This window comes from Nonomuraea insulae (assembly GCF_042656245.1).
Genome location: NZ_JBHSPA010000039.1, coordinates 52,327 through 100,872, shown reverse-complemented (window position 1 = coordinate 100,872; position 48,546 = coordinate 52,327). Strand labels below are relative to the sequence as shown.

58 protein-coding genes, 1 tRNA gene and 2 pseudogenes (1 of these 61 only partly in view) are annotated in these 48,546 nt (G+C 67.6%); 43 read left to right on the top strand and 18 right to left on the bottom strand.

Annotated features, from left to right (window positions below; all coding sequences use genetic code 11):
- The 3 genes and pseudogenes from ACFPZ3_RS33205 to ACFPZ3_RS33195 all read left to right on the top strand — a co-directional run.
- A pseudogene (locus ACFPZ3_RS33205) lies at window positions 1-379 on the top strand (ISAzo13 family transposase); the annotation flags it as partial.
- Window positions 380-1,067: 688 nt separating this feature from the next.
- Window positions 1,068-2,297 (top strand): NACHT domain-containing protein, encoded by a 1,230-nt coding sequence (locus ACFPZ3_RS33200; RefSeq protein WP_379518248.1) that lies wholly within the window; start codon window positions 1,068-1,070, stop codon window positions 2,295-2,297.
- A 1-nt stretch (window position 2,298) separates the two neighbouring features.
- Window positions 2,299-2,925 carry a hypothetical protein gene (locus ACFPZ3_RS33195; protein WP_379518247.1) on the top strand — a complete coding sequence of 209 codons (627 nt, stop codon included), beginning with the start codon at window positions 2,299-2,301 and terminating at the stop codon, window positions 2,923-2,925.
- 206 nt (window positions 2,926-3,131) lie between these two features.
- Here ACFPZ3_RS33195 and ACFPZ3_RS33190 read toward each other — a convergent pair whose 3' ends face one another.
- The gene (locus ACFPZ3_RS33190; RefSeq protein ID WP_379518246.1) at window positions 3,132-3,860 is read right to left on the bottom strand and encodes an XRE family transcriptional regulator; all 729 of its coding nucleotides are present in this window, start codon (window positions 3,858-3,860) and stop codon (window positions 3,132-3,134) included.
- Between the two features lie 145 nt (window positions 3,861-4,005).
- Here ACFPZ3_RS33190 and ACFPZ3_RS33185 point away from each other — a divergent pair, with 145 nt between their 5' ends.
- The 5 genes from ACFPZ3_RS33185 (at window position 4,006) to ACFPZ3_RS33165 (ending at window position 6,471) form a co-directional block, all read left to right on the top strand.
- Complete coding sequence (locus ACFPZ3_RS33185; protein WP_379518245.1) at window positions 4,006-4,350, top strand: hypothetical protein; 345 nt, start codon at window positions 4,006-4,008, stop codon at window positions 4,348-4,350.
- A gap of 14 nt (window positions 4,351-4,364) precedes the next feature.
- Window positions 4,365-4,826, top strand: coding sequence for a GntR family transcriptional regulator (locus tag ACFPZ3_RS33180; protein WP_379518244.1), 462 nt, complete (start codon window positions 4,365-4,367; stop codon window positions 4,824-4,826).
- A gap of 57 nt (window positions 4,827-4,883) precedes the next feature.
- The gene (locus ACFPZ3_RS33175) at window positions 4,884-5,435 is read left to right on the top strand and encodes an HD domain-containing protein (RefSeq protein ID WP_379518243.1); all 552 of its coding nucleotides are present in this window, start codon (window positions 4,884-4,886) and stop codon (window positions 5,433-5,435) included.
- 37 nt (window positions 5,436-5,472) lie between these two features.
- Window positions 5,473-5,694 (top strand): hypothetical protein, encoded by a 222-nt coding sequence (locus tag ACFPZ3_RS33170; protein WP_379518242.1) that lies wholly within the window; start codon window positions 5,473-5,475, stop codon window positions 5,692-5,694.
- A 171-nt stretch (window positions 5,695-5,865) separates the two neighbouring features.
- Window positions 5,866-6,471 (top strand): DUF6000 family protein, encoded by a 606-nt coding sequence (locus tag ACFPZ3_RS33165; RefSeq protein ID WP_379518241.1) that lies wholly within the window; start codon window positions 5,866-5,868, stop codon window positions 6,469-6,471.
- On the opposite strand, the gene ACFPZ3_RS33160 is transcribed toward ACFPZ3_RS33165, so the two are convergent.
- Together ACFPZ3_RS33160 and ACFPZ3_RS33155 are read right to left on the bottom strand one after the other, a co-directional pair.
- On the bottom strand, window positions 6,439-6,915 hold the full coding sequence (locus ACFPZ3_RS33160; protein WP_379518240.1) for an NUDIX hydrolase: 477 nt from the start codon (window positions 6,913-6,915) through the stop codon (window positions 6,439-6,441). The two genes, ACFPZ3_RS33165 and ACFPZ3_RS33160, sit on opposite strands and share 33 nt — an antisense overlap.
- 3 nt (window positions 6,916-6,918) lie before the next feature.
- The gene (locus ACFPZ3_RS33155; RefSeq protein WP_379518239.1) at window positions 6,919-7,659 is read right to left on the bottom strand and encodes a helix-turn-helix domain-containing protein; all 741 of its coding nucleotides are present in this window, start codon (window positions 7,657-7,659) and stop codon (window positions 6,919-6,921) included.
- Window positions 7,660-7,811: 152 nt separating this feature from the next.
- Here ACFPZ3_RS33155 and ACFPZ3_RS33150 point away from each other — a divergent pair, with 152 nt between their 5' ends.
- Entirely contained in the window at window positions 7,812-8,018 is a 207-nt protein-coding gene (locus ACFPZ3_RS33150; RefSeq protein ID WP_379518238.1) for a hypothetical protein, read from the top strand.
- Window positions 8,009-8,200, top strand: coding sequence for a hypothetical protein (locus ACFPZ3_RS33145; RefSeq protein WP_379518237.1), 192 nt, complete (start codon window positions 8,009-8,011; stop codon window positions 8,198-8,200). Before ACFPZ3_RS33150 ends, ACFPZ3_RS33145 begins: the two co-directional genes overlap by 10 nt.
- Here ACFPZ3_RS33145 and ACFPZ3_RS33140 read toward each other — a convergent pair.
- Window positions 8,160-8,528, bottom strand: coding sequence for a GntR family transcriptional regulator (locus ACFPZ3_RS33140; RefSeq protein WP_379518236.1), 369 nt, complete (start codon window positions 8,526-8,528; stop codon window positions 8,160-8,162). The genes ACFPZ3_RS33145 and ACFPZ3_RS33140 overlap by 41 nt on opposite strands.
- Window positions 8,529-8,709: 181 nt before the next feature.
- On the opposite strand from ACFPZ3_RS33140, the gene ACFPZ3_RS33135 reads away from it, so the two are divergent.
- From ACFPZ3_RS33135 to ACFPZ3_RS33090, 10 genes are all read left to right on the top strand, one after another.
- Window positions 8,710-8,967 (top strand): SCO3933 family regulatory protein, encoded by a 258-nt coding sequence (locus tag ACFPZ3_RS33135; RefSeq protein WP_379518235.1) that lies wholly within the window; start codon window positions 8,710-8,712, stop codon window positions 8,965-8,967.
- A complete protein-coding gene (locus ACFPZ3_RS33130; RefSeq protein WP_379518234.1) occupies window positions 8,960-10,279 on the top strand; it encodes an FtsK/SpoIIIE domain-containing protein in 1,320 nt (439 codons plus the stop codon). Before ACFPZ3_RS33135 ends, ACFPZ3_RS33130 begins: the two co-directional genes overlap by 8 nt.
- A gap of 19 nt (window positions 10,280-10,298) precedes the next feature.
- The gene (locus ACFPZ3_RS33125) at window positions 10,299-10,955 is read left to right on the top strand and encodes a DUF2637 domain-containing protein (protein ID WP_379518233.1); all 657 of its coding nucleotides are present in this window, start codon (window positions 10,299-10,301) and stop codon (window positions 10,953-10,955) included.
- A gap of 19 nt (window positions 10,956-10,974) precedes the next feature.
- Window positions 10,975-11,307 carry a hypothetical protein gene (locus ACFPZ3_RS33120; RefSeq protein WP_379518232.1) on the top strand — a complete coding sequence of 111 codons (333 nt, stop codon included), beginning with the start codon at window positions 10,975-10,977 and terminating at the stop codon, window positions 11,305-11,307.
- A 9-nt stretch (window positions 11,308-11,316) separates the two neighbouring features.
- On the top strand, window positions 11,317-11,478 hold the full coding sequence (locus tag ACFPZ3_RS33115; protein ID WP_379518231.1) for a hypothetical protein: 162 nt from the start codon (window positions 11,317-11,319) through the stop codon (window positions 11,476-11,478).
- Between the two features lie 258 nt (window positions 11,479-11,736).
- Window positions 11,737-13,074, top strand: coding sequence for a replication initiator (locus ACFPZ3_RS33110; RefSeq protein ID WP_379518251.1), 1,338 nt, complete (start codon window positions 11,737-11,739; stop codon window positions 13,072-13,074).
- Window positions 13,064-13,246 carry a helix-turn-helix domain-containing protein gene (locus ACFPZ3_RS33105; protein ID WP_379518230.1) on the top strand — a complete coding sequence of 61 codons (183 nt, stop codon included), beginning with the start codon at window positions 13,064-13,066 and terminating at the stop codon, window positions 13,244-13,246. The genes ACFPZ3_RS33110 and ACFPZ3_RS33105 overlap by 11 nt, the downstream gene beginning before the upstream one ends.
- Window positions 13,247-13,516: a hypothetical protein gene (locus tag ACFPZ3_RS33100; protein WP_379518229.1), complete on the top strand. Its 270-nt coding sequence runs from the start codon at window positions 13,247-13,249 to the stop codon at window positions 13,514-13,516.
- A gap of 20 nt (window positions 13,517-13,536) precedes the next feature.
- Window positions 13,537-13,986 (top strand): N-terminal phage integrase SAM-like domain-containing protein, encoded by a 450-nt coding sequence (locus tag ACFPZ3_RS33095; protein WP_379518228.1) that lies wholly within the window; start codon window positions 13,537-13,539, stop codon window positions 13,984-13,986.
- A gap of 15 nt (window positions 13,987-14,001) precedes the next feature.
- On the top strand, window positions 14,002-14,535 hold the full coding sequence (locus ACFPZ3_RS33090) for a site-specific integrase (RefSeq protein ID WP_379518227.1): 534 nt from the start codon (window positions 14,002-14,004) through the stop codon (window positions 14,533-14,535).
- Between the two features lie 1,072 nt (window positions 14,536-15,607).
- On the opposite strand, the gene ACFPZ3_RS33085 is transcribed toward ACFPZ3_RS33090, so the two are convergent.
- Window positions 15,608-16,219, bottom strand: coding sequence for a hypothetical protein (locus ACFPZ3_RS33085; protein ID WP_379518226.1), 612 nt, complete (start codon window positions 16,217-16,219; stop codon window positions 15,608-15,610).
- A gap of 508 nt (window positions 16,220-16,727) precedes the next feature.
- Here ACFPZ3_RS33085 and ACFPZ3_RS33080 point away from each other — a divergent pair.
- The gene (locus ACFPZ3_RS33080) at window positions 16,728-17,756 is read left to right on the top strand and encodes a hypothetical protein (RefSeq protein WP_379518225.1); all 1,029 of its coding nucleotides are present in this window, start codon (window positions 16,728-16,730) and stop codon (window positions 17,754-17,756) included.
- Between the two features lie 89 nt (window positions 17,757-17,845).
- On the opposite strand, the gene ACFPZ3_RS33075 is transcribed toward ACFPZ3_RS33080, so the two are convergent.
- Window positions 17,846-19,318, bottom strand: coding sequence for a helix-turn-helix domain-containing protein (locus ACFPZ3_RS33075; protein ID WP_379518224.1), 1,473 nt, complete (start codon window positions 19,316-19,318; stop codon window positions 17,846-17,848).
- A gap of 376 nt (window positions 19,319-19,694) precedes the next feature.
- Between ACFPZ3_RS33075 and ACFPZ3_RS33070 the strand changes: the two genes are divergently transcribed.
- The 9 genes from ACFPZ3_RS33070 (at window position 19,695) to ACFPZ3_RS33030 (ending at window position 26,330) form a co-directional block, all read left to right on the top strand.
- Window positions 19,695-19,928 (top strand): hypothetical protein, encoded by a 234-nt coding sequence (locus ACFPZ3_RS33070; RefSeq protein ID WP_379518223.1) that lies wholly within the window; start codon window positions 19,695-19,697, stop codon window positions 19,926-19,928.
- A 146-nt stretch (window positions 19,929-20,074) separates the two neighbouring features.
- Window positions 20,075-20,806: a GntR family transcriptional regulator gene (locus tag ACFPZ3_RS33065; RefSeq protein WP_379518222.1), complete on the top strand. Its 732-nt coding sequence runs from the start codon at window positions 20,075-20,077 to the stop codon at window positions 20,804-20,806.
- Window positions 20,807-20,934: 128 nt separating this feature from the next.
- Window positions 20,935-21,351 (top strand): plasmid replication, integration and excision activator, encoded by a 417-nt coding sequence (locus ACFPZ3_RS33060; protein ID WP_379518221.1) that lies wholly within the window; start codon window positions 20,935-20,937, stop codon window positions 21,349-21,351.
- Window positions 21,348-21,662: a hypothetical protein gene (locus tag ACFPZ3_RS33055; protein ID WP_347701573.1), complete on the top strand. Its 315-nt coding sequence runs from the start codon at window positions 21,348-21,350 to the stop codon at window positions 21,660-21,662. Before ACFPZ3_RS33060 ends, ACFPZ3_RS33055 begins: the two co-directional genes overlap by 4 nt.
- Before the next feature lie 82 nt (window positions 21,663-21,744).
- Window positions 21,745-23,163 (top strand): FtsK/SpoIIIE domain-containing protein, encoded by a 1,419-nt coding sequence (locus tag ACFPZ3_RS33050; protein WP_379518220.1) that lies wholly within the window; start codon window positions 21,745-21,747, stop codon window positions 23,161-23,163.
- Entirely contained in the window at window positions 23,160-23,315 is a 156-nt protein-coding gene (locus ACFPZ3_RS33045; protein ID WP_379518219.1) for a hypothetical protein, read from the top strand. The genes ACFPZ3_RS33050 and ACFPZ3_RS33045 overlap by 4 nt, the downstream gene beginning before the upstream one ends.
- Complete coding sequence (locus tag ACFPZ3_RS33040; RefSeq protein ID WP_379518218.1) at window positions 23,312-24,919, top strand: replication initiator; 1,608 nt, start codon at window positions 23,312-23,314, stop codon at window positions 24,917-24,919. Before ACFPZ3_RS33045 ends, ACFPZ3_RS33040 begins: the two co-directional genes overlap by 4 nt.
- Before the next feature lie 14 nt (window positions 24,920-24,933).
- On the top strand, window positions 24,934-25,140 hold the full coding sequence (locus ACFPZ3_RS33035) for a helix-turn-helix domain-containing protein (RefSeq protein WP_138664004.1): 207 nt from the start codon (window positions 24,934-24,936) through the stop codon (window positions 25,138-25,140).
- A complete protein-coding gene (locus ACFPZ3_RS33030; RefSeq protein WP_379518217.1) occupies window positions 25,140-26,330 on the top strand; it encodes a tyrosine-type recombinase/integrase in 1,191 nt (396 codons plus the stop codon). Before ACFPZ3_RS33035 ends, ACFPZ3_RS33030 begins: the two co-directional genes overlap by 1 nt.
- Window positions 26,331-26,386: 56 nt before the next feature.
- Here the strand turns inward: ACFPZ3_RS33030 and ACFPZ3_RS33025 are convergent.
- The 3 genes from ACFPZ3_RS33025 to ACFPZ3_RS33015 form a co-directional block, all read right to left on the bottom strand.
- Window positions 26,387-26,462 (bottom strand) — tRNA-Ala (locus ACFPZ3_RS33025).
- A 15-nt stretch (window positions 26,463-26,477) separates the two neighbouring features.
- Complete coding sequence (locus ACFPZ3_RS33020; protein WP_379518216.1) at window positions 26,478-27,206, bottom strand: HAD-IA family hydrolase; 729 nt, start codon at window positions 27,204-27,206, stop codon at window positions 26,478-26,480.
- A gap of 15 nt (window positions 27,207-27,221) precedes the next feature.
- The gene (locus ACFPZ3_RS33015; RefSeq protein ID WP_020542320.1) at window positions 27,222-27,341 is read right to left on the bottom strand and encodes a DLW-39 family protein; all 120 of its coding nucleotides are present in this window, start codon (window positions 27,339-27,341) and stop codon (window positions 27,222-27,224) included.
- 645 nt (window positions 27,342-27,986) lie between these two features.
- Here ACFPZ3_RS33015 and ACFPZ3_RS33010 point away from each other — a divergent pair.
- Together ACFPZ3_RS33010 and ACFPZ3_RS33005 are read left to right on the top strand one after the other, a co-directional pair.
- Window positions 27,987-28,199, top strand: coding sequence for a heavy-metal-associated domain-containing protein (locus ACFPZ3_RS33010; protein ID WP_379518215.1), 213 nt, complete (start codon window positions 27,987-27,989; stop codon window positions 28,197-28,199).
- Window positions 28,196-29,143, top strand: coding sequence for a hypothetical protein (locus ACFPZ3_RS33005; protein ID WP_379518214.1), 948 nt, complete (start codon window positions 28,196-28,198; stop codon window positions 29,141-29,143). Before ACFPZ3_RS33010 ends, ACFPZ3_RS33005 begins: the two co-directional genes overlap by 4 nt.
- A gap of 53 nt (window positions 29,144-29,196) precedes the next feature.
- Here the strand turns inward: ACFPZ3_RS33005 and ACFPZ3_RS33000 are convergent, their stop codons facing one another.
- Window positions 29,197-29,769: an RNA-guided endonuclease InsQ/TnpB family protein gene (locus tag ACFPZ3_RS33000; protein WP_379518213.1), complete on the bottom strand. Its 573-nt coding sequence runs from the start codon at window positions 29,767-29,769 to the stop codon at window positions 29,197-29,199.
- Between ACFPZ3_RS33000 and ACFPZ3_RS70325 the strand changes: the two are divergent.
- Window positions 29,695-30,065: pseudogene (locus ACFPZ3_RS70325) on the top strand (heavy metal translocating P-type ATPase); the annotation flags it as partial. The gene ACFPZ3_RS33000 and the pseudogene ACFPZ3_RS70325 overlap by 75 nt on opposite strands.
- Here ACFPZ3_RS70325 and ACFPZ3_RS32995 read toward each other — a convergent pair.
- Complete coding sequence (locus tag ACFPZ3_RS32995; RefSeq protein ID WP_379518212.1) at window positions 30,031-31,188, bottom strand: MFS transporter; 1,158 nt, start codon at window positions 31,186-31,188, stop codon at window positions 30,031-30,033. The pseudogene ACFPZ3_RS70325 and the gene ACFPZ3_RS32995 sit on opposite strands and share 35 nt — an antisense overlap.
- 67 nt (window positions 31,189-31,255) lie before the next feature.
- Here ACFPZ3_RS32995 and pdxR point away from each other — a divergent pair, with 67 nt between their 5' ends.
- Complete coding sequence (gene pdxR / locus ACFPZ3_RS32990) at window positions 31,256-32,632, top strand: MocR-like pyridoxine biosynthesis transcription factor PdxR (RefSeq protein WP_379518211.1); 1,377 nt, start codon at window positions 31,256-31,258, stop codon at window positions 32,630-32,632.
- Here the strand turns inward: pdxR and ACFPZ3_RS32985 are convergent.
- Window positions 32,588-33,106 carry a universal stress protein gene (locus tag ACFPZ3_RS32985; protein WP_379518210.1) on the bottom strand — a complete coding sequence of 173 codons (519 nt, stop codon included), beginning with the start codon at window positions 33,104-33,106 and terminating at the stop codon, window positions 32,588-32,590. The two genes, pdxR and ACFPZ3_RS32985, sit on opposite strands and share 45 nt — an antisense overlap.
- Window positions 33,107-33,295: 189 nt before the next feature.
- On the opposite strand from ACFPZ3_RS32985, the gene ACFPZ3_RS32980 reads away from it, so the two are divergent.
- From ACFPZ3_RS32980 to ACFPZ3_RS32970, 3 genes are read left to right on the top strand one after another with little or no spacing between them, the layout of a single operon-like run.
- Entirely contained in the window at window positions 33,296-36,409 is a 3,114-nt protein-coding gene (locus tag ACFPZ3_RS32980; protein WP_379518209.1) for a BTAD domain-containing putative transcriptional regulator, read from the top strand.
- Window positions 36,410-36,444: 35 nt separating this feature from the next.
- The gene (locus ACFPZ3_RS32975; protein WP_379518208.1) at window positions 36,445-36,606 is read left to right on the top strand and encodes a hypothetical protein; all 162 of its coding nucleotides are present in this window, start codon (window positions 36,445-36,447) and stop codon (window positions 36,604-36,606) included.
- A 51-nt stretch (window positions 36,607-36,657) separates the two neighbouring features.
- A complete protein-coding gene (locus ACFPZ3_RS32970; RefSeq protein ID WP_379518207.1) occupies window positions 36,658-39,246 on the top strand; it encodes a LuxR C-terminal-related transcriptional regulator in 2,589 nt (862 codons plus the stop codon).
- Here the strand turns inward: ACFPZ3_RS32970 and ACFPZ3_RS32965 are convergent.
- Together ACFPZ3_RS32965 and ACFPZ3_RS32960 are read right to left on the bottom strand one after the other, a co-directional pair.
- Window positions 39,243-39,953, bottom strand: coding sequence for a hypothetical protein (locus tag ACFPZ3_RS32965; protein WP_379518206.1), 711 nt, complete (start codon window positions 39,951-39,953; stop codon window positions 39,243-39,245). The genes ACFPZ3_RS32970 and ACFPZ3_RS32965 overlap by 4 nt on opposite strands.
- A gap of 71 nt (window positions 39,954-40,024) precedes the next feature.
- A complete protein-coding gene (locus ACFPZ3_RS32960) occupies window positions 40,025-41,362 on the bottom strand; it encodes an aminotransferase class I/II-fold pyridoxal phosphate-dependent enzyme (protein ID WP_379518205.1) in 1,338 nt (445 codons plus the stop codon).
- A gap of 24 nt (window positions 41,363-41,386) precedes the next feature.
- Here ACFPZ3_RS32960 and ACFPZ3_RS32955 point away from each other — a divergent pair, with 24 nt between their 5' ends.
- Window positions 41,387-42,001, top strand: coding sequence for an FMN-binding negative transcriptional regulator (locus tag ACFPZ3_RS32955; RefSeq protein ID WP_379518204.1), 615 nt, complete (start codon window positions 41,387-41,389; stop codon window positions 41,999-42,001).
- A 1-nt stretch (window position 42,002) separates the two neighbouring features.
- A complete protein-coding gene (locus ACFPZ3_RS32950; protein ID WP_379518203.1) occupies window positions 42,003-42,317 on the top strand; it encodes an antibiotic biosynthesis monooxygenase family protein in 315 nt (104 codons plus the stop codon).
- 425 nt (window positions 42,318-42,742) lie between these two features.
- Here ACFPZ3_RS32950 and ACFPZ3_RS32945 read toward each other — a convergent pair whose 3' ends face one another.
- Window positions 42,743-43,465 (bottom strand): hypothetical protein, encoded by a 723-nt coding sequence (locus ACFPZ3_RS32945; protein ID WP_379518202.1) that lies wholly within the window; start codon window positions 43,463-43,465, stop codon window positions 42,743-42,745.
- A gap of 60 nt (window positions 43,466-43,525) precedes the next feature.
- Window positions 43,526-44,278: an SAM-dependent methyltransferase gene (locus tag ACFPZ3_RS32940; RefSeq protein ID WP_379518201.1), complete on the bottom strand. Its 753-nt coding sequence runs from the start codon at window positions 44,276-44,278 to the stop codon at window positions 43,526-43,528.
- Between the two features lie 223 nt (window positions 44,279-44,501).
- On the opposite strand from ACFPZ3_RS32940, the gene ACFPZ3_RS32935 reads away from it, so the two are divergent.
- Entirely contained in the window at window positions 44,502-45,335 is an 834-nt protein-coding gene (locus ACFPZ3_RS32935) for an NAD(P)H-binding protein (protein WP_379518200.1), read from the top strand.
- 121 nt (window positions 45,336-45,456) lie between these two features.
- On the opposite strand, the gene ACFPZ3_RS32930 is transcribed toward ACFPZ3_RS32935, so the two are convergent.
- Complete coding sequence (locus ACFPZ3_RS32930) at window positions 45,457-46,539, bottom strand: helix-turn-helix domain-containing protein (RefSeq protein ID WP_379518199.1); 1,083 nt, start codon at window positions 46,537-46,539, stop codon at window positions 45,457-45,459.
- Between the two features lie 74 nt (window positions 46,540-46,613).
- On the opposite strand from ACFPZ3_RS32930, the gene ACFPZ3_RS32925 reads away from it, so the two are divergent.
- Window positions 46,614-47,087, top strand: coding sequence for a nuclear transport factor 2 family protein (locus ACFPZ3_RS32925; protein WP_379518198.1), 474 nt, complete (start codon window positions 46,614-46,616; stop codon window positions 47,085-47,087).
- On the opposite strand, the gene ACFPZ3_RS32920 is transcribed toward ACFPZ3_RS32925, so the two are convergent.
- Window positions 47,051-47,272 (bottom strand): hypothetical protein, encoded by a 222-nt coding sequence (locus ACFPZ3_RS32920; RefSeq protein ID WP_379518197.1) that lies wholly within the window; start codon window positions 47,270-47,272, stop codon window positions 47,051-47,053. The genes ACFPZ3_RS32925 and ACFPZ3_RS32920 overlap by 37 nt on opposite strands.
- Before the next feature lie 89 nt (window positions 47,273-47,361).
- On the opposite strand from ACFPZ3_RS32920, the gene ACFPZ3_RS32915 reads away from it, so the two are divergent.
- Together ACFPZ3_RS32915 and ACFPZ3_RS32910 are read left to right on the top strand one after the other, a co-directional pair.
- Window positions 47,362-47,862, top strand: coding sequence for a SigE family RNA polymerase sigma factor (locus tag ACFPZ3_RS32915; RefSeq protein WP_379518196.1), 501 nt, complete (start codon window positions 47,362-47,364; stop codon window positions 47,860-47,862).
- Window positions 47,859-48,546 carry the 5' portion of a hypothetical protein gene (locus tag ACFPZ3_RS32910; RefSeq protein ID WP_379518195.1) on the top strand. Its footprint extends 101 nt past the window's final position, so 688 of the gene's 789 nt are visible here — the first part of the coding sequence; its start codon is at window positions 47,859-47,861; its stop codon lies off the right edge, out of view. Before ACFPZ3_RS32915 ends, ACFPZ3_RS32910 begins: the two co-directional genes overlap by 4 nt.

Here is a 48,546-nt window from a genome sequence, read left to right as displayed (position 1 = left end):
CCCGCAGATCCTCTCCAATCCCGCCCTGACCGGAATGCCTCGCTCAAAGCTGGACCGGCTGACAGTCGACCTGCGAGCCCTTGACCAGCAGCGCCCGCGAATCAAATCAGGCCGCCCACCCACCGTGGCCTTCACCGACCAGGTCCTGCTCACCGTGCTACACCAGCGGCTCGGCCTGGCTGTCGAACCCCTGGCGGTTCTGTTCGCCACCAGCCGGACCACCGCCTACCGCACCACCTGCAGCATCAGCGCACTGTTCAACCAGTCCGGCACCCACATCACACCCGCACCCACCCCGCCAGGCCTGCTACGCCTCCTGCACGCACGCGTCCTCGCCGAAGACACCAAAGCCGCCAACAAGATCAAACCCGCGTGTTAATAATCTGCAAGCCCTTAGGACTTGCCGGGAAATAACTTGCTGGTTCGCAGCCGCCTGACCTGGAGATACGTCGCTGGAACCGACGATTTATTGATCGGCGGGCCCTTAGCCAGAGTCGCAGATCAGCGACGTGGCTCAAGGAAGTCCGATCCTCCCTCGCCTATGGTCGCTCGATGTCGGCGCCTCTGGGAAGCGCTAATCCACCGAATCATGCGGGCTCATGAGTTGAACAGAGCGCGACCATGCCGCGACGCTGATCGGTATGCCGGTACAGCACCATCCACACTTGAGAAACTCCGACATGAAGTCCCATGTGCCCCTGTGTGTCCCATTGCTTACAGATTGATGGGCATTGAAAGTTCGACGTGCTATAGTTACTAACTAGACACATCCCGCAAGAGCGAGGTGTTCGGTGCGCAAGACAAAACGCTCCCAGCTAAAGTCGCAAGCGTTAGTAGCCAGCTGCCTATTAGGAGTCCTCGCTGGCATAGCAGCAAATTACGCCTCATCGTTTTTTTCTGAAGGCCTGAAGTGGCCCACCATGGGCGCTACTTTGTTGATTATTTCAACCATTGCCGCTCTCGCTGCTTCAACTGCTCTCGTTATACGCACAATGAAGAGCACATCTGATCCGGAGCCAAGCGATGATGCCGCAATAAGACGGATACATATATCACTATCTGGGTCTATGGACTCCAACGACTGGCCGTACCCCGACCCGCAACTACAGCCGTCTGTGATGCTCAGGCGAGGCAGTTCCGAAGTTGAGGAAGGTCACCGCCAGTCCAGCAGCGCTTTTATAGCGCATCTCACCTCTGATCCACGATGTACTATCGTAACGGGGCTTGCCGGCTCCGGTAAGACAACCCTTCTCCGACGCATCGCTACGCAAATAGCTATCGCTCGCGAGAACGGCGAGTCAAGGTATGCACCCCTACTGTTAAGTTGCGGCGCTTGGACTGAAGGCAGCGAACTAGCAAATTGGGCAGCTAAGCAAACACGTCATAAATTTGGCATACCATCCGAGATTACCTGGGCATGGATAAGCCGCGGCTCAGTTGTCTTACTCCTCGATGGCGCCGACGAGATTCTGGACAAAAAAAGCCGGGAATCTTTTATCTTCGAGGTTAATAGATGGCTGAACTCCCCAATAGGCGGCAGGGTCATCCTCTCATGCCGCACCGATGCTTATGTGAACTATTTCCAGAGAGTGCAGCATGAGCAGGTAGCCGACTTGGAGCCTTTATCGCAGGAAGTTCTTAAGGAATACTTCAAAAGGCTCCTGTCTGAGAGAATATCCGATCCACTCAGAAGGGCAAATACACAATCTTTGCTTCGCAAGATTGCTGCAACAGTACCCAATGAAGATCCTGGCTGGTCTACGCCTCTCGTTGTCCGCATCCTTACGGATGCGGTTATGAAGGCAGCAGGGCCTGCTGAAGTCGAGACTCAGGCTGATCCAGGCGCTTTAGCGGTCGGTCTAGGTGACTCGCTGAGCAAGAAGGGCGATGTGCCCGGGGCGATTGAATCTTACATGGCCGCTATTAGGAATCGGTCCTCCCAATGGCGGTCACTTGCTACTCTACGTGCCTATATGCTTCTCGCTCAATCTGGAGACTACCAGCGCGCAAATAGCACACTGGCACAATCAATAGCTTCCGAGATTGAGCGTCCGCTGCGCTCAGAGTTAATGCCTGTAGCAGACCATTTGTCCGCCGATGAACATGCTGTCCTGGCGGCGCTTTCCCCGTCCATCAGCTACGACCCCTTCCAAGTGAGCAGTATGGCATCCATTCCTCCGAGCAGATGCAATAGCGCTTTGCGCCAACTGCGGGAGCGTGGACTGGTCGATGTTGTTGATACGGATAGCACTAATCCGAGGTTCCAAAGGTCTGCCGTCGAACTTATCGAGCGGTGATATGTCCGTTTCTGCGCTGTTGGCCGGAGCGCTCTCTGGAGTGTTGTGTCTTTGCGAGATATTCAATGCCTCTCGCAAGCCACCAGCCGTTCGAGCGTGTGGGTGGTTACTTGTTCTGTTCGGCTTCGACTTTGCCGCCGGTCTCCTCTCTTATGCAATCTTGGTCGAGACTCTCAAAGGCCTTACGTGGTTTGTAGGTCTCTGGCCAATATTCTTGGCAGGACTCTGCGGATCTGCTCTTCTGAGAAGTCAACTTGCACTGCTTGGAAGCGGCCAAGAGGCCTCGTATCACGGTCCGGCGGTTCGCTATCGCCGACTGCAGAAGCAAATAGAGTTGAAGATTGATCGGCTGGGTGCGGCCGCACAGAGCGATTGGGTCGCAAAAGCTGTGCCTCAGGTAGAGCGGATTGGGGTTAATGAATTAGACCTACGAGTATCAAATTACGTGAAAGCGCTTGAAGGTATTGAAGAGAAGCAGCGGCAAGATATGCTTGATTATTTCCAGCAGACGTTGACAGATGCTACGATTACAGATTCTCAGAAATGCCGATATGTTGTCCAAAAGTTGGTGGATAACGAGTGTCGCCCGTGCGTCAGGAGCTTACTTCGTCGAGCGAAGAATATGTGACTTCTGCCATGGCGGCACTTTCTCCGTCATGGTTGCAGGCTTCTGCTGCGGGGGCGGCGCTGGCCGCGACCGGCCGGAGAGCCGCAGCGCGGCCAGTGACCGCCCCGACGCTTGGCAGGCCGCCGCAGGCGGGCTGCCCTTGATGACGTACAGATATTTAGCTTTCTGAGCTCAGCCACCTTGGTGATCTTGCGCTCGGTTATCGGTCAATCCATCCAGGGCATGGCGCTTGCCCAGATGCTTTCGAGGCTGTCGAGGTAGGTTGCCGCGGCTGCCGATGAGCCAAGGGCTCGCAGGTGGATGACTGGGGCTTGAGCTGCGGGTGTGCCGTAGGCGTGAGTATTGATCAGTAGGTCGTCATCGGCACAGTAGATGGAGTTGTACAGCACGGTTTGGTGGGTGCGTATCTCGACGTTGTCGACGCTGGCGAGGTGGCCGTAGAGGACGAGGGCGTTCCTGGTGCGGGCGGCCATGACCTGTGACCCGACCCCCTCGTCGATGCCTCGCGCGGCCACCTGGGACGCGTTGGGGTCGCCGAGGAGGATTCGCGTCCTGACGCCTGCGCGGGCTCGGTCGGCGATCAGGTGGAGGATGCCGGTGTCTTCGGCGAGGAAGAGGCCGCTGTAGGTGAGGATGTCGATCTTCCGGGTTGCTGATTGGAAGAGCTGGCGCCAGGTGGCCTGTGGGACGGCCCAGCGGTGGGGGAAGACTGCCTGGACCTCGTCGGATATTGTGCGACGCTGCTCGCTGAGGTGGGGCCAGAGGTCGGCTTCGTCGAGGTGGAGGAGGTCGGCGACGGCCCAGCGGTGGCGGGGGTGTGGGGTGCGGCCCTTGAGCCAGCGGGCGACGGTCTTGGGGTCGACTGCTAGGTGTGCGGCCACGTCGACCGGTTGGAGGCGGGCAGCGTTCAGGGCCTGGCGCAGGTTGTCGTTCATGTGGCGCACCTCCCGTGGGGCCGGGCGTTCTGCCTGGGAAGTTAACACGAGACGTCCCTAGACGTCCCTGAGTTGCGGTGTAAAGGTTCCAGGCTGCGGGCGAACCTCGTTGTACAGACCGTGACGATGAAGGGACAGCCCGGTTATGAGCAGTATCAAGGAGCGTCGGCGGGCGTGCGAGGAGACGTTGCTCGCCGCGCTACGCAATCAGCTGGTGGAAAGGGACGTGTCGGCTGTGCTCCTCATCGAGGACAGCGGCCGTCCGGGCGTTGAGGTGCTCGACGTCGCCGGCCGGACTCGCCGGATCTACGTCCACCTTCAGTTCCGCTGGTTCTACTGGGGTGACCAGTCCGACGAGCGCGTCTTCTGCCTGGAGCTGCCTACTGCGGTCGCACGGGTCCAGCAGGCGGCCCAGGATGGCTGGCGGCGCGGGGAGCAGGGGGAATTGAGCTTCAACTTGGGCGCGCTCGCCGAGGCGTACCGGTTCTGAAGCGTCCATCGACAGTGACGAGGTGGCTGACCGGTTGGCGGGTCTACACGCAGATCGTCGACCGGCTCCGAGAACGGATCGAGATGAGCAGGTATCCGGTGGGTTCGATGCTGCCGTCCGAGGCGGCGCTGTGTGCGGAGTTCGGGGTCGCGCGCAACACGGTACGGCGGGCGATGGCGGTGCTGGAGGCCGAAGGGCTGATTCAGACGATTCCCGCCAAGGGCCGGCTGGTCCTCGGCGGCGGCAGGGCCGAGAAGGAGCCGTATCTGTATCAGGTCATCGCAGGGGAGCTGCGGGGGCAGATCGAGAGCGGTGAGCTGGCACCGGGGAGCGCCGTGCCGAGTGAGCTGACGTTGCGGCGCGCTCATGGGGTGTCACGGAGCACGGTTCGGCAGGCGCTCGCGGTCCTGGAACGGGAAGGGCTGATCGTGGCCGAGCATGGGCGCGGGCGGTTCGTGCGGGGTGAGACGTCCTAGGACGTCCTGCGGGGTCTGCCGGCTCGATATGGGCGAGGTGTGCCTATCGTGGGCAGCGTGGGACAAGCTGAATGGGCTCATGACCTCGCCAAAGACCTGCTGGAGACGACGCTTCCGCGGCGCTGGGCGCACACCCAAGGGGTAGCCGCCCGCGCTGTGTCGCTCGCCCCCATCCTTGGCGACGAGGCCGACACCCTGACCGCCGCCGCCTACCTGCACGACATTGGATACGCACCCAGCCTGGTCGCGACGGGCTTTCACCCTCTTGACGGCGCACGCTACCTGCGCGACGTGCACCGAGCTGACGACACGCTCTGCCGCCTGGTGGCGCACCACTCGTGCGCGGTCAACGAGGCGCTCGAACGCTCCTTGTTCACCGAGCTGACCACGGAGTTCGACGAAGAGCGTCCCGAACTGGTGGAGGCACTGACCTACTGCGACATGACCACCGGCCCGGACGGGACCCATCTCACCGCGGCGGAGCGGCTGGCGGAAATCCACTCACGGTACGGGCCGGAGCACCTGGTCAGCCGGTCGATCACCGCATCAACACCGTGCATCCTCGCCGCGGTTCGCTCTGTGGAGGCGGCATTGAGCGCTCGGGCATGATGGGTGGATGCGTCTCCCTGGTCCGTCAGATCCTCAGATGAGCAAGCTGGCTCGGCGCTATGTGCATCCTGGTAAGGACGACGTCCGGCGCTATCTCAAGCTGCTGCACGGGAACTTCCTGACGCTGCCTGAGCCGGTGTTCCGCTCGTTCGCCGGATCACTTGCCAAGGACGTGTCAGCGCTCACGCAATTCCCCCACAGGCGGGCGATCCGCTCACGCAATTCCCCCAGTGACCGCTCGTCGTGGACCACGGTGTAGCTCGTGATGTCCGTCCCGGGGACGACGAACGATTCGAAGACGGGGCTGACGACGTTCAACTCGACGGTGGCCCCGTTAGGCCTGCTGAGGTCGGTTCTGCCGTCCACATGACCATGCTGTGGCTGGGCCCCGTCACGTTGATCATTCGGACTGCGCGGCACCGCTTCGGCCGTGTCCGTGCGAGAGGATCATCCGGTCACTGAGGGCGGGCTGGGGGAATTACGCGAGCCCAACCCTGGGGAATCTCGTGAGCGACCACAGGACGCGCGGAAGATCACGGATGATGATCTACGAGTCCTGCTGGACAGCGAGTGGCGGGCACGGCTGACGGCAGCGTGGCTGATCGGCATGGACCGGCGCATCCAGCATCGCGAGCAGCTCGGCGAGTTGCTCTTGGAGAGCGAACTCGTCTATGCCGGTCAGGGGTACTGCTTCGCGCTGGCTCGCTTCGGCGAAGAGCGAGACGCGGAGATCCTCACGGCTTACCTGGACCGGTGGCTCCCAGAGACATACTGCAGATACAACCAGGACGACGCGATGGGGGCTCTTCTCCATCTGGACGAGTCGCATTCAACCGAACGCGCGGCTCGCTTCCTCACTCCCGGCGGTCTCTGGGAGCGCTCGGCCATGGCCGGCGAGAACCCGGTGCGGCAGCAGCACATGCAGCTCCTCTGTGAGTTCGCCAACAGCTGTATGGGCGCCGACCTCGCCCAATGGCTCCCGAAGAGACGGCATTTCCTGGACTCAGCCGATGTAGGGCAGGCCGGTCCCGGCTAGGAAGTGCTCGATCCGCATCCTCATCGACTTGTCCATCTGCAGCTCGGCGACTTGGCTGTGGTGGACCCAGCGTACCTCGCGGGACTCGCTGCTCGGCGTCGGCTCGCCGCTTACCGCCTGGCCCGTCAGGACGATAGAGAACTCCTGGCGGGCTTCGCCGTTGGAGGTGTAGAGGATCACGTGCCGGGGGTCGCTGTAGGTGCCGGCCAGGCCGGTGATCTCGCAGACGATGCCGGTCTCTTCGAGCGTCTCGCGGATAGCGGCCTGTGGGATGGACTCGCCCAGGTCGATGGCGCCGCCGGGGACGGCCCAGTTGTCGTTGTCGGTGCGGCGGATCATCAGCAGCTCACCGGCGGCATTGGTGACGATGACGTTCACGGACGGCACCAGGCTGTTGGGGGCTGGGGCGTCGGGGTCGTCGTAGTAGTCGATCCGCTTGGCCATGGCTCAGGACCCTATCGGCCGGGCGCCGTCCCAGACGCGTTCGAAGCTGGTGGCGTAGGTGGTGACCATGTCTCCGCCGATCACCTTGCGGAGGTGGAAGACCGGAGCGTTGCCCGCGGGGACGCCGTACACGTGGGTGTTGACGAGGAACTGGTCGTCGGCGCGGTAGATCGAGTTGTACAGCACGGTGGAGTGCAGGCGGAACTCGACGTTGGTCCGCTCGCGCAGTGAGCGGTACAGGACGAGGACGTTGCGGATCTTGAAGGCCATGCCGTCGTCGATGCCCTCGTCCTTGCCGCGCTGGGCCACCTCGGCGCAGTCCGGGTCGCCGAGCAGGATGCGCACCCGGACGCCTGCATCGGCCTTCTCACCGAACATGCGCAGCAGACCGGCATCATCGGCGAGGAAGAGACCGCTGTAGACCAGCACGCCGATCTCTTCGGACGCTGCGGCGAACAATCGTCCCCACACGTCCCTGGGGACGGCCCAGCGATGGGGGTAGACGGTGACGATCTCGCTCTCGGACGCTGAGGCGACCTGGTCACGAGTGAGCGCTTCGGGCCAGAGGTAGGTTTCCTCGGTTTCGAGGTACGAAGCCACCGCAAAGCGGTGCTTTCGGTACGGCGCGCGGGACTTGGTTACCCACCGTTCGACCGTTTTGGGGTCGACCGCTATGGCCTCCGCCAGTTGGGCGATGCTCACGCCGCGCTGCAACAGGGTCGCTCGCAACCGCTCGTTCGCCATGTCACCTGCTCAGGAGGACGTCTGGGGACCTGCACATCGTAGGACGGACGTCTTGAACATGTCCCGTCGTGTAGTGATCTCGTCCTAACTCTCCGTCGCAATCTTGGTGTCACAAGGCAACACCGGTGCGCCCCGGAAGGAGAGGTGATCACATGACTGAGCAGATCTACCCCGAGCCCGCCTGTGAGTGCAGCGCCGGCCTGGACGAGGGCCAGACTCGGTGCCGCAAGTGCCGGGCCCGGGACCGCTGGATCAAGAAGCAGAAGGCCAGGCGCCGGGAGGGCATGCGGCGCGAGGAGACCCGCCGTCCCCCGCGCGGCCCGCGCCGCATCACCATGGCGGGGGTGACATGGACGTGATCGCGCTCATCATCGCCGGACTGCTCGGCGTCATCCTGCTGGTCGGCTACATCGCGGTCCTGGTCGGCATCCGCCGCGATGACAAGGCGCTGAACCTGCGGCGCCGCCCGGACGGGGCCTCAGCCGCGCTGGCCCGGAAGGTTACCGGCTGCTACGTCCGGAACGGGGCTTCGTGGACGTAGCCAACTGCTCCTCGACCCGCGCCAGCCGCACCGCCAGCCCCTGTACGACGGACCGCAGCTCGGCCACCTCGCCGGCCACGTCACCGGCGGGGGAAGTCTCGCCGGGGTCGCTGACGAACACGCCCTTGCCCTGCTGGCCGATCACCAGGCCCTCGTTGCGCAGGATGCCGACGGCCATCTTCACCACCGACAACGACGCGTCATAGCGCTCGGCGAGCTGGGCGGTGGACGGCAGCGGAGTTCCGGGCGCGAGAGAGCCGCCACGGATCTGCGCACGGAGATCATCGGCGATCTGCAGGTAGCCGGGGCGCCCGGTGTTCTTGACCATCGCGTCCATCACACCACGAATCACCAACCAAGCCAACCGAGAGGACGTTGACAACTGAGCCAACTAGGTTAACTATGTTGGCTAGGACGAATAAGGAGGTCACAGCCCATGCGTACCGTCCCGATCCCTGTGGACACCAACCAAGCTCGCCATCACCTGCGTCAAGGCCCCGCGCCCGCGCGTGCTCAACCGCGACACCGGCGAGATCAAGACCGACAAGAACGGCAACACCGTCTACGAAGTCACCGTCTCGGTCGAAGACGAGTTCGGCCGGATCGAACTCGTCAAGATCGGCATCACCGGCGAGCCGCCCATCACCGTCGGCGACACGGTCAACCCGGTCGGCCTGCTCGGCTACGTCTGGGAGATCGCCGGCAAGTGGGGCATCGCCTACCGCGCCACGGCGCTGCTCCCCGTCCGGGAGGCCGCCGATGCGTGATGCGCTGAATGTGCTCGCAGTCCTGGCCGCCACGGCGGCCGGGCTGTGGGCCTGGCGCCGCTGGCACCCCGCCTCGTTCTGGCTGATGATCGGCTTCCCGCTCGCCGCCATGTCCGTCCGCGCGTCCTGGCGGCGAGTCGCCCTCGGCTGCGGGCTGACCAAGAAGCGGCAACGCTGGTGGTTCACCACCGTGCCCGGCGCGATCGCCTCCACCGGTCTGGTCAAAGTACGCCGCCGCTTCCAGCGGGTCGCCGTCGACACCAAACCGTTCATGTGGCTGCCGCTGCCGACCCGCCACGGCTGGCGCATCACCCTGCACGCCCTGGAAGGCCAGACGCCCGGCGACTACGCCGACGCCGCCGAACGGCTGGCCCACTCCTGGGGCGTGCACGCCATCCGAGCATCCTCGCCACGGCCCGGCCGCGTGGTGCTGATGGCCACCATCCGCGATCCGCTGGTCAAGGTCGACCAGCTCCCGGTATCGGATGAGCTGCTCAAGGTGACCGTGGGACGGCTGGAGACCGGACTCCCCTGGACGATCGACTTCCGGACCGTGCCGCACTGGCTGAACGCGGGGGCGACCCAGTCCGGCAAGTCCAACCTGGCCAACGCGCTGATCGTCGGCCTGGCCCCGCAACCCGTCGCCCTGGTCGGCTTCGACCTCAAGGGCGGCGTGGAGTTCACCCCGTACAGCCCGCGCCTGTCGGCCATGGCCACCTCACGCGCCGAATCCGTCGCGCTGCTGGAAGACCTGGTCGCGCTGATGATCGACCGGATGGGCCTATGCCGCCAGGCCGGCGCCCGCAACCTCTGGCAACTACCACCCGGCATCCGCCCGGTGCCCGTCGTGGTCCTGGTCGACGAACTCGCCGAGCTGTACCTGATGGCCGACAAGTCCGAGAAAGACGAGATCGCCAAGACCTCCACCGCGCTCCTGCGGGTGGCACAGCTCGGGCGAGCGTTCGGCATCTACCTGTTCTGCTGCGGCCAGCGCATCGGCTCCGACCTCGGCCCCGGCGTCACCGCCCTACGGGCTCAGTGCTCCGGACGCATCTGCCACCGGGTCAACGACCCCGAGACCGCCACCATGACCCTCGGCGACCTCGACCCCGCCGCCCAGGTCTCCGCTCGCGCCATCGCCGCCGAGACACCCGGCGTCGCCATCGTCGCCGGTCAGGACGGCCAGTGGTACCGCGCCCGTTCCTTCCACGTCAGCGAGCAAGCCGCCGAACGCGCCGCCCGCACCCACGCTCACCTCGCCCCGTCCTGGGACGAGATCACGACCCACCTCCCGCAACCCGTCACCGCCTGACATCGAAGGGAGGGCAACGATGCGACGCTTCGCCTGCTGGCTGCTCGACACCGGCCCGGTCCTCGTCCTGGCCGCCATCGCGGGTGCCGGATCGTTCACCCACATCCGCGACACCGCCCGCCAGCACGGCCAGACCGGCTGGATGTCCTGGGCCATCGCCGTCTGCATCGACCTGACCTGCGTCATGGCCGCCCGCGAACGCCAACGCGACAAGAAGACCGGCAACGGCCGACGCGGACCGTTCTCCTGGCCCGTCCTGGTCCTGACCGGCGCCATCGTCCTGTCCCTGGCCGCCAACCTCGCCCAAGCCGCCCCGACCGTCTGGGGCTGGATCACCGCCGCCACCCCAGCCGCAGCGTTCCTCATCGCCGTCTCGATGCTCGAACGCCGCGCCGCCCGTCCCGAACCGTCCGTCATCCCGGCCGCCCCGTCCTCGCCTGTCCTGGCCTCGTCCCCGGTTCCCGAACTCGTCCCGCACGGCCGCACGGACGAGGACGACACCCAGGACGGGCAGGACGGCGACCTCGCGCCCGCGCTCGTCGATTACGCCCGCCGTGTCGCAGACGAACACCACGCCAAACACGGCAGACCCATCACCCGCGACGCCCTCCGCGCCCACCTGGGCGTCTCCCACCAACTCGCCTCAGACCTGCTCCGCACTCTGCGCACCGCCTGACCCAGAAGGGAGACCACCGATGACCTACGACCACCGATCCGCCCTCATCAACGGCCTGCTCAACCTAGCCGCCTTCCTGGAAGCCCACCCCGACCTGCCCGTCTCCTCCAGCGTCACCGTGCACCACTTCCCCAAGCAGGACAACGACGCCGATCTCCGCGCCGAGATCGACGAGATCGCCACCCGCGTCGGCTCATCCATCGACTTCGAGGACTCCCCGTATGGCCACTACGCCACCTCGATCTGCTTCGGGCCGGTGGAGTACCGGGCCGTGGCCGTGCTCGCCGCCGCCCGCGCCCGCCACGACGCCGAAGCCAGCTACCGCGGCTGCATCCAGCCCGATAACACCTAGGAGATCGCCGTGCGCATCCGCCTCGACGGCACCCGCGCCGAAATCGTCGACGCCCTGTTCCGCCTACGCCTGCACTTCACCGTGATCGGCGCCTCGCGCGTCTACCCCGATCGCGGCAAGCCGCACCACTGGCGCATCTACCTCACCACCACACCCCGCGACAGGAAGTGACCACGTGTACGAGGTGATCCACTACGGCTGCTGCACCTGCAACGGCACCGGACTCGACAACGACCGCAACCGCAACCGCTGCCGTGACTGCGACGGCACCGGCATCGACAACCACGGCGCCTAACGCGCAGCGCCCCCGGCCTGGCCGCACATCCGCCAAGACACACGCCAGGTCGAGGGCCATCCCTTCACCCCAACGAGCGAAAGGAGGACACCATCTTGCCCACAACCCACGCCACTGCGCACGCCAAAGCGGGCATGATTGCCCGACTCAACCATCCCGACTACGACCGCTGGGCCACCCAAGTCCGCAACACCGGCGGCTGCCGCCAACCGATCCACCTACGCGGCAAGGTCGACCACTACGACCAAGCCACCGGCCAACTCCTGCACCGCTACACCACCCGCCACGAACCCGACGGCATCCTGCGCCTGCCATGCAAGACCCGCCGCGCCTCCCGCTGCCCGGCCTGCGCCGAGACCTACCGCGCCGACACCTACCAGCTCATCCGCGCCGGACTGATCGGCGGCAAGGGCGTTCCCACGACCGTCACCAGCCACCCGACCCTGTTCGTCACCCTGACCGCGCCGAGTTTTGGAACGATCCATTCACGGTGGGAGAAGAACGGCAAGGTCCAGCCCTGCCACCCCCGCCGCAACACGCCCACCTGCCCGCACGGCCGCGCCCTGACCTGTACCGCCCGACACGGCAAGGACGACCCGCGCCTCGGCGAACCGCTCTGCGCGGACTGCTACGACTACACCGGCTCCGTCCTGTTCAATGCCCTGGCCCCGCTGCTGTGGAAGCGCTTCGCCGACGCCGTACGCCGCCACCTCGCCAAACACGGCGGCCTCCCGCTCAGAGAGCTACGCCACCACCTCACCCTGTCCTTCGCCAAGGTCGCCGAATACCAACGCCGCGGCGTCGTCCACTTCCACGCCGTCATCCGCCTCGACAGCTCCGACGGACCAGCCTTCCCACCTCCGGCCTGGGCCACCGCCGACGCCCTGACCCACGCCGTCCAGCACGCGGCCAAGGCCGTCACCGCCACCGCACCCGCCTACGAAGACCAACCCGAACGCGCCCTGCGATGGGGCAGCCAACTCGACATCCGCCCCATCACCCTCAACGGCGACCTCACCGAACAAGCCGTCGCCGGCTACATCGCCAAGTACGCCACCAAAGCCGCCGAATGCGTCGGCACCCTCGACCGCCGCATCAACCCACTCGACAACCTCGACGCCTTCAACCTCCGCGACCACGCCCGCTGCCTCATCACCTCCTGCATGCACCTCGGCACCCTGCCGGACCTGGCCGAACTCCGGCTCGCCGATTGGGCCCACATGCTCGGCTTCCGCGGTCACTTCTCTACTCGCTCCCGCCGCTACTCCACCACCCTCGGGGATCTGCGAGCGGACCGCGTACAGCATGCCCGCGACACCGACATCACTACTGGGCGGCTCCCGCTCTTCGACGAGGACACCGTCCTTGTGATCAGTGAATGGGAGTACGCAGGCAAGGGCTACTCAGCGGGAGATCAGCTCCTCGCCGCTGCCATCACCGGAACTCGGCTCGGAGATCCACATGCTCTCTGAGCTTCTCACTGTGCCCCAAGCCATGGCGGTTCTGAAGATCAGCCGCTGGACGCTCTACAACCTCATCCGCTCCGGCGAACTCGCCTCCATCATCGTCGGCGTCCGCTGCCGGCGGATCCCGGCGACCGCCATCAACGACTACGTGACCCGTCTCTGTGAGGAGGCCGCCTAAATGCCCACCAAGACCACACTCGCCTCCCCAGAAGAGCCCAAGCGCCCGCGTAAGAACGGACGCACCCGCGCCAACAACGAAGGCTCGATCTTCCCGTACAAGAACGGCTGGGCAGGCTACGTCTGGGTCACCACGCCCGAAGGCAAGAAGACCCGCAAATGGGCCTACGGCAAGACCCGCGAGGAGACCCACGAGAAGGGGCTCAAGCTGCACGAACTGGCCCGCAAGGGGCCGGTGGTCACCAAGTGCCGAAGCTCTCGGACTACCTAACGTACTGGCTCACAAACGTCGTGGAACCCAACCTCGCGCCCAAGACGATGGCCAACTACGAGATGTTCGCCCGGCTCTACATCGCCCCGGCCCTCGGCCCGAAACGGCTCGACAAGCTGACCGTCCGCGACGTCCAGTCCTGGCTGAACAAGCTGCGCCGCTCCTGCCTCTGCTGCGACCAGGGCAAGGACGCCGCCCGACCTGAGAATCACAACAACCCGAAGCGGCGTCGGCGCTGCTGCGCCATCGGCAAGTGCTGTCGGTCGCTGCCCTCGGAGTGGACGGTGCACGACGCCTACATGACGCTTCGGGCCGCGCTGAGCAATGCGGTGCGGGAAGAGACTCTGACCCGCAACGTCGCGGCGAACGTCAAGATGTCCGTCCCCCGAAAGCGGAAGGTGAAGCCCTGGTCCGTTGATGAGGCACGAACCTTCCTTGAGTCTGCGCGCACGCGTGAAGACCCGATGTAACCAGCGTACGTTCTGGTGCTGGTCCTCGGCCTTCGCCTCGGCGAGGCCCTCGGGTTGCGTTGGGAGGACGTCGAACTCGACCAGGCCGAAATGACGATCGGCTGGCAGCTTCAGCGGGTCGCGGGCAAGCTGCTGCACCGCCGCACCAAGACGGACGCCTCCGATGCCACGCTCCCCTTCCCGGAGATCGTCACGACGGCTCTGTGTTCCCGTCAACAGGCACACGACGCAGCCCGGGAAGCCGCAGGCGACGACTGGCAGGAGACCGGTCTCGTATTCGCCACTGCCAGCGGCCGTCCTGTTGAGCCGTCAAACTTCCGACGTAGTTTCGCCAACGCCTGCGATAAGGCCGACGTCCGCAAAATCCACGTTCACGCAACCCGCAAAACCTGCGCTTCTCTGCTCGTTGCGCTCGACGTCCACCCGCGCGTGGCCATGCAGATTCTCCGCCACAGCCAAATCGCTGTAACGATGAACATTTACAGCGAGGCATCGTCAGAGGAGACCCGCAAGGCGCTCAAGCGGCTCGGCGAACAGTTCGCTTCTTAGCCTCGGGGTGACTGACTAATGCTATTCAGTCACCCCGAGATAGAGTGATCCTAAGCCGTTACGTCACGATGTTGGCATCTAGCACGACCAGCACTATGACTACGAGCACGACCAGGATGCTTCGAAGAGAGACGCCCCAGCTCTCAGAGATCGAGACGTCGATCCTCATCCTGTAACTTAAAGCCTCGGACACTAGAACTCCTTACGTCTCGTGACTTATAAGAGTCGTCGCGCCTAGGACTAACTACCAACTTGCAAAGCTCTACTACAAGGTGCTATAACTAACTTGGTACAAGTTGAAGCACGATGACGCAAAACGAAGCAAGAGTCCTAGACTCAACTTCACACTGAAGGGCTCGGAGGCCGTTGCTGCGGCAGCCGAGCCTTTCTGTATGCAGCTGTCACCATACCCCTTTCCGGCATTTGCTTGCCAGGATAATGGGCATTTAGCTGTACTTCACTTCGGCGCAAGTCCACGTCCACGCCACCCAAGAACAGCCCTCGTGGGGCATGGCTGGCGCAACACAGGACCGCACCGGGAGGACTACAACCCGAGACCCTCACGAAGCGTTGCTAGTCTAGCCATTTCTTCACACAAGTATCAAGGGTCTCTCTTGTGCTCAAGTAGTTGGGCGTCGGGAATATGTGTTCATCAGTGAGATAAATGGCTTGTCTCGCCACTGACCTGCAAGGACAGGTGAAAGACCAGCAGTACGCCGCCGCTCGCGTAGACTCTGGATGCCCCACTTGAACTGACGACGCCAGCGGGTACGCAGGGGCGTCCGTACAGAGAGCGCTGGGACCGTAGCTGTACCCTGCAGCTGTACAAGATCGAAAAGGCCACTTCCCGATCATGGGGAGTGGCCTTTGACCTGCTGTGGAGCCTAGGAGATTCGAACTCCTGACTTCCTGCTTGCAAATCGGTCTGATCTTCGAGTACCACGGCCTCGACCTGGGCGACCGGCAGTCCGCCAGTGACCGTGATTGACCCCTGTTGACCGCCCTTAATGGCACGCTAATGGCATGGCGAACATGTGCATGGTCACGGGGTCTGTTCTGCCGGACCCCTGTTCTACGGTGTGCGGTCACCGTATTTTTCGATGATCGAGCTGAGAGAGCGTGAGGCTGACGGCATCTCCTGCCCCAGTGGATCCGGTGAGGTGACGCCAGTGTGTACGGATCGCATCCATTCGTCGTCGACCACAGCCTGGCATAGCGCTTCGGCGGTGATGAGCGTGGCGAGACCATAACTGTTCTCCCAGGTCTCCCGACCCGCTGGGCTGGCGGCGATCCATTGCTCGACGCTGGCGAGATCAGGAACTGGATACCAGTCCCAATCACTCATGTCGAACTTGACCACCAGGCCGCTCTCCGTCCGATAAGAGACCAAGGCTGGGGCTTCATCGATCCATACAGCACTCAGGCAGGGGCCATACTGCGCCAGAATGGGAAGAGCACCCTCGGTGACAGAATCGACGCGGTAGTCCATGATGACGGTGCCCTTGCCGAGGCGCCCGATGAGCATGTCGACGTCGTCTGCGAGGAAGCGCGCCGGCTGAGTGCTCTCGGGTGAGATGCCATACGCAGCCAGGACGTCGTCAATCTTGGTGGCGGAACACCACGTCAAGTCGACGACAAGCCGGGTTTGCTGGCGAAACCACTTGCTGTAAGTAGAGTCGATCACGGACGTTTCCTCTCAGCTGACACCGGCATGGGCCACGCTCAAGGATCTTTGCGCATCCGCGTGCCGTCCGCCGCCGAACCGCGATCAGCCACGTTGCTCGGTGAGCCAGGGTGAGGAACGAACCCTGGATCGTCGATCGCCCCCGAGCACGTACGGCGTCCAGCCATGCAGTGGCGATCGTAGGGCTGTAGCTGTGCGGCGGCGCGGCAACCCCGGCCGGAGCGTTCGATTGGTACGGCGGGGCCAGCGTGCGGTGCCCGGCCCGGTGTCCCGCCGCCGTCCGGGACCGGCCCCCAGGCCGCACGCCCGGACGGCGGGCGGGCGGAGGGCCGGAGGTACGGCGGCGCGCCGCGCCGCCGCTTGATCTCTATGAGAACAATTCGGCAACGCTAAGGATCGGTATAAAGGCTCGGCACATGGCCTAACACAAGGTGCGATCTCCGTCTGTGCCGTCACGCGTTGGACGCAGCAATAGCGGATGTCAGCCTGTCGAGTTACCCTGAATAGCGTGGAGACTCTCTGGACTGAGGTCTGGGCATGGTTGGCGTCAAACGCTACCGCAGAACGGGTGTCGATATTTATTTCCCTCATAGCTGTCTTTGTAGCGATTAGGGGCATGCGTCATACGCGGCGCAATGCTAGAGCTGCAGAGTCTCAGGCCAAAGCTGCCGAGGTCCAGGCGAAGGCAGCCGAAGAGCAAGTAGAAGCAGCAAAGGAGCAGTTGACGATCGCCGAAAGTCAATTAAGGGCTAGCATCCATAGCGCGCTTCGGCAAGAGGCAGAGCATATTGCCGAAGCTACCGCACTGATCGATTATAGAAACTTTCTCGAAGTGACTACGCCAAAACTTATCGTCGGACTGGAGCCAGTCACTTATCCTCCCTACTGGGAGCCTAACTCGCGACATAGCTCGACCGAACGCGCATATCCCCGACCCGAGCGCGATACGCTCGTATTCGATCATAGTGAGAATCAATTTTATGGCGTGGGGTTTATTGTCAGAGGAACGCTCATGAACGTGGGCGACACGGCAGCACTTGTCTACCTGGGCGGCCCCATGTTCGTTGAGGGCACTTCGAGTCTAACTCAGGGCGCGATCTTCAAGCCTCTATGTCTAGGCTCGGGGAGAGGCCATCTCCTGCGGCCAGGCGAAATTGCGCTCTTTGAGTGGAAGGCCGAGCATACGCTTGACAATTGGATGGAACTTTACAAGAAAGAACATCGTGGCGATTTCGCTAATTTGCCAAAGCAAATCGGGTATCGTCTAGAACATCCGTCTGGATCTATTGTTGCGCATTCTGCAGGATCGGCTGGAGAGGCCGATGTTCGCATATCGATGGAACTTAATGGAAATGTAGTATGGCCTCACGCTAGCGCGAGTCGAAATCACTTGATGCGCGAGCAATGGGTCACGTACACTTCCGGATGCGTTAGCATGGCCGTCAATACCGAATATTTGAGAATGCCAAAAAGTTTGGAGGACTTGCGTAAGATCACGAAGGGCGTGAACCCATTTACAGGGAGAGTGGATGACTAAGTCACTAGTATGTGCGCCCTACCTACCTTGAACATCTGATCATAGCGATATCGCCGTGTGGGCGGTCGCCAATGACTACCAGGAATTAGTCATCTAGGAAACTCTCCCAGTCCGCGGTGTGCGGGGTTGATGGCTGCCAGGAGTTCACGGGCTGAGGCATCACGCTTACCGGTGAGCGCCTTCTCTACTCCGGCGAGTTGTTGAAAGGCCCAGCGGGATTCGGTGCGTTGGGCGGTTTCCAAGGCCAGGCGTCCGCTGGCGATGCCCTCGTTGAGGTCGCCAATGCGGAGTTGGGCAGCGGCGATGTCGGCGTGGACGGCGGCGATCTTCTTGTGGTCGGTCTCGTGCGAGAGGGCGTTGAGGGCGGCTTGGCCTTCGTCGATGACGCGGTGTTCGTCGCCGAGGTTGACGTAGGTCGAGAGCCGGTAGGCGGCCATTCGGCCGGAGTCCAGGAAGCGGGTCCAGGCCCGCTCACGCTGCGGGCGCGCTTCGCCGTAGGTGTCCTTTGCCTGCTCCAGCCGGGTGAGGGCCTGGCGGTCGCCGAGGTTGGCGAGTTCTTCGGCTTCGCGGGCCAGTAGCCAGGCTCGGGTGGCGTTGTCGCCCTGGGCTGGTAGGTACTGCTGGGCCAGGCGGATGTTCTGCATTGCGGGGACGCCTCGGACGGCGTAGGAGCGGTAGGCGTAGGCGCAGGCTTGGATGATCGGGTGTCCGCTCTCCTGCGCCGCCAGCGTGGCGATGCGATCGAACGCGGCGGACTGTCCGGGCTGCTTGATCTCCCAGGCAATCCATGAGGCCAGGACGGCTGCTTCGCCGGTGGTGGCGGCTAGCCGGCGGCGTAGGCGGTCGGGAAGTCCAGCCTGGAGCAGGGTGCTCAGTTCGTTGAGGTGGGCGGTGAGGCCCTGGTAGAGGCTGCGGGCGGGCATGGTCTCTTCGAGGCGGTGGAAGCCGACCGTGCGGGCTTCGAGGCGTTCGACCGTGTCGTCTTGGTCGGCGCGTGTGCCGGAGAGGGCCAGGGTGAGGCGCTCCCAGGGGTTGGCGATGGAGGCGGCGCTTTCGGCGGTCAGTCCTGCTGCGATGAGCAGCATTGTTCGGCGGTCCATGTGGCCATCTAGCCTTCCCACGATCCAGGCCAGCGTCAGCATGTCAACGTCGCACGTGTCGTCGGGCTGGCGCGAGCCGATGACTACTTGTTCCACGCTAAGAAGGCTGCTTGCTGGTGTTCCATCCCGTGGCGGGATGGGTGTGGGCGGGTGTGGGACGCCAGTAAGGATGCGGGGGGCCAGACCGAGGGTGATGCGGGCGGGGTCGGGCATGTGCAGGCCTTCGGCGATGCGCTCGAAGACGTCGAGTGCGGTGACTTGGGCCTTGCCTTGCATGTACTCGCTGACTTTGCCCTGGCTGAAGCCCACGGCGACGCCGATGCGGGTTTGGCTGATGCCCGCGTACTGGCGGACGAGCCGGAACAGATGGCCGATGTCGCGATTTGTGAGGGCGGTGTGCATGTCGGGGCGTTGCCACAGGTCGGCCGGTATGACGACCGGTTCGGCCCCGTCTGCGGGCATGTGCCGTTTCCCCTTGCGTCCTTGGACTGCCGGTAACTCAACGCTCACGGTTCGGAGTTATCCCGTCAAGGGATATTGCTGATCCCGTCGAAGGATTCCGGCTCGGGATGGGTTGCCTTGCCGCAGGTGAAGACGCTTGTCCCATGACTCGGAGCGATCAACCGACAAGTGAGAGGTGCCGGGCCTGTCGGGCCCAGGGGTGGCGTTGGGTGCGCAAGAGCCGTGCCGATGCGCTGCGCCGTCTTGACGGGACGGCGGTCGAGCTTGTGCAGGTGACGTGCTTCGAGTGTTCCGGAGTCGGCAGAAAGCGGGCCACGTAGTGGAGATCATCACGGACTGCCTCAGTCCGCACGTCAGCAAGGTTCAGGAGGGGCACATGCAGTTGGTCTGGCGCCAGCCGCCGAAGGCCGAAGACCGCGCCCGGGTGGTGGCCTGGTCGTGCCACTGCCGGTCCACCGTGTACGAGCTGCGTCGCCTGGGTGGTCAGTCATACATCCGCCGGACGGAATACGACGGCGACGGCGGGGAGACGATCTACGAAACCCATCGGTGGTCCTACAACAAGGCCGCCGAGGTCTGGGCCACCCTGCTGGAAGGACTGACGGTGTAGGTGTCGCATGACGGCGCGGTTCCCTGGATCTGGGGCCGCGCCGTCGTCGTTTTGGGGTAGGTCCATGTGTCGCTAGAAGGGGTTGCTTAAGCAGCATGCGCTGATAGCCTGCTTGGCTAGACAGGCATGTTGAATGTGGAGCCCTGATGTCATTTGAGTACACGCCCCCGAAGTACGCGCAACTGATCGCGGAACTTGAGCGGCGCATCGACTCGGGCGAGTATCCGCCCGGCTCCCCGCTGCCCAGTGAACACCAGCTCATGGCCGAATTCGCGATGGCGCGCCCGACCGTCGTCAAGGCCCTCGGTGTGCTGCGCGATCAGGGCTGGATCGTCACCCATCAAGGCAAGGGCCGGTTCGTGCGTGGTCGCCCGGCCATCCCTACTAGTCAGCAGGCGCGGGCCGGGCGCGAACTGCTCGACCGCAAGGAAGCCCAGGTCTCCAGCCGCTTGCTGGTGACCGGAGAGGCCGAGGCACCCAATCGGATCGCCTCGTATCTGGGGCTCAAGCCCAAGTCGCCGGTCATGCTACGGCGGTCGCTCACCGAGCACGACGGCGAGCCGACCGAGATCTCTTCGACCTGGCTGCCGGTTGAGGCGGTGCAAGGTACGGCGCTGGCCGAGTCGGAGGAGTTGAAGCAGGGCCTTCGGCGCTATGTCGAGGGCGTGGCCGGCGCTTCGCTGGATCACATCATCGAGCACGTCACCGCGCGCAATCCGATCAAGGAGGAGTGCTCGCTCCTGGGGGTCAAGAGCTCGGCTGCGCTGCTCGTTGTCTACGCCGTGGCGTGCGATGCGACGGGCAAGCCGTGGGTGGTGGTGGAGTCTGTTCTGCCTGGTGACCGGCACGAATTGGAGGATGCCTACCCAATTCGGTAGCTGGAGTTCCAACTTCTCTCACGAAGCCCGCTTGGTGCACTTGACTGGCCAAGTGGGCTTCGTGCTTAATGGGCTTACAACTTGGTCAGTCAAGATGGCTGACCGCTCAAGAAGAGAAGAGACTCAACATGGCAATGCAAGGACCCATCCCCGTGACGTTCGCCCAGGTCTTCCCGCACGGCTGCTACACGGTCGGGGAGGTCGAGCCGGTCAAGGACTTCGAGGCATCGACGAACGGCAGGTTCGTTCAGGCGCGGGACAAGCAGACGGGCGAAGTCGTCTGGCAGATCCCGGTCATGGACGCCGACCCGTCGCTCAAGGCGGCCCAGAAGACCGTGGCGGTCAAGATCCTCAGCCCCACACAGCCGGTCCCCCCGGCCCCGGTCGCGGGGCTGCCGTTCACGCCGGTCGAGTTCGACGGGCTGACCGTCACCCCGTACGTCAACGGCTCCGGGCGGCTCGCCTACTCGATCAAGGCCAGGCAGATGCTCGCGCCCCGCACCAACGTCAAGTCCACCAACAACAGCAAGGAGGCCGCCGCATGAGCGAGCACCGTCCCTACACCTACGTCACCTTGTCCATGAAGCCCGACTCCACGCCGTACGTGGGGGTCTCCTTCCACACGCCGCGCCTGAAGGTCAGTGCCGGGATGTTGCTCAGCAACCCGCGCCCATACCTGGAGTTCCGCTCTTCGGAGGCCGACGTGCACATCTCCACCACCGGGGCCGGGCCGGTCACCGACGCCGACCTGGACCTCGCCCGCGACATCTTCAACGCCGCCGCCCGCTACCTGGCCGACTGCGAGTGCCTGCACGCCGAACAGTCGGCCCAGGACGCAGCCGACCCGGCGGCCTGACAAGCAAGCGGGGCCGCTGGAACTGGTCCTTCCGGCGGCCCCTCATCTCCCCTGACGCGAATCACGAGAGGTCTTCAGCCTAATGTTCAAGAGGCTTCCCGGTGACGAGGCGCGCAACCTGGTCACCACCACCCCGGACACCGCCGTCGTCTTCCAACCGGCTGTCGTCCGCACGCCCGCCATCATCACCCTGGTCATCTACCTCTACCGCTTCCTCGTCGCCCTGGTCCGGACGATCTGGCGGCACCCAGTGGCGACGGCCGTTCCCGCTGCCCTCGCCTACATCTGGTACCAGTACGGCTGGCCGCTGGCGGCGTCCCTGTTCGGCACGGTCGTGCTGAGCCTGGTCTCCTGGGCCTTCATCGACCGGCCGTCCTTCGCCTGCCTCGTCGGCTGGCGGCTGCTGGCCTGGTGGCGGCTCATGTCGGTCTACCGCCGTCACTGGCAGTCCGTCATGGACGTCTCCGGTCTCGGCAAACGCGTCTACGGACGCACCTACCTGCCCTGGCTCGTCCGCGTCCAGTGCGACGGCTGGGCCGACCGCATCACCGTGCGCATGCTGCGCGGCCAGGCGGTCAAGGACTGGTCCGACCGCATCGACAACCTCGCCCACGGCTTCGGCGTCACGTCCTGCCGGGTGGCGCTCATCAAGGGCGGCAGACTGTTGCTCATCTTCCCGCGCCGCGACCCCTTGGCCACACCGATCCCCGCGCTACCCGTTCCCGACGAACCGACGGTGGGGCCGGTCGAGATCGGCAAGCAGGAGGACGGCCAACCTCTCAAGCTCAAGGTGCACGGCACCCACGTCCTGATCGCGGGCGCGACCGGGGCCGGTAAGGGGTCGTTCCTGTGGGACACGATCCGCGGTTTGCTCCCCGCCATCCGGGCGGGCCTGGCCGAAGTCTGGGCGCTGGATCCCAAGCTGATGGAGCTGTCCTTCGGACGGGAGCTGTTCCAGGGCCGCTACGCCGCCGATCCGGCCGACTGCGCCGATCTCCTCGACGAGGCGGTCAGCGTCATGCAGAAGCGTGCGGCCCGCTTCGCCGGTCTCCAGCGCTCCCATATCCCGACGATCGAGGATCCGTTCGTCCTGGTCCTGGTCGATGAGGTGGCGTTCCTGACCGCCTACCAGCCCGACAAGCAACTGCGGCAGCGCATCTCCGCCGCGCTGGCCACGCTCGCCACGCAAGGCCGCTCGGTCGGCGTCGGCGTCATGGCCGCCCTTCAGGACCCGCGCAAGGAGGTCATGAACATCCGCAACCTGTTCCCGGACAAGATCGCCCTCCGGCTGGATGAGTCCGAGCAGGTGGACATGGTCCTCGGCGACGGCGCACGCGACCGGGGAGCCCTGGCCGATCACATCTCACCCATCCCCGAGCAAGGGGCCGGCGTCGCCTACATGCGCCTGGAAACCTCACCCGAACCCATCCGGGTCCGCGCCGCCTACGTCTCCGACACCGACATCCGCGCCATGGTCGCCCAGTTCGGGGAGGCCGCATGAACCTCGCCCACGTCCTTAACGGGCTGCGCTGCGCCTCCTGCGGCACGCTGAACGCCCTGTGGCTCGACCTGGCCCGCGCCCTGGTCGAGTGCCGCGAGTGCGGCCAGACCGCGCTCATCCTCACCGACACCGACGAAGGGAGGTCCCTATGACCCATGCGCACGACCGCGCCCTACCCCGAGCGGTACGACTGGCCATGCCCCTGGCCCGCGACGTCGTCGAAGAGGTCGCCAAGCTGAACGGCGTCTGCATCCGACCCGTCCCGCTCAAGCGGCTCGACACCCGCACCGGCCAGTGGGAGATCATCGACGTCCCGTGCGGCTCACCGATGGACAGCAAGTGCCCGCCGTGTGCCAAGCGCAACAAGCAACTGCGCAAGGCCCAGTGCCGGGAAGGATGGCACCTGGACGAGGAACCCACCATCACCCCGGATGACCCGAACGAGGAACAGCGCTGGCTGGTCGAGTTCCGCGCCGACATCCAGGCCCAGCGCGACGAGGCCGCACAGGTCGGTGACGACACGACCGACTTGGACGCGGTCATCGAGGGCCTGGACGAGGAGATCAACGCGGCGGGCATGCGCGGCAATGTGCTCGGCCGGACGGCGTCCAAGCGCTCCCGCTCGACCAAGCGCAGGCAGGACGCACCAGACCTGCCCAAGCGCAAGATGGCCCACACCACGCTGGGCCGGACCTTCCAGGCCCCGGACGGCAAGACCTACCGGCCCTCGCTGTTCGTCACGCTCACCTTGCCCTCGTACGGCAAGGTCCGCGACGGCGTACCGGTCGATCCCGGCACCTACGACTACGCGCGTGCCGCCCGGGACGCGCTGCACTTCTCCAAGCTGGTGGACCGGTTCGTGCAGAACCTGCGCCGTGTGGCTGGCTTCGACGTGCAGTACTTCGCGACCGTGGAGCCTCAGAAGCGGCTCGCCCCACACCTGCACATGGCCATCCGTGGAACGCTCCCACGAGCGGAGATGAAGCAGATCGCGGCGGCCACCTACCACCAGGTGTGGTGGCCCTCCGTCGATCGCGTGGTCTTCGAGGGCGAGCACCTGCCCGTCTGGCAGGAAGAGGCCGGCTACCTCGACCCCGACACCGGAGAGGTCCTGCCCACCTGGGACGAAGCCCTCGACGAGCTGGACGCCGACGAGGACGCCGAACCCCTGTACGTGATCCACTTCGGCGAACAGGTGGACGTCAAGGGCGTGCTCGCGGGCACCAAGGACGCCGACCAGTGCATCCGCTACCTGGCCAAATACCTGACCAAGAGCCTCGGCGACGGACTCGACAACCAGGCCCAGCACGAGCACGCGGCCCGCTTCGTCGATGCCCTGCGCTACGAACCCTGCTCACCCACCTGCCCGAACTGGCTCCGCTACGGCATCCAGCCCAAGGGCGCCAAGGCCGGAATGGCACCCGGCCGATGCCGCTCCAAGGCCCACAAGCCCGAACACCTCGGCTACGCCGGTCGTCGGGTCCTGGTCTCCCGCAAGTGGTCGAACAAGACCCTGACCGAACACAAGCAGGACCGCCGTACCTGGGTCCTGGAAGCCCTCGGCAAGGCCGACGAACCAACAGACCCGCACCGGTACATCTGGCGTCCAATTCCGGCCGGAGACGCCAACGTGCCGCCACTGGCCGCGCGTCTCTTGCGATCCGTACGCGAGCGGCAACGCTGGCGCGCTCACATGGCCGAACTCCAGGCCAGAGCAGACGGACAAGATCTTTCGGCAACTCCGCAGGCAGCGTGAAGGGAGGCAGATACATGGACCAGCTACTGACCGTCGATGAAGCGGCCGAGCTGCTGCACACCTCGGTTCGCTTCGTCCGTCGCCTGATCTCCGAACGACGCATCGAGTTCGTAAAGGTCGGCCGACACGTCCGTATCCGCGAATCGGCCCTGATCGCCTTCGTCGTCGCGGGCACTGTCACACCACTCACGCGCAGCAACGTCACGGGGAGGGCTGCCTGATGGCCAATAAGGATGGTCACCGGCGTTTCGGCAATATCCGCAAGCTCCCGTCCGGACGCTTCCAGATTCGCTATCCCGGCCCAGACGGCGTGATCCACACAGGTACGGCGACCTACGGCACCAGGACGGACGCCGATCGCGCTCTGACGCTCATCGAAGCGCAGATGATCTCGGGGGAATGGACCGACCCCGAGCGCGGCAAGATCGAGCTGGCCGTCTACGCGCGGGACTGGATCAAGGAGCGTCCGGGACTGCGGCCGAAGACTTTGGAGCTGTACACGTGGCTCCTGGAACGTCACATCGTCCCGACGCTGGGCAAGGTGCCCGTCGGCAAGCTGACGGCGAAGACGGTCCGTGCGTGGCGTGCCGGACTTCTCGACCGTGGGGTCTCCGTTTCGACGGCGGCGAAGGCGTACCGCCTGCTTCGGGCCGTGCTGATGACGGCGGTCGAAGAGGACAAGATGATCAGCCGCAACCCGTGCCGGATCAAGGGCGCGGGCAATGAGCACACCCCGGAACGCCCGGTGCTCACCGTGGCCCAGGTCTTCGAGCTGGCCGACCGGATGGCCGACCGCCGTTTCAGGGCCATGGTCCTCCTGACCACCTTCGCCAGTCTGCGGTGGGGTGAGGTGACGGCACTTCGCCGGTCGAGCATCGACCTGCAAACCCGCACCGTCAACGTACGGGAACAGCTCCTCGAACTCGACGGCGGCGAGATGCGCCTTGGACCACTCAAGTCGAAGGCTGGCCGACGAACCGTCAGCATCCCCTCGGTGATCATCCCGGTCCTCGCCGAACACCTGGCGACGTACGTGGATGAGGCCGAAGACGCCTTCGTGTTCCTCGGTAAGCGCGGGGCGTTCCTCCGGGGAAGCAACTTCCGGCGTGAGGCCAAGTGGGCCGACGCGCTCAAGGAGATGGGCGTGCAAGGGCTGCACTTTCACGATCTCCGGCACACCGGCAACACCCTGGCGGCCCAGTCAGGAGCGAGCCTCGCCGATCTCAAGGCACGCATGGGACACGACAGCGACCGGGCCGCGCTCATCTACCAGCACGCCACCCGAGACGCTGACCAGAAGATCGCCGACGCACTCTCGGCCCGCGTCAAAGCCGAGCAGAAGAAGGCGAAGAAAAAGCCCAAGAAGGGAGATGACGACGGCAGCACGGGCGCGCTGGTCCCCGCAGGCTAATGGCACGTTAATGGCACGGACACCCCGTCACATGATCAGTGGCGGGGTGTTTTCGCTGGTGGAGCCTAGGAGATTCGAACTCCTGACTTCCTGCTTGCAAAGCAGGCGCTCTGCCAACTGAGCTAAGGCCCCTTCGACGAAGATAGCTTACCGGGCGGAAGAAGCCACCTGCGTCGTACCAAGGTCGTCACTCAGGACCAAGCCAGGAAAATCCGCGATCGAGTCCAGGATGTGTGTCGCTCCGCCCTTCAGGAGGCGTTCGCGGCTGTGTACGCCGGTCATCACCCCCGCCACGATCGAGGCCCCGGCTCGTTTGCCGCAGAGCATGTCGCTCTCCGAGTCGCCGATGACCGCCACCTGACGTACGTCATCGACCCCCAGGCGGAGCACCGCGTGCAGGACCATGTCCGGCCAAGGGCGGCCGCGACCGCCGGCGTCCTCGGGGGAGATGGCGAGGTCGATCTTGTCGTGCCAGCCCAGGTGGCTCAGGATGCGGCTCAGGGTGGCGCGGCTGAAGCCGGTGATCAGGGCGAGCTTGATGCCGGTGCCGCGGAGCTTGTCGAGAACCTCCAGGACTCCGGGCACGGGTACGAGACCTGCCCGCTCCAACGCACCCTCATAGGAGCGTTCGAACGTCAGGTTCGCCGCCTGGGCCTGGGCCTCGTTCTCGGTGAAGATCCCGCGGAAGACATCGATCTTGGGGCAGCCCCGGGACCGGTGCACGTGAACCATGGCTCGCGCGTACGCTCCGGTCCCGGGCACTATGCCCTGAGTCGCGATCGCCTCGGCGAAGGCGCGCTCGACCATGGCGATGTCACCGACTGTGGTGCCTGCCAGGTCCAGGCACACCAGCTTGATGGGGACGACGTCACTCATCGCCTCGCCGGTCGGTTAGTTCTCGCTGCCGGTCGCCTCGGTCCAGAGATCGAGCTCTGCGCGGTCGGCCTGCACCTTACGCCAGATCAGCAACCCCCCAAGGGCGATCAGCGCCAGAACGAGCAGCTTCTTCACGGTGTGACCCCACTTCTTAGACGGCCTCACCTGCCGGGGTGAGACCCAACGGTTGACAAGCAGCCTAGCAAGGGATGGCTGCGCTCCCTGTGTTGCGCACGAACCAGATGTGCGGAATGTGCGAAGGGCGGGCGTTCAACCCCTGGTGGGGCCGCTATATCTGTCTCTTCTTGGACAACATCCCAGTCAACAACATTTCCGAGCGACAAGATGATTTCGGTCACGAGTGACGGGGTGATGGATGGATAGCTGGTGACGGTTGGACAACAGCTCGATCATGCCAAAGATCCCGCCCTGACGCGCACAGTAGCCAGGTGGTGGCCTGTCCAGATGACCTCTTGTGAGAGGGGGCGACGGCTGACAGGTGGTCGCGGTCGTCCCTGCGCTGCTGTTGTCCCTGCACAGCGACGCAGGGGGCAACGGCGGCGCACAGATGGGTGATCAAACTCACGGCGCTCGGTGGCGCTTGACATACCCCTAGAGGGTACGTACTCTGCGATTTCAAATACCCCAATGGGGTATTAGCGGGCAAACCGATGCGACCGCCGGGCCGTATCTCCATGTGAGACGACGATCTGAATACCCTAGGGGGGTACGGTGTTAGACTCGAAACAGCGGAGACCAGAGACGCGCGAGGAGCCCGCCATGAGCACCACCACCTACACCGTGCACGGCATGACCTGCGGCCACTGCGTGAGCTCGGTCAAGGAGGAGGTCGGCGAGGTCGCCGGCGTCACGAACGTAGAGGTGGATCTGCCCATCGGACTGCTGACCATCAAGAGCGACGCCCCCGTGGACCCGGCGGAGATCACCGCCGCGGTCGAGGAGGCCGGTTACGAGATGGCGGGCCCGTCATGAACACGGCCACCAAGCTCGGCTCGTACGCCCTGGGCCTGGCCGTACTCTTCGGCGGCGCCCTGGGCGTGGGCAAGGCAGTGGGCCCGACGACGAAAAGCGCGGCCGCACCACACGTGGAAGAGCACGCCACGGCCGCCGCACCACATGCGGAGGAGCACCCACAGCAACAACAAGCGCAGAGCGATACCCCCGGGGGGCTCCAAGTGTCGCAGAACGGCTACACCCTCAACCCGATCACCTCGATCACGACCGGTGTCCCGACGGACTTCAAGTTCACCGTGATCGCCCCCGACGGCAAGCCACTCACCGACTACCAGGTCGAGCACGACAAGAAGCTGCACTTCATCGTCGCCTCCCGCGACCTGACCAGCTTCCAGCACATCCACCCGAACCTGGCCGACGACGGCACCGGCACCTGGTCGGTCAAGCTGACCCTGCCGAAGCCGGGCGCGTACCGTGCCTTCGCCGACTTCGTCCCCAAGGGCGGCGAGAAGCTCACCCTGGGCGTGGACCTGCAGGCCGCGGGCGACTACCGCCCCGAGCCGCTCCCCCACGTCAGCCGTACGGCGGCCGTCGACGACTACACTGTGAACCTCTCCGGAGACCTCGTCCCAGGAAGGTCCAGCAAGCTCACGCTCACGGTCAGCAAGGACGGGGAGCCGGTCACCGACCTGCAGCCCTACCTCGGCGCGTACGGCCATCTGGTCGCCCTGCGCGCCGGCGATCTCGCCTACCTGCACGTGCATCCGGAGGAGAGCGACAAGGCGGGCCCGGAGATCGTCTTCTACGCGGAGGTGCCCAGCCGCGGCGACTACCGCCTCTTCCTCGACTTCCAGCACGAGGACAAGGTCCGTACGGCGAGCTTCACCGCCACGGCCACCCTCTCCGACGGCCACGCCCCCTCCGCCACCCACAGCCACACGCAGTCAGCTTCTCGGCCGTAAACGACCGAGCTTGCAGCTCCTCGCCGTCGATGGCGTCGACGGTCTGGTCCGCGTCAGGCAGCGTGACTCACTGCCCAGCCCGTCACGCCGCGTGCGGCGATGTTGCGGGCTGCGTTGACATCGGCATGCTCAGCGAAGCCGCACGACGTACAGGAGAAAGAGGCTTGATCGAGCCGGTTGCCGCGGTCCACATGCCCGCACGAAGAGCATTGCTGGGAGGTGTAGGCCGGATCGACGTGGATGACGGCGACCCCGGCGCGGGCCGCCTTGTAGGCGATGAAGGCTCCGAGCTGGTGGAAGCTCCAGGAATGCAGCGTGACCCGCTGGGGCTTGCGAAGCCGTACCCGGTCGCGGATGCCTTGGAGGTCTTCCAGGGCGATGCCGTTGCCGGTGCGTTCTGCCTCGGTCACGATCTGCTTGGCGATGACATGATTGGTGTTGGTGGCGAATCGCGCCTCGGCCCGGCGCCGCTTTTTCAGCAGTCGCCGGGCGGACTTGGTCTGCTTGGCCTGCAACCGGCGGGGCAGCTCGCGCCGGCGGTGGCGGACGGCGTTCAAGGCCTTGCCGCAGTGTCGGCTGCCGGTGCTGGTGGTGGCGATGGCGATGATCCCGCCGTTGCAGTTCACGTACTGGCAGTGGTTGACGTTGGCGGCGCCGGTGGTGGCATACGCGGGCTGGCCGTTCCACAGGGCGGCGTGGACGAATCTGCGATGACCTGCGGGTCGCGGCGGATGCGATCCGACTGTCCCGTCGCACGCTGTCCACCATCAAAGGCAACCTGTTCTGGGCGTTCGCCTACAACGTGGCCGCTCTGCCGCTGGCCGCCCTCGGCCTGCTCAACCCGATGATCGCGGGAGCGGCGATGGCCTTCTCCAGCGTCTTCGTGGTCACCAACAGCCTGCGCCTACGCCGCTTCTCCTGACGGCCGGCGCCATCGCGGCGCCGGCCAGCACGAACATCGTGCCGGTCAGCAGCCAGCCCAGCGTCCCCCCGCCGAGTACGAGCGTGGTGAGCACGACAGGGCCCAGCATCCTGGCCACGGCCACGCCGGTGCCGAAGAAGCCCTGGTACTGCCCCTGCCGATCGTCGGGGGCGAGCGTGAAGGCGATCTCCCAGCCGCCCGCGGCCAGCAACATCTCGGCGGTCACCTGCAGCAGCGCCGCCACGATCAGGAACATCCACCCGTACGGGCTCAGCGCGAACACCACGCAGGCCCCGAACATCAGCACCCCCGCCCGCCGCACCGCCGCGGAGGCGTCCCGCAGCCCCTTCACCCGTCGGGCCACTCGCACCTGGAACAGCAGCACGCCACCCGTGTTGATCAGCAGCAGAGCCGAGAGCACCCAGGTCGGAGCACTGGTGCGGGCGGCGATCCAGAGCGGCACGACCAGGCTGAGCAGCGGCATGTAGAACAACATGACGGCGTTGATCAGCGTGACGAGCGCGAAGGGCCGGTCCCTGAGCACCTCCAGGCGAGACCCGGAAGGCGCGCAAGCCCGTACGGAAGGCAGCCTGAGCAGCAGCCCGGCGGCCACGAGGAAGCTCATGGCGTCGAGCGCGAACACCGCCAGATACCCCTCCCGGGTTCCGAGGTACAACGCCACTCCGCCCACCGCCGCCCCGGCGGCCAGGCCGCCGTTGAGCGTGGCCTGCGACATCGCCCGTACGCGGGTGCGCTCGGACGGCTCGACCAGGGCGGCGAGCAGGGCCTGGCGGGCGGCCGACAAGCCGGTCTGCGCGGTGCCGTACAGGCAGGCGACCAGGACGAACGGCGCGAACGAGCGCACGAACAGGAACGAGGCGACCGCCGCGGCGGTGGCGAGGGCGAGCAGGACGGCGACGCCGCGCGGCCCGCGCCGGTCGGCCAGGTGCCCCAGCGGTACGCCGGCCACCGCGCCGACGCCCCAGCCCAGTGTCAGGCCGAGGCCGATCTGGGTGGCCGGCAGGCCGACGATCTGGGCGAAGTAGAACGCGGAGGTGACGAGGTACACGCCGTCGCCGATGGAGTTCGCGAGTTGCGCGTGCGCGAGGACCCGAGAGGACATGCACTCATCCTCAATCCCACCTTGTCCCGATATAAGCTCCAATATCTGGTGAAATGATTGGGCCAAGATGGATGTTCACATCAGCCTCGAAGGCCGCGGTGACCTGGCCGCACAGGTGTATCGCCAGCTCCTCGACGCCATCCTGGACGGCCGGCTGCGATCCGGCGAGCGGCTCCCCCCGACCAGGGAGCTGGCCCGCCGCCTGGAGATCTCCAGGAACACGGTCGCCCTCGCCTACGACCGCCTGGGAGCCGACGGGTTCGTGGTGGGCCGGGCGGGCGCGGGCACGTTCGTCTCGGCGGCCCCGGTCAGAGGCAGAGCCGCCCCGAAAGGCGTCGTATCCCCCCGTCCCATCTGGAAAGACGTGGAACCCCCGAAAGGCCCGACCAAGGCCCGGTACGACTTCCGCGTCGGCATCCCCGACGCCCGCCTGTTCCCCATGGAGACCTGGCGCCGGCTGGTGTCGCGCGAACTGCGGGTGAGCGCCGCCGGATACGGCGATCCGACCGGCCACGAGCCTCTGCGCGAGGCCATAGCCAGGCACATCGGCCTCAGCCGCTCGGTCCACGCGGGCCCCGGCGACGTGCTGATCACCAATGGCGCCCAGCAGGCGCTGGACCTCATCGGCCGCGTCCTGATCGAGCCGGGCGACGTCGTCGCCGTCGAGGAGCCGGGCTACCCGCCGGCCCGCCTGCTCTTCCGCTCGCTCGGCGCCAGGGTCGCGAGCGTGCCGGTGGACGGCGAGGGCATCGACGTCGCGGCGATCCCCCGGGCGGCGAGCCTCGTGTACGTCACCCCGTCGCACCAGTTCCCCCTGGGCACGCCCATGTCGCTGGCCCGCCGCGCCGCCCTGCTGGCCTGGGCCGAACGCCGCCGGGCGGTGATCATCGAGGACGACTACGACAGCGAGTTCCGCTTCGGCGAGCGCCCGCTCGAACCCCTCCAGAGCCTCGACCGCGCCGGCCGCGTCATCTACGTGGGCTCGTTCTCCAAGACCCTGCTCCCGATGCTCAGGCTCGGCTTCCTGATCGCCCCCGCCTCGCTCGCCCCGGCCCTGCGCGTGGCCAGGCAGCTGTCCGACTGGCACGGCGAGCTGCCCACGCAGGCCGCACTGGCCCGCTTCATCGACGAGGGCCTGCTGGCCAGGCACATCAGGAAGGCCACCCGCGAGTACGCCACCAGGCACGCCATGATCGCGGAGGCGCTCAGGGCGTACGTGGTCCCGTCCACGGCGGGGTTGCACCTTTGTGCCCTCGGCGTCTCCGTGCGTCCAGGACCTGATCTCGCGGTGGAGACCCTGGAGGCGTACTGCGGCACGACTCCGGCCAGAACCGGCCTGGTCCTGGGCTACGGCGCGATCGGCACGGACGCGGTCCCCGAGGGCCTGCGCCTGCTCAGGTCACGGATGTCGGCGCGTCCAGAACCGCCGCTGGCGCTCCCCTGACATCTCGGGGTCGTCGGGCGGCGAGGGCTGCTGCACGATCACGATCGTCGTACGGGCGTGCCGCGCGCAGTACATGCTGGTCGAGGGCAGGAAGATGCGGCTGAGCAGGCCGCGCCGCCCCCTTCCGAGCACCAGCAGGTCGCCCTCGCGTGCCAGGTCGACGAGGTGGTAACCGGGGTCGCCGACCCTGGCCACCACGGCCGTCGTGAGGTCGTCGGGCACTCCGCCCGCGACGTCCTCGAACACGCTCGTGACGACCTCCGTGCAGCGCGCCTCCTCGCCCACCCTGACCGCGTGCTGCACGGGCAGCGCCTCGGGGAAGGGATGGACGGGTGCGCGGCTCACGTGCACGGCCACGAGGGCCATCCGGTGCAGCCTCGCCGCGCCGATGGCCCAGGCCAGCGCCCAGCGCGCGGCCGGCGACTCGTCGACCCCGACGATGAGCCGCGCACCGCCGGGCAGATCCTGTTCCACGGTGCCTCCTGTCGAAGTACGACCATAGTGCGCCACCCCGCTGGTTACCGGGAGGTGGCACTTTGGGAACTCTGGAGTCCCTTGCGAGAGCGGGCGTAGCATGCGGGGGTGGAACGAGGGTGGGTGCGGCCCCGTCCCGCCCTCGACCGGCGGCTTGACGGGGCCCTTGTGCACCGGCTCACTGCGCTCGTGGCTACCACGGGCTATGGGAAGTCCACCGCGCTCGACGGCTGGAGCCTGGCCGTGGGCGCGGTGTTGCACCGGCTCGGGCCCGCCGACCGTGACCTGCCCACGCTGGCCGGGGCGGTGGCCGCCGCGCTGTCCGGCAGGGTGCCCGAGTTACCCGCCGACCTGGTGACCGCGGCGGGAGCGCCGCTGGGGCCGGGCGCGGACGAGTCGTCCAGGGCCGCGGCGCTGGCGGGCGCGCTGGCCGAGGCGCTGGCCGTGCTGTTGCGGCGCGGGCTGGTCGTGGTCTTCGACGGCATCGAGGCGATCGCGGGCGCGCCGGGGCCTGTCCGCTATCTGGAGACGCTGGTCAGGGCGGCGCCCCGGCATCTGCACCTGGTGATGGCGTCGCGGGTGCCGCTGCCGTTCCCGACCGCCCGGCTGCGCCAGGACCACGAGGTGCTCGACCTCGACGCCCTCGACCTCGCGCTCACCCCGGACGAGACGGCCGCCTGGGCGCGGGCCCTGCTGGGGGAGGCGGGCTCGGCCATCGCCGCCGAGTTGCACCGCACCTGCGGCGGCTGGCCGGCCGCGGTGCAGGCCGCGCTCGACGCGCTGGCCCGCGAGGATCCCGCTGCCTGGCGCGGCACCGTGGCGGGCCTGACCGCGAACTCCGCCACGCTGGAACGGCTCACGCTGGCCGCGTTCGAGGACCTGCCCGCCGCGATGCGCGAGTTGTTGCGCGCCGCGACCGTGCTGCCGGTGCTGACCCCCGGCCTGGCCGCCACGCTGGGCGCGCCGCCCGACACGCTGACCGCGCTGGCCGGGCGCGGGCTGTTCCTGGAGGCGGACCAGGACGGCCATCGGCTGACCTCGCCCGGCGGGCACGTGCTGGCCAAGCACGCCCCGCTCGACCGGCACGAGGCCCATGACGTGGCCGCGGTGGCCGCCCGCTGGTACGTCGAGCACGACCGCCCCGAGCTGGCCCTGCGCGCCGCCGTCGCGACCGCCCACCCCGGTCTGGCCGCCGCGCTGCTCGACGCCCACGGCCCGCGCCTGGCCGAGCGCGGCGACGTGCCGGCCGCGCTGGAGTTGTTACCCGAGGCCGTCAGGCGCGCTCCCGCGATGCTCAAGCTGGCCGGGGTCGCCGAGCAGAACCGCGGCCACTGGCCCCGGGCCCGCGAGTTGTTGTCCCAGGCCGCCGAGGGGCCCGCGTTCGACGCGTCGGTGGCCAGGCGGCTGGCCTTCATCGACCACATGCGCGGCGAGCTGGACCAGGCCATGGCCATGTACGAGCGGGGCTACGCCCACGGCCTGCCGCCCGCCGACGCCGCCATGTGCGCCGCCTCCATGGCCTCGGTCCACTGGCTGAAGGGCGACCGCGCGGCCTGCGCCGAACTGGTGGACAAGGCGATGGAGCAGGCCACGAGCCTGGGCGATCCGAGCGCCCTGGCCATGGCGAACACGGTCCTGGCCATGTTGTCGGCCCTCGACGGCGACCGCCGCGCGAACGACGCCTACTACCTGCGTGCCCTGGCCTACGCCGAGCGGGCAGGGGACATGGTGCAGCTCATCCGCATCCACGCCAACCGGGCCTCGCGGTTCCTGGACGAGGCCGCGTACGAGGAGGCGCTGGCCGAGACGGAGATCGCCGGCCGGTTGTCGGACCTGGTGGCCTTCGCCCCCTTCGCCGCCCTGAACGTGGCCAACCGCGCCAAGGCGCTCATCGGCCTGGGCCGCCTGGAGGAGGCCGCGACCGAGGCCGCCGACGCGGCGGCCAGGTGGGAGGCGATGGGCTCAGGCCTGACCGGCGCGGGCCTGAACCGGCTGGCCGCCGTGCACGCCCTGCGCGGCGACCGCAGGACGGCGGCGGCGCTCTACACGCGGGTGGTCGTCCAGGCGACCCCGTCGGGCGAGGTGCAGGCGCTGTCCCAGGCGCTCAACGGGCTGGCCGACGTGCTGGCCGAGGAGGATCCCGAGGAGGCCACCCGCGTCGCGCGGCGGGCGCTGGAGCACGCCGACGGCATCGCCGGGGTGGCCGCCAGGGTCGTGGCCGCCCGGGTGGCGCTGGCGGCCGGGCGGCGGGAGGACGCCAGGGTGCTGCTCGACCAGACCGAGCCGATCGCGGTGGCCCGCAGGGACCACGCCGCGCAGGCCGCCGTCGCGGAGTTGCGCGCCGAACTCGACGGGGACGCCCGGCTGGCCGAGGAGGCGGTACGCAGGTGGGCGACGCTCGGCGACCCCATCGGGCGGGCCAGGGCCGAGCTGGTCAGGGCCGCCCTGTCCGATCCCGCGACCGGCGGCGAGGTGGCCGTGGCGGTGCGCGAGCGCATGCACGCGATCGGCTGCCGGGCGCTCGACGGCCGGATCGAGGCGCTGATCGCCCGCACCTCTCCCCCGCGCGTGGCGAAGCTGCTGGTCGAGACCATGGGAACGTTCCGGGTGGTGCGCGGGGCGGTGCCCATCCCGCGTACGGCGTGGCAGTCGCGCAAGGCGCGTGACCTGCTGAAGATCCTGGTCAGCCGCAGGGGGAGCGGGATCGGCAGGGAGCGGCTGGTGGAGATCCTCTGGCCGGAGCAGGAGGACGAGGCGGTGGGGCTGCGGCGGCTGAACGTCATGGTGTCCACGTTGCGGGCCGTGCTCGATCCGGGGCACGAATGGCCGGCGGACGAGATCGTGGTGTCGGATGAGGGCGCGTTGCGGCTGGAGCTGGCTCACGTACAGGTCGATGTAGAGATTTTTATGGATCTGGTGGCTGAGGCCGTGCGGCTGGATCAGGCGGGTGCGCCGGAGGCGCTGGAGCGGTGGGCGGCGGCCGAGAACTCCTACGGCGGGGAGTTCTGCGAGGAGGACCCGTACGCGGACTGGGCGGTCGGGCTGCGCGAGCAGGCCAGGCTGGCCTACGTGCAGGCGGCGGCCAGGCTCGCCACGGCCAGGACCGGCGAGCAGCGCTACGACGAGGCCGCCCGCTACTGGCTTCGCCTGCTCGAACGCGACCATTACGACGAGCGCGCCCACCTCGGCCTGGTACGCGTCCTCGACCTGTCCGGGCGCCGGGGCGACGCGCGCAGGCGCTATCAGCTCTACGCGGAACTCATGCGCGAGCTGGAGGTGGAGCCCGCTCCGTATCCCACCTGAACCAGACCTGAACCGCTCGGGGAGATCGTGAACAGATGAGAACGGTCATCGTCCGGCTGGTCGAGCCCGAGCAATCCGGCGGCCAGCTCCGCGGGCTGCTCGAAGAGGTCGGGGGCGAGCCGGTGCCGTTCAGCGGCCAGGAAGCCGTCATCGACCTGCTGCTCGCCGCCGCCGGCCTGAAGCGGGACCCGGCCTGAACCTCCCGCGAACTTCTCTCGCCACGATGAAGTGGCGAGAGGGGAGGCACGATGAGCGAGCACGGGAGCGGCTGGCCGTTCGTCGGGCGAGGGGGGCCACTAACGACCGTACGGGAGAAGTTGCGGTCGGGAGCAGGCATGATGATCGCCGGGGCGGCAGGGGTAGGCAAGAGCAGGCTGGCGGCGCAGGCGTTGACCGGGTTACCCGGGTACACGGTCGTGCGCGCGCTGGGCACGGAGACCGCGGCGATGATCCCGTTCGGGGCGTTCGCGCACGTACTGACAGGGCCGCCGCGTGACGGCGAGAACCTGCTGCGCTGGGCCGCGCGCCACCTGCGCGACCTGGCGGGGCAGCGCGGGCTGCTGGTGAGCGTGGACGACGCGCACCGGCTGGACCCGGCCTCGGCGGCGCTGGTGCACTATCTGGCGGAGAAGGAGGAGGCACGTCTGCTGGTGACGGTCAGGTCGGGGGAGCCGCAGCCGGATCCGGTGATCGCGTTGTGGAAGGACGAGCTGCTGGAGCGGATCGAGCTGCCGCCGCTGACCGTGGCGGAGGTCGGGCAGGTGCTCGCGGGGGCGCTCGGGGGTGAGGTGGTGGCGGAGACCGTGCGGCATCTGGCCAGGGTCAGTGAGGGGAACGTGCTCTACCTGCGTGAGGTCGTGCACGCGGGACGGGCCGCGGGCTGCCTGACCGAGCGGGACGGCGTGTGGCGCTGGCGCGGCGAGATGTCCATGTCGACCCGGCTGCGCGAGCTGGTCGGCGACCGGCTCGGCCACCTCGACCAGGACGAGCGCGAGGTGCTCGAGCTGGTGGCGTTCGGGGAGCCGCTGGGTACCGAGCTGCTCGTGGAGCTCACCTCGGCGCGGGCGGTCGAACAGGTCGAGGCCCGCGGGCTGGTGGTGACCGTGGACGACGGCCGGCGCGAGCACCTGCGGCTGGGCCACCCGCTCTACGGCGAGGTGGTACGCGGTGACTGCGGCACGCTGCGGGCCAGGCGGCGACTGCGGACGCTGGCCGAGTCGCTGGAGGCCACGGGCCTGCGGCGGCGCGAGGACGAGCTGCGCGCGGCCGTGTGGCGGCTGGACAGCGGTTCTGTCACCGACCCCGCGATGCTGGCCTCGGCCGCGAAACTGGCCTGGGGCAGGCAGGATCCCCGGCTGGCCGCCCGGCTGGCCAGGGCCGCGATCGACGCGGGGGCAGGAGTGTCGGCGGTCGCGCTGCTCGGCGAGGTGCTCATGGTGCTGGGCGACGCGGACTCGGCGGTGACCACGCTGCGCCTGGCGGCGCGGGACGCGGTGACCGAGAGCGAGCGCGCCCAGCACGCCTTCAGCCTGGGGGTGAACCTGGCGTGGGCGGGCGCGGACGCGGAGGCGTGCCACGTGCTCGACACGGCGATCTCGACGCTGAGCGATCCCGGGTGGCGGCAGCAGGCCTACGCCTACCGCGCGGTCACCGACTGCTTCGCCGGCCGGCTCACCGGGGCCGCGCAGGCGCTGGCCGGGGCCAGGGCGTGCGTGCCGGGAACCGTGCGGGGCATGGCGCACACGGCATCGCTGGAGGCGTGGGTCGAGGCGTACGCGGGCCGTACGGAACGTGCCCTGGCCGTGGCCGATCGCACGATGGCGACGGTCGAGACCTGGCAGCACGAGGCCCCGCACGCGCTGCCGACGTTCCTGGACGCGCTCTGCGCCGCGCAGGCGTTCTCCGGGCGGCTGGAGGCGGCGGCGAGCACCGCGGAGCGCGGCATGGAGCTGCCCGCCGCCGAGTTGTCGGTGACCGGTTTCGGGGCCTATCGGGCGATGGTCGCCCGGTTGCGCGGTGACGCCGAGGAGGCGGTGCGCTGGTGCAGGGACGAAATGGCCAGGCTGGCCGTGCGGGAGCCGTATCTGGGGCGCTGCGTCGCCGAGCAGGCGCACGCGCTGGCGCTGCTCGGCCGGCTCGGCGAGGCCAGGCGGTCGCTGGCCGAGGCCCAGGAGATGACGGCGCGGTGGGCCTTCACCCGGCAGCACACGCTGCACGCCGGGGTGTGGGTGGCGGCGGCGAGCGGCGACCTGGAGGAGGCCGTACGGCTGTGCCTGCTGTCGGCCGAGCACGCGGAGCGGCACGAGTTGCGCGGCGCCCTCATGTTCGCGCTGCACGACCTGGTACGCCTCGGCGTCCCGTCGCCGGCCGTGGACCGGCTGCGGGCGCTGGCCCTGGAGATGGAGGGTCCGCTGGCGGCGCTGCTGGCCAGGCACGCGCTGGCCCTGGGGGATCCGGACGCGCTGCGGGCGGTGGCGGCGGAGTTCGAGCGGAGGGGGATGATGTTGTACGCGGCCGAGGCCACCGCCCATGAGGCGGCCGCCTACCGGGAGGCCGGCCGGGGCACGCTGGCCAGGGGTGCGGAGACGCGGGCGTGCGCGCTGGCCAGGCTCTGCTCAGGGGTCTCGACTCCGGCGCTGGTCGAGCTGGCCACGCCGGAGCTGACGCCGCGGCAGCGGGAGATCGTTCAGCTCGCGGCGGCCGGGCTGACGAACCGGCAGATCGCCGATCGGCTCACGTTGTCCACGCGGACGGCGGCGAACCATCTGCAGGCCGCGTACGAGAAGCTCGGCGTGAACGACCGCACCCAGGTGGGCCGCCTGCTCACGGCGCTCTAGACCAGCTTGAGCAGGCCGTCGTACAGGGCCTCCCGTTGCTCTTCCGACAGGACCCTGTACGGCGCCGCGGCCCGCCGGTTCGTCTCCGCCTCGATCTCCGCGTGCAGGGGCCCGTCCGTCAGAGTGACGATCTCGCTCGCGGACAGGCCCCGCGCCTGCCAGGCGGCGGCGTGGGCGTCGGCGCGGTGGTACCGGAACGCGGCCAGCCGGTTGAACAGCAGCAGCTCCGGTGCCGCGGCCTCCGGCTCGTACGGCGGCGCCACCAGCTCCAGCGCGCCGCCGGGCAGCCGCTCGGCCCCGTCGAGCACCCTGCCCACCAGCCCGTCCAGGTCGCTGCCCGCCCAGACGCGTTCGGCCGCGGTGGCGTGCAGGTCGTACAGGCGGTGGACGAAGTCGAGTCCCTCGGCCGTCAGCCGCAGCGCCCCGTCGCCGTCCTCGGTCAGCGTGCCTTGGCTCACGTGCTCCCGAAGGCTCGGTTCGCGCTCCGCCGCGTCGCCGTAGCGGTAGATCGTGGCCAGCTCAGGACGGGTCACCGGGCGGAGGGGGAGGGTGAAGCGCAGGTCGTACAGGAATCCGGGGGTCACGCCCGTGGTCTCGGCCAGCTCGGCGACGGCTCTGGCGGCCGCGGCGTGCACGTTGACGTGGGCCACGTTGATGATGGGGGCGAGGGCCGCCGCATATTCGGACAGGTCCTGAAATTTCGGCATCAGGTGGATTATGCGGCTATCGGCCCCGGCTTCGCAGCCGATCGCGCTGCGGGGTTTCACGTGAAGCATGCCTAGCCGTATCGGCCGCTGGAGGCCGGGCGCAGGGCGGCGGCCAGGTCGTCGGCGAGCGGCTCGATCTCCGCCACGTCCAGGGAGGAGATCGTCAGCCGCAGCGCGGGCGGCGTGCCGATCCGGTTCCTGGCCCCGGGCGCGCAGGCCCAGCCACGCGCCAGCACCCGAGTGATCGCGGTGGACTCGTCCGCGACGGGGATCCACACGTTCAGCCCGCTGCGGCCGTACGCGGGGATGTCACGCGCGGCCAGCGCCGACACCAGCCCGTCCCTGCGCCCCGCGTACGCCGCCGCGACCACGGCGGTGTCCACCGCCCCGGTACGCCAGAGGTGGGCGACGCCACGCTGCAACAGATGGCTCACCCACCCTGCGGCCAGCCGCTGCCGCCCCCGCAACCGGCCCAACGTCACCGGATCGCCGGTGATCAACGCCAGCCGCAGATCGGGCCCGAACGCCTTGGCCGTGGAACGGGTGAGTATCCACCGCGACGTGACGCCGGCCAGCGGATGCAGGGGCAGATCCACGAACCCGGAGCCATGGTCGTCCTCGATCAGCAGCACCTCCGGATACGCCCGGAGCACCTCCCGCAACTCCCCCGCCCGGGCGGCGGAGACGGCGGCCCCGGTCGGGTTCTGGGCACGGGCGGTGATCACCACGGCCCGTGCCCCGCCACGCAGCGCCCGCCCGAGCTCCTCCGGCAACGGCCCGTCGTCGTCGAGCCGCATCGGCACCGGCCGCAACCCCATGACGGCGACCAGGTCGAGCAGGGCCGTCCATCCCGGGTCCTCGACGGCGATCGCGTCCCCTGGTCGCAGGTGGGCGGCCAGCACGCGCTCTACCGCGTCGAGGGTGCCCGAGGTGATCGCCATCGGCGACGGCGGCACCCCGTCCGCCAGCAACCGCTCCCCTGCCAGGCTGAGGAGTTCGTCATCGTCGCCGGTCCCGTACATGGCGGGCCGCTCCTCATGCGCCCGCGCCGCGGCGGCCAGCGCCTCGTGCAGCGGCGGCAGCAGCCGGGGGTCGGGATTGCCCTTGGCCAGATCGCGCACCCCCTGCGGCACGTCGATGCGGATCTCCTCCCGGAACGTGCTCGCCGGCCGCGACCTGACCCGCGTCCCGCGTCGCCCCGCGGTCTCCACGACGCCACGCTCGCGCAGCAGCCGGTACGCCGCCGCCGCCGTGCCGGGACTGACCCCGGCCCGCACCGCCACCTCACGCACCGGCGGCAACATCGTGCCTGGTGAAAGCCGCCCTTCGGACACGGCGACCTCCACCCCGGCCGCTATCTCACTGGCCGTCCCACCCGCGATCGTGTATGTTTCCAGCACAAAATCCATTATGTACTAACACAAAGAGGCATCGTGCTGATCCACCCCTGGGACGCCGCCCAAGACGACGACGAATGGCGGAGCTGGCTGCGTACCCGCGACTTCGGCCAGATCGCGGTGAACGGTGTGGACGGCGCGGCCCCGGTGCTGGTGCCGACCCACTTCCTGTACGACGGAGCCACGGAGGTCGTGCTCCACCTGGCCAGGCCCAACCCGATCTGGGCGGCGCTGGAGGCCAACCCGGTGGCGGTGGTGAGCGTGCACGACGACTACGCCTACATCCCCACCGGCTGGCGCGACGACTCCCCCGAGAACGGCGTGCCGACCAGCTACTACGCCTCCGTGCAGCTCGTCTGCCAGGCCGAGATCGTGGACGACAGGGAGGGCAAGGCGGAGATCCTGCGTCACCAGCTCGCCCACCACCAGCCCGACGGCGACTACGGGGAGGTGGCCGCGGACGCGGGGCCGTACCACAAGAGGTTGTCGGCCATCCGCGGCCTGCGGCTGCGGGTGGTGGACGTGCGGGCCAAGTTCAAGTACGACGCCCATCGCCCCGAGGTCCACGAGCGCGTCGCGGCCGGGCTCGCCGCGCGCGGCCTGCCGGGAGACGCCGCCGCCCTGTCCCACCAGCTCAGACGGACCAGCTGAAATGATCGCCAGGATCTGGCACGCCACCGCCACCCCCACCGGCGCCGAGGCCTACGAGCGCCACTTCACGACCGCCGTCCTGCCCGAACTCCAGGACGTGGCCGGCCACCGCGGCGCCTACCTTCTCCGGCGCGCCACGGGGGACCATGTCGAGCTTCAGGTCGTCACCCTCTGGGAGTCGCTCGAAGCGATCAAGGGCTTCGCGGGGGAGGACATCGACACGGCGGTCGTCGAGCCGGACGCCCGAGCCGCCCTCCTGACGTTCGGCACCACAGTCACCCACCACGACGTCCTCGCCGCCACTCCTGAGCACTGACCCACAGCCTGTGGATAACAGGCCCAATCTGTGGATAACTCCACGACGCCCCAGCGCTCCGGGGCCGCTGTCCGCAGGGCGGACAGCCCCGCGCCCGACCGTCCCCGAGGCCCCCGGAGCACGCGTCGACACCGACGCCGTGTCCCCCGGCCCCCACCTCGGCCGACAGGACGTTTCCCCAGTTCAGCGCCATGCCGACCCGGCTCGCTCGCCCGGGCGCGACAAGCCCGCCGCCCATTACCACACCGCCCGGACTCCTCAGGATGCAAACCGGATGACGGGGCGTGACGGGCCTCCCGACAGCGCTGAGCACCGTCACGCACCGATACCCACACCCTGTGGACGACGGTGGGACAAACGCGCCCCCTGAGCCCTACGAAAAGTCCCCGGCCGGCCCAGGGACATCCCCGAAATGAGAGGAGAAGTCACCAGGTCCAGTACGACCGAGCCTCCGACTTCCATTCCTTCGGGAAGTACTGATGGATCTTGAACGCCATCCCCTTCCCCCGCGCGAGGTACTGGTCGCGCTCCAGCTTCCTGGTGATCGGCTTACCGGGGCTCCCCTGGTTGTCCCACCAGGACTCCCACTGCTTGACGCAGGTCTGGTTGCCCAGGTACTGGTTGGAGCAGGAAGCGGCGGGCGACCAGATCTGGGTGTGCCCGAAGTCGACGACCTTCCCGGACGACTGCTCGGTGATCGTCCCCCAGGCCTTCAGGCAGTACCCCTGAGCGGGAATGTCCCACTTGACGTAGTGCTGCCGCCCAGAGGTGGCGAGAGTCTGCAAATTTCCGCACTTGGCGTCACCGATCTGCTCCTTGGTGACCCTGACGTCGTAGTACGTACCGTTGTCCCGCCATCCATCCAGCATCAGCCAGTTACCCGCACGGACGAACTTCTCCGCGTAGCTCGGCGGCCAGGTCTTCGGGTCTCCCCAGCTGATCTCCGACGTCGTGGACGACAGCGGCTTCCACGTCCACTGCCCGCCCACCTGCCCATCGGCCCAGTGCTGCCCGGCGCTGCGCTCGGCGAAGCGGGAGTACTGCCCGTAGTTCTCCGCCGCCTGAGCCGGCCCGGTCATCCCCCCGAGCACGGCGACCGCCGCCGCCCCCACGACGGCGGCGGACCGCACGCTAACCCTCTTGATCATCACCGGCAGCACGGTACCCGCAACCCCGCGCCCGCCGGCTCAGATCAAAAATCCTCGAACCTACAGCGGACGCCTCATGATCGCGAAGACTCCCCATCCGAGGTATTCGCGCTGGTAGAGGGCATGCCGAACCGGCGCCGTCGTCAGCTCCGCCCGCATCTCCCCCGCCAGCTCATCGTCGGGATGGCCATCGAGCCAGCGCCGGACGCTCAGCCACTGCGCCGCCGCGTACCTGTCCCAGCTGTCCTGATCGGCCAGGACCATCTCGACGACGTCCCACCCGAGCTCCCCGAACCGGGCGAGCAGCCCGGGCAGCGAACGAAGCTCGTCCGCTCTTCTCATGTGACAACCTTCGACAGTGGCCTGATCCGGCGGATCGATCCGCCAGTACGGCTCCCCGACCAGCAGGAGACCACCGGCACGGAGGCTGCGTTCGAGCAGTTCGAGGGTGCCGGTCAGACCGTCCCCGATCCAGGTCGCGCCGATGCAGGACGCGACGTCGACCGGCTCGTCGGCGACATGGCCCGAGGCGTCACCGTGGACGAAGGTGACACGATCGGCCACTCCCAGCTCCACGGCCCGCTCCCGTGCCGCCGTCGTGAACACGGTGCTGACATCGACTCCGATGCCGCTCACCCCGTGGTCGCGCGCCCAGGTGCACAACATCTCACCCTTGCCGCTGGCCAGGTCGAGCATCCGGGTGCCGGCCGGCAGGGCCAGCGCCTGGCCCAGGGTGGCGAGCTTGCCGGGGGTGAAGGGGTTGAGGATGCGATGGCCGCTCTCGCGGATGGTGAAGCTACGTGGAAGATCCACTTCTGAGATTCCTAACGGTCGAAGACGCGATTCGTACGTGACTGAGCCGGATACGCGCCCGAACCGTCATGCAATGCACCTCTTCACGTGGAACCGATGGTGCGCGCGAGGTTAGAACAGCCCTGCCCGCCCCGTCCACTGGTTATTCCAGCGATATCGCTGATACGTTTCCACTGATAATTTCAATGATATCGTCATAGTGATTCCATCGATAGGAGCAATCGTGATCATCGTGACCGGGGCGAGTGGCCTGCTCGGCAGTGCCGTCGTCGCCAACCTGCTCGACCGCCTGCCCGCCGAGCAGATCGGCGTGAGCGTCCGCGACCCGCGGCAGCTCGCCGACCTGCAACGACGCGGCGTACGAGTCCGCCAAGGGGACTTCGCCGACCCCACGAGCCTGGAAACGGCCTTCGAGGGCGCGTCGGCCGTGCTGATCGTCTCCGTGAACGGCATCGGCGACGACTCCGTACGACAACACCGCAACGCCATCACCGCCGCCGTGGCGGCGGGGGCGAAACGCATCCTGTACACCAGCCACATGGGCGCCGACCCGTCGTCACCGTTCCCCCCGATGCCGGACCACGCCGCTACCGAGGAAGCCCTGCGAGCAGCGGGAACGGCGTTCACCTCACTGCGGAACGGCTTCTACGCCTCGACGGTCCCGATGTTGCTCCGCAAGGCTCTCGAAACCGGCGAACTGCGCGTACCGGAGGATGGACCCATCGCCTGGACCACCCATGCCGATCTCGCCGAGGCCGCCGCGCGCATCCTCGTCGACAGCCCGTTCGACGGCCCCACCCCGCCGCTGACCGGCCCGGAGGCGATCGACATGAGCCGCGTGGCCGAGATCGCCGGCCGGGACATCCGGCACGTCGTCATCTCGGACGAGGAGTACCGGCACGACCTGCTCGCCGCCGGCCTGCCCGCCCCTGCGGCCGACATGCTGGTCGGCATGTTCGCCGCCGGCAGGCGCGGCGACTTCGGACCCGCCGACCCCGCGCTGGCCACCCTGCTCGGCCGCCCTGCGACGACGATCGAGCAGTTCCTGCGCGCCTGACTCCCCACCCCGGCGCGCGGCGGCCAAGGCCGTCGCCGCGTCGCCCGTACGGGCGGGCCCGCCTCCGGTTCGACACGAGCGCCTCCTCCGACCCGGGCTGCACGTACCGGACCCGTGGCATCTAGCGTGCTGGGCCGGTGACCCCGGGAGCCGGCCGACCGGCCGCGCGCGCGAACGACCGCAGGGCGTGGACGGTGGCGCCGGGGATGGGCAGGGCGTCGAGATCGGCGTCGGCGAGGACGCCGGGTCGCGGGAACATCCTGGTGAGGCCGTCCGGGGCGAGGCCGGGCACGACCGCGCCGTACCGGCCGGCGAGGTCACCCATGACGGTCCGTGCCCGCGTGGCGTCCGGTACCCCGTTCCTTACGATGTCGTGCACACCGTCCTCGAACGGATCCCAGCCACCGCACGTCTCCGCGGGGTCGTCGAGGGCGAACATGCGCCGGGCCCGGCGGACGTGGTGGATGAGGCCGTCCAGCCGGGGGAGATGGGCGACGAGCAGCAGTTCCGTCGGGGACCGCCGGCTGATCTCGATCATGCCGGGGTCGTGATCGACCCGGATGGTACGCCGATAGGAGCCGCCGCGGACCGCCTCGACGCCCGGTGTCGCGCGTACGGACAGGTGGCGCAGGGCAGCCGCGAAGTCGAGCGGCCTGTCGTGGACGAGCCGGATGGCCAGCCCGCCGTCGGCCTGGAGGCGGTCGGTGACCCGTCGCCGGGCCCGCAGCTCACGCGGGGTGCCGTGGAAGACCTCGGCGAGGACCCGGTTGAGCTGCCGGACGCTGCCGAAACCCGCGGCGAAGGCGACATCGGCGATGCGCAGGTCGGTGTCGTCGAGCAGCCGGCGGGCGAAGTGCGCACGCCGTGAGCGGGCGAGCTGGTCGGGCGTGACCCCGGCATGCTGCAGGAACACGCGCCGCAGGTGACGCGGCGACACGCCGAGCCGACCGGCGAGGCTGATGTCCGTCGCGCCGTCCAACGCTCCGCCGGCGATGAGCCGGACCGCGCGGCACACCAGCTCCGGCATGCCCGCGGACGCGCGGATTTCCTGCCGGTACGGGCGGCAGCGGTGGCAGGCGCGATACCCGGCCGCCTCCGCCGCGGCTGCGGAGGGATAGCGGGTGGTGTTCGCCGGGAGGGGGCGGCCAGGGCAGTCGTCGCGGCAGTAGATGCCGGTGGTCACGACGGCGCCGACTGCGTTCACCGATCCAGCATGGCACCCCGAAGCTGGCCGAATCTGGCCAGATCGGCGATCCGTGACCCGCGAGAATTCGGCCCATGAGTGCGGCATCGAACAAGCAGCTCGTCATCGACGCGTGGCGGATCTTCTCCACGCGTGACGCGGACCGGGTCCGCGACGTCTTCACCACCGACGCGGAGTGGCTCGCCCCCGCCGGCAACGCGACCTCCCTCGCCATCGACGGAACGCACCATCTCATCGGGCGTGAGCGCATCGTGCGCTTCCTGACCCAGGAGTTCGCCACGGTTTTCGTCGACGACGTGTCCATGGACTTCGGCGGTTTCCACGCCGACGGCGACACCGTGGTCGTCGAGATGCGCCTGCGAGCCACCCTCGCCCACGGCGGCCATTACGACAACGAATACTGCTTCATCTTCGAATGCGAGTCCGGGCTGATCAGGCGGGTCCGCGAATACATGGACACCCAGCGTGGCGCGGCATGGTTCCGCTCACCCGCGACGGTTCCCCCACGGGTTCATTCATCACCTGGGAAGAAGGGGATCTCGAGGTAGACACGATCGGTGGCGGCGAGGATCTTCGAGGCGTCGTCCACCGGCGGGTGGATGCGCCGGTTGATCCACTTCTTGACCTCCTTGCCGCCGGGTCCGGCAGCCTCGGCCTCCGCCACCGTGCCGAGGATCCGGTAGGCCGCCCCGAACACGGCGCGACGATGCGACTCCCAGTCAGCCTCCGCCACCGTGCCACCTTCGCCATCGAACCGTCTGTCAACCGAACGTACCTCCCGCGTAGTAGTCATCGCTGGAGACGATGAGACGGAGATGACTGATGGACGACGGGTTCGCCGAGTACGTGGCGCACCGCCATCTACGGCTGTGCCGGATGGCGTACCTCCTCGCCCGGGACTGGGGCACGGCCGAGGACCTGGTACAGACCGCGCTGGCCAAGGCCTGGGTGGCCTGGCGGCGGATCGAGGGCAACCCCGATCCGTACGTCTATCGCATCATCGTGAACACCCACGCCTCGTGGTGGCGCCGGCTGTGGCGCGGCGAGGTGCCGGTCGAGACCCTGCCCGAGACGGCTGACCCGCATGACCAGGCCGCCGCGGTGGACGACCGGGCGGCGCTGTGGAACGCCATCGGCACCCTGTCACCACGCCAGCGGGCGGTGATCGTCCTGCACTACTTCGAGGGACGGACGCTCACCCAGGTCGCCGACATCGTCGGCTGCTCGCTGGGCGCGGTCAAGAGCCAGCTCAGCAGGGCCCTGACCCGTCTCCGGGTCGATCCGGACATCCGCACCATGAGCCTGGAGGAGCTTCAGCGATGAGGCATACGGAGAGCAACCTGCGCACGCTCCTGGAGCAGCACGCGACCGGTGAGGAACCGGTCCCCCACCTCGACGCGATCATCCGGCGAGGCCGCCGTACCCGCCGGACCCGGCGCGCTCTGAGCGTCGGGGCGGCACTGACCGTCGCCGCCACCGCCGTATTTCTGACGGGCCCCATCCTGACGGACCGGTCCGTGGTGGCGGCCCAGCCGCCCAGCTCGGCGCAGGTCGAGGCGCCCCCGGAACTGCCGGAAAGCTTCCCCGTGGTGCTGGGAGCCGAGAGGTTCAGCCTTTCCCTCATCCACTCCCAGCGCTTCAACACCACGGGCGCCGGCAAGACCGTGACGTTCACGCCGACAAGTGTCTCCACCGGCTACAAGGTGGTCTGCGGCGATCCCCGGGCCTGGGTCGTCGTCTCGACCTCACTCAAGGGCGGTGAACGGGGCGGCACGTCCGGACGGTGCGGAGATGGGGTGGGAGGACACCACGACCGGCTCTCCGCGCCCTCCGGATGGCTCAAGGGCCGGCAGGCGATCCAGGTGTGGGTCTTCCCCCCGGACGCGCCTGTGGTCAAGGTCGCCGAGGAGCTCGGCCGCTGCCGGCAGTTCACGAAGTCGGCGACGTGCGACGAGAAAGCGGCCGGCGCCACGCTTTCCCGCCGGGACGTGCTCGAACGTCTCTCGG

Bases quoted from the DNA above. Each gene is read 5' to 3' on its own strand.
- ACFPZ3_RS33200 (WP_379518248.1), top strand. From the start codon at position 1,068: ATGGACTCCAACGACTGGCCGTACCCCGACCCGCAACTACAGCCGTCT.
- ACFPZ3_RS33195 (WP_379518247.1), top strand. From the start codon at position 2,299: ATGTCCGTTTCTGCGCTGTTGGCCGGAGCGCTCTCTGGAGTGTTGTGT.
- ACFPZ3_RS33190 (WP_379518246.1), bottom strand. From the start codon at position 3,860: ATGAACGACAACCTGCGCCAGGCCCTGAACGCTGCCCGCCTCCAACCG.
- ACFPZ3_RS33185 (WP_379518245.1), top strand. From the start codon at position 4,006: ATGAGCAGTATCAAGGAGCGTCGGCGGGCGTGCGAGGAGACGTTGCTC.
- ACFPZ3_RS33170 (WP_379518242.1), top strand. From the start codon at position 5,473: ATGAGCAAGCTGGCTCGGCGCTATGTGCATCCTGGTAAGGACGACGTC.
- ACFPZ3_RS33160 (WP_379518240.1), bottom strand. From the start codon at position 6,915: ATGGCCAAGCGGATCGACTACTACGACGACCCCGACGCCCCAGCCCCC.
- ACFPZ3_RS33155 (WP_379518239.1), bottom strand. From the start codon at position 7,659: ATGGCGAACGAGCGGTTGCGAGCGACCCTGTTGCAGCGCGGCGTGAGC.
- ACFPZ3_RS33150 (WP_379518238.1), top strand. From the start codon at position 7,812: ATGACTGAGCAGATCTACCCCGAGCCCGCCTGTGAGTGCAGCGCCGGC.
- ACFPZ3_RS33145 (WP_379518237.1), top strand. From the start codon at position 8,009: ATGGACGTGATCGCGCTCATCATCGCCGGACTGCTCGGCGTCATCCTG.
- ACFPZ3_RS33140 (WP_379518236.1), bottom strand. From the start codon at position 8,528: ATGGTCAAGAACACCGGGCGCCCCGGCTACCTGCAGATCGCCGATGAT.
- ACFPZ3_RS33130 (WP_379518234.1), top strand. From the start codon at position 8,960: ATGCGTGATGCGCTGAATGTGCTCGCAGTCCTGGCCGCCACGGCGGCC.
- ACFPZ3_RS33125 (WP_379518233.1), top strand. From the start codon at position 10,299: ATGCGACGCTTCGCCTGCTGGCTGCTCGACACCGGCCCGGTCCTCGTC.
- ACFPZ3_RS33120 (WP_379518232.1), top strand. From the start codon at position 10,975: ATGACCTACGACCACCGATCCGCCCTCATCAACGGCCTGCTCAACCTA.
- ACFPZ3_RS33110 (WP_379518251.1), top strand. From the start codon at position 11,737: ATGATTGCCCGACTCAACCATCCCGACTACGACCGCTGGGCCACCCAA.
- ACFPZ3_RS33105 (WP_379518230.1), top strand. From the start codon at position 13,064: ATGCTCTCTGAGCTTCTCACTGTGCCCCAAGCCATGGCGGTTCTGAAG.
- ACFPZ3_RS33100 (WP_379518229.1), top strand. From the start codon at position 13,247: ATGCCCACCAAGACCACACTCGCCTCCCCAGAAGAGCCCAAGCGCCCG.
- ACFPZ3_RS33075 (WP_379518224.1), bottom strand. From the start codon at position 19,318: ATGCCCGCAGACGGGGCCGAACCGGTCGTCATACCGGCCGACCTGTGG.
- ACFPZ3_RS33070 (WP_379518223.1), top strand. From the start codon at position 19,695: ATGCAGTTGGTCTGGCGCCAGCCGCCGAAGGCCGAAGACCGCGCCCGG.
- ACFPZ3_RS33065 (WP_379518222.1), top strand. From the start codon at position 20,075: ATGTCATTTGAGTACACGCCCCCGAAGTACGCGCAACTGATCGCGGAA.
- ACFPZ3_RS33060 (WP_379518221.1), top strand. From the start codon at position 20,935: ATGGCAATGCAAGGACCCATCCCCGTGACGTTCGCCCAGGTCTTCCCG.
- ACFPZ3_RS33055 (WP_347701573.1), top strand. From the start codon at position 21,348: ATGAGCGAGCACCGTCCCTACACCTACGTCACCTTGTCCATGAAGCCC.
- ACFPZ3_RS33050 (WP_379518220.1), top strand. From the start codon at position 21,745: ATGTTCAAGAGGCTTCCCGGTGACGAGGCGCGCAACCTGGTCACCACC.
- ACFPZ3_RS33045 (WP_379518219.1), top strand. From the start codon at position 23,160: ATGAACCTCGCCCACGTCCTTAACGGGCTGCGCTGCGCCTCCTGCGGC.
- ACFPZ3_RS33040 (WP_379518218.1), top strand. From the start codon at position 23,312: ATGACCCATGCGCACGACCGCGCCCTACCCCGAGCGGTACGACTGGCC.
- ACFPZ3_RS33035 (WP_138664004.1), top strand. From the start codon at position 24,934: ATGGACCAGCTACTGACCGTCGATGAAGCGGCCGAGCTGCTGCACACC.
- ACFPZ3_RS33030 (WP_379518217.1), top strand. From the start codon at position 25,140: ATGGCCAATAAGGATGGTCACCGGCGTTTCGGCAATATCCGCAAGCTC.
- ACFPZ3_RS33020 (WP_379518216.1), bottom strand. From the start codon at position 27,206: ATGAGTGACGTCGTCCCCATCAAGCTGGTGTGCCTGGACCTGGCAGGC.
- ACFPZ3_RS33010 (WP_379518215.1), top strand. From the start codon at position 27,987: ATGAGCACCACCACCTACACCGTGCACGGCATGACCTGCGGCCACTGC.
- ACFPZ3_RS33005 (WP_379518214.1), top strand. From the start codon at position 28,196: ATGAACACGGCCACCAAGCTCGGCTCGTACGCCCTGGGCCTGGCCGTA.
- ACFPZ3_RS32995 (WP_379518212.1), bottom strand. From the start codon at position 31,188: ATGTCCTCTCGGGTCCTCGCGCACGCGCAACTCGCGAACTCCATCGGC.
- pdxR (WP_379518211.1), top strand. From the start codon at position 31,256: ATGGATGTTCACATCAGCCTCGAAGGCCGCGGTGACCTGGCCGCACAG.
- ACFPZ3_RS32975 (WP_379518208.1), top strand. From the start codon at position 36,445: ATGAGAACGGTCATCGTCCGGCTGGTCGAGCCCGAGCAATCCGGCGGC.
- ACFPZ3_RS32970 (WP_379518207.1), top strand. From the start codon at position 36,658: ATGAGCGAGCACGGGAGCGGCTGGCCGTTCGTCGGGCGAGGGGGGCCA.
- ACFPZ3_RS32965 (WP_379518206.1), bottom strand. From the start codon at position 39,953: ATGCCGAAATTTCAGGACCTGTCCGAATATGCGGCGGCCCTCGCCCCC.
- ACFPZ3_RS32960 (WP_379518205.1), bottom strand. From the start codon at position 41,362: ATGGATTTTGTGCTGGAAACATACACGATCGCGGGTGGGACGGCCAGT.
- ACFPZ3_RS32950 (WP_379518203.1), top strand. From the start codon at position 42,003: ATGATCGCCAGGATCTGGCACGCCACCGCCACCCCCACCGGCGCCGAG.
- ACFPZ3_RS32945 (WP_379518202.1), bottom strand. From the start codon at position 43,465: ATGATCAAGAGGGTTAGCGTGCGGTCCGCCGCCGTCGTGGGGGCGGCG.
- ACFPZ3_RS32925 (WP_379518198.1), top strand. From the start codon at position 46,614: ATGAGTGCGGCATCGAACAAGCAGCTCGTCATCGACGCGTGGCGGATC.
- ACFPZ3_RS32915 (WP_379518196.1), top strand. From the start codon at position 47,362: ATGGACGACGGGTTCGCCGAGTACGTGGCGCACCGCCATCTACGGCTG.